At 67.8% G+C, this 55,663-nt stretch carries 53 protein-coding genes and 2 pseudogenes (2 of these 55 only partly in view); 16 read left to right on the top strand and 39 right to left on the bottom strand.

Annotated elements, in window-relative coordinates; translation table 11 throughout:
* Positions 1-21: the final stretch of a hypothetical protein gene (locus LC039_RS04905; protein ID WP_226621944.1), read on the top strand. Its footprint begins 1,131 nt before the window's first position; only the last 21 of its 1,152 coding nucleotides appear in the window; its start codon lies off the left edge, out of view; the stop codon is at positions 19-21.
* A gap of 7 nt (positions 22-28) precedes the next feature.
* Here the strand turns inward: LC039_RS04905 and LC039_RS04900 are convergent, their stop codons facing one another.
* The 4 genes from LC039_RS04900 to LC039_RS04885 all read right to left on the bottom strand — a co-directional run bounded on the left by LC039_RS04900 (position 29) and on the right by LC039_RS04885 (position 3,607).
* Positions 29-790 (bottom strand): ABC transporter permease, encoded by a 762-nt coding sequence (locus LC039_RS04900; protein WP_226621943.1) that lies wholly within the window; start codon positions 788-790, stop codon positions 29-31.
* 103 nt (positions 791-893) lie between these two features.
* Positions 894-1,688, bottom strand: a complete 795-nt coding sequence (locus LC039_RS04895; protein WP_226621942.1) for an ABC transporter ATP-binding protein — start codon at positions 1,686-1,688, stop codon at positions 894-896.
* 75 nt (positions 1,689-1,763) lie between these two features.
* The gene (locus LC039_RS04890; protein WP_226621941.1) at positions 1,764-2,768 is read right to left on the bottom strand and encodes an ABC transporter substrate-binding protein; all 1,005 of its coding nucleotides are present in this window, start codon (positions 2,766-2,768) and stop codon (positions 1,764-1,766) included.
* A 155-nt stretch (positions 2,769-2,923) separates the two neighbouring features.
* Positions 2,924-3,607, bottom strand: a complete 684-nt coding sequence (locus LC039_RS04885; protein WP_226621940.1) for an HAD family hydrolase — start codon at positions 3,605-3,607, stop codon at positions 2,924-2,926.
* 137 nt (positions 3,608-3,744) lie between these two features.
* Between LC039_RS04885 and LC039_RS04880 the strand changes: the two genes are divergently transcribed.
* Positions 3,745-4,056: an antibiotic biosynthesis monooxygenase family protein gene (locus LC039_RS04880; protein ID WP_226621939.1), complete on the top strand. Its 312-nt coding sequence runs from the start codon at positions 3,745-3,747 to the stop codon at positions 4,054-4,056.
* Here LC039_RS04880 and LC039_RS04875 read toward each other — a convergent pair.
* On the bottom strand, positions 4,046-4,627 hold the full coding sequence (locus LC039_RS04875) for a histidine phosphatase family protein (protein ID WP_226621938.1): 582 nt from the start codon (positions 4,625-4,627) through the stop codon (positions 4,046-4,048). The genes LC039_RS04880 and LC039_RS04875 overlap by 11 nt on opposite strands.
* A 41-nt stretch (positions 4,628-4,668) precedes the next feature.
* Positions 4,669-6,645 carry a bifunctional 2',3'-cyclic-nucleotide 2'-phosphodiesterase/3'-nucleotidase gene (locus tag LC039_RS04870; RefSeq protein WP_226621937.1) on the bottom strand — a complete coding sequence of 659 codons (1,977 nt, stop codon included), beginning with the start codon at positions 6,643-6,645 and terminating at the stop codon, positions 4,669-4,671.
* A 358-nt stretch (positions 6,646-7,003) separates the two neighbouring features.
* On the opposite strand from LC039_RS04870, the gene nudC reads away from it, so the two are divergent.
* Positions 7,004-7,978, top strand: coding sequence for an NAD(+) diphosphatase (nudC, locus tag LC039_RS04865; RefSeq protein WP_226621936.1), 975 nt, complete (start codon positions 7,004-7,006; stop codon positions 7,976-7,978).
* A 48-nt stretch (positions 7,979-8,026) separates the two neighbouring features.
* Positions 8,027-8,485: an SRPBCC family protein gene (locus LC039_RS04860; protein WP_226621935.1), complete on the top strand. Its 459-nt coding sequence runs from the start codon at positions 8,027-8,029 to the stop codon at positions 8,483-8,485.
* Positions 8,486-8,494: 9 nt separating this feature from the next.
* Here LC039_RS04860 and xylB read toward each other — a convergent pair whose 3' ends face one another.
* From xylB to LC039_RS04840, 4 genes are all read right to left on the bottom strand, one after another.
* Positions 8,495-9,949, bottom strand: a complete 1,455-nt coding sequence (xylB, locus tag LC039_RS04855) for a xylulokinase (RefSeq protein WP_226621934.1) — start codon at positions 9,947-9,949, stop codon at positions 8,495-8,497.
* Positions 9,950-10,019: 70 nt separating this feature from the next.
* Positions 10,020-10,652, bottom strand: coding sequence for an ATP-binding cassette domain-containing protein (locus LC039_RS04850; protein ID WP_226621933.1), 633 nt, complete (start codon positions 10,650-10,652; stop codon positions 10,020-10,022).
* On the bottom strand, positions 10,645-12,333 hold the full coding sequence (locus LC039_RS04845; RefSeq protein WP_226621932.1) for an ABC transporter permease: 1,689 nt from the start codon (positions 12,331-12,333) through the stop codon (positions 10,645-10,647). The genes LC039_RS04850 and LC039_RS04845 overlap by 8 nt, the downstream gene beginning before the upstream one ends.
* Positions 12,334-12,345: 12 nt before the next feature.
* A complete protein-coding gene (locus tag LC039_RS04840; RefSeq protein ID WP_413463811.1) occupies positions 12,346-13,578 on the bottom strand; it encodes an ABC transporter substrate-binding protein in 1,233 nt (410 codons plus the stop codon).
* Between the two features lie 179 nt (positions 13,579-13,757).
* Here LC039_RS04840 and LC039_RS04835 point away from each other — a divergent pair, with 179 nt between their 5' ends.
* Positions 13,758-14,351, top strand: coding sequence for an SAM-dependent methyltransferase (locus LC039_RS04835; RefSeq protein WP_226621931.1), 594 nt, complete (start codon positions 13,758-13,760; stop codon positions 14,349-14,351).
* A gap of 12 nt (positions 14,352-14,363) precedes the next feature.
* On the opposite strand, the gene gph is transcribed toward LC039_RS04835, so the two are convergent.
* The 11 genes from gph to coxB form a co-directional block, all read right to left on the bottom strand.
* Positions 14,364-15,029 carry a phosphoglycolate phosphatase gene (gene gph / locus LC039_RS04830; protein WP_226621930.1) on the bottom strand — a complete coding sequence of 222 codons (666 nt, stop codon included), beginning with the start codon at positions 15,027-15,029 and terminating at the stop codon, positions 14,364-14,366.
* Positions 15,030-15,171: 142 nt separating this feature from the next.
* Entirely contained in the window at positions 15,172-16,005 is an 834-nt protein-coding gene (locus tag LC039_RS04825; protein ID WP_226621929.1) for an MBL fold metallo-hydrolase, read from the bottom strand.
* Positions 16,006-16,113: 108 nt separating this feature from the next.
* A complete protein-coding gene (locus LC039_RS04820) occupies positions 16,114-16,698 on the bottom strand; it encodes a GNAT family N-acetyltransferase (protein ID WP_226621928.1) in 585 nt (194 codons plus the stop codon).
* Positions 16,698-17,960 (bottom strand): M16 family metallopeptidase, encoded by a 1,263-nt coding sequence (locus LC039_RS04815; RefSeq protein WP_226621927.1) that lies wholly within the window; start codon positions 17,958-17,960, stop codon positions 16,698-16,700. The genes LC039_RS04820 and LC039_RS04815 overlap by 1 nt, the downstream gene beginning before the upstream one ends.
* Entirely contained in the window at positions 17,957-19,345 is a 1,389-nt protein-coding gene (thrC, locus tag LC039_RS04810; protein ID WP_226622373.1) for a threonine synthase, read from the bottom strand. The genes LC039_RS04815 and thrC overlap by 4 nt, the downstream gene beginning before the upstream one ends.
* A gap of 15 nt (positions 19,346-19,360) precedes the next feature.
* The gene (locus LC039_RS04805; protein ID WP_226621926.1) at positions 19,361-20,050 is read right to left on the bottom strand and encodes an SURF1 family protein; all 690 of its coding nucleotides are present in this window, start codon (positions 20,048-20,050) and stop codon (positions 19,361-19,363) included.
* Positions 20,051-20,397: 347 nt separating this feature from the next.
* Positions 20,398-21,198: a cytochrome c oxidase subunit 3 gene (locus tag LC039_RS04800; protein ID WP_226621925.1), complete on the bottom strand. Its 801-nt coding sequence runs from the start codon at positions 21,196-21,198 to the stop codon at positions 20,398-20,400.
* 25 nt (positions 21,199-21,223) lie between these two features.
* Positions 21,224-21,808, bottom strand: a complete 585-nt coding sequence (locus LC039_RS04795) for a cytochrome c oxidase assembly protein (protein WP_226621924.1) — start codon at positions 21,806-21,808, stop codon at positions 21,224-21,226.
* Entirely contained in the window at positions 21,798-21,992 is a 195-nt protein-coding gene (locus tag LC039_RS04790) for a hypothetical protein (protein WP_226621923.1), read from the bottom strand. Before LC039_RS04790 ends, LC039_RS04795 begins: the two co-directional genes overlap by 11 nt.
* Entirely contained in the window at positions 21,992-22,954 is a 963-nt protein-coding gene (gene cyoE, locus LC039_RS04785) for a heme o synthase (protein ID WP_226621922.1), read from the bottom strand. The genes LC039_RS04790 and cyoE overlap by 1 nt, the downstream gene beginning before the upstream one ends.
* A 67-nt stretch (positions 22,955-23,021) precedes the next feature.
* The gene (gene coxB / locus LC039_RS04780) at positions 23,022-23,915 is read right to left on the bottom strand and encodes a cytochrome c oxidase subunit II (protein WP_226621921.1); all 894 of its coding nucleotides are present in this window, start codon (positions 23,913-23,915) and stop codon (positions 23,022-23,024) included.
* Positions 23,916-24,101: 186 nt separating this feature from the next.
* Between coxB and tldD the strand changes: the two genes are divergently transcribed.
* The 6 genes from tldD (at position 24,102) to LC039_RS04750 (ending at position 33,104) form a co-directional block, all read left to right on the top strand.
* Complete coding sequence (tldD, locus tag LC039_RS04775; RefSeq protein WP_226621920.1) at positions 24,102-25,523, top strand: metalloprotease TldD; 1,422 nt, start codon at positions 24,102-24,104, stop codon at positions 25,521-25,523.
* A 258-nt stretch (positions 25,524-25,781) separates the two neighbouring features.
* Entirely contained in the window at positions 25,782-26,960 is a 1,179-nt protein-coding gene (gene dprA / locus LC039_RS04770) for a DNA-processing protein DprA (RefSeq protein WP_413463810.1), read from the top strand.
* Between the two features lie 154 nt (positions 26,961-27,114).
* Entirely contained in the window at positions 27,115-29,805 is a 2,691-nt protein-coding gene (gene topA, locus LC039_RS04765) for a type I DNA topoisomerase (RefSeq protein ID WP_226621918.1), read from the top strand.
* Positions 29,806-30,084: 279 nt separating this feature from the next.
* Positions 30,085-30,789, top strand: coding sequence for a CoA transferase subunit A (locus LC039_RS04760; RefSeq protein WP_226621917.1), 705 nt, complete (start codon positions 30,085-30,087; stop codon positions 30,787-30,789).
* Positions 30,789-31,430: a CoA transferase subunit B gene (locus tag LC039_RS04755; RefSeq protein WP_226621916.1), complete on the top strand. Its 642-nt coding sequence runs from the start codon at positions 30,789-30,791 to the stop codon at positions 31,428-31,430. Before LC039_RS04760 ends, LC039_RS04755 begins: the two co-directional genes overlap by 1 nt.
* A 171-nt stretch (positions 31,431-31,601) precedes the next feature.
* Positions 31,602-33,104 carry an SLC13 family permease gene (locus LC039_RS04750; protein ID WP_226621915.1) on the top strand — a complete coding sequence of 501 codons (1,503 nt, stop codon included), beginning with the start codon at positions 31,602-31,604 and terminating at the stop codon, positions 33,102-33,104.
* Between the two features lie 168 nt (positions 33,105-33,272).
* Here the strand turns inward: LC039_RS04750 and LC039_RS04745 are convergent, their stop codons facing one another.
* Entirely contained in the window at positions 33,273-33,725 is a 453-nt protein-coding gene (locus tag LC039_RS04745) for a phasin family protein (RefSeq protein ID WP_092425191.1), read from the bottom strand.
* Between the two features lie 145 nt (positions 33,726-33,870).
* Positions 33,871-35,667 (bottom strand): PHA/PHB synthase family protein, encoded by a 1,797-nt coding sequence (locus tag LC039_RS04740; protein ID WP_226621914.1) that lies wholly within the window; start codon positions 35,665-35,667, stop codon positions 33,871-33,873.
* A 161-nt stretch (positions 35,668-35,828) separates the two neighbouring features.
* Between LC039_RS04740 and phaZ the strand changes: the two genes are divergently transcribed.
* Positions 35,829-37,094, top strand: a complete 1,266-nt coding sequence (phaZ, locus tag LC039_RS04735) for a polyhydroxyalkanoate depolymerase (protein WP_226621913.1) — start codon at positions 35,829-35,831, stop codon at positions 37,092-37,094.
* A gap of 112 nt (positions 37,095-37,206) precedes the next feature.
* Here phaZ and LC039_RS04730 read toward each other — a convergent pair whose 3' ends face one another.
* The 4 genes from LC039_RS04730 to LC039_RS04715 all read right to left on the bottom strand — a co-directional run bounded on the left by LC039_RS04730 (position 37,207) and on the right by LC039_RS04715 (position 40,146).
* A complete protein-coding gene (locus LC039_RS04730; RefSeq protein ID WP_226621912.1) occupies positions 37,207-37,746 on the bottom strand; it encodes an adenine phosphoribosyltransferase in 540 nt (179 codons plus the stop codon).
* Positions 37,747-37,779: 33 nt separating this feature from the next.
* Positions 37,780-38,403, bottom strand: a complete 624-nt coding sequence (locus tag LC039_RS04725; RefSeq protein ID WP_226621911.1) for a LysE family translocator — start codon at positions 38,401-38,403, stop codon at positions 37,780-37,782.
* Positions 38,404-38,475: 72 nt separating this feature from the next.
* A complete protein-coding gene (locus tag LC039_RS04720) occupies positions 38,476-39,348 on the bottom strand; it encodes an S-methyl-5'-thioadenosine phosphorylase (protein WP_226621910.1) in 873 nt (290 codons plus the stop codon).
* A 57-nt stretch (positions 39,349-39,405) separates the two neighbouring features.
* Complete coding sequence (locus tag LC039_RS04715) at positions 39,406-40,146, bottom strand: sulfite exporter TauE/SafE family protein (RefSeq protein ID WP_226621909.1); 741 nt, start codon at positions 40,144-40,146, stop codon at positions 39,406-39,408.
* Between the two features lie 226 nt (positions 40,147-40,372).
* Here LC039_RS04715 and LC039_RS04710 point away from each other — a divergent pair, with 226 nt between their 5' ends.
* Positions 40,373-41,992 carry a SulP family inorganic anion transporter gene (locus LC039_RS04710; protein ID WP_226621908.1) on the top strand — a complete coding sequence of 540 codons (1,620 nt, stop codon included), beginning with the start codon at positions 40,373-40,375 and terminating at the stop codon, positions 41,990-41,992.
* A 227-nt stretch (positions 41,993-42,219) separates the two neighbouring features.
* Here LC039_RS04710 and rpe read toward each other — a convergent pair whose 3' ends face one another.
* From rpe to LC039_RS04665, 9 genes are all read right to left on the bottom strand, one after another.
* Complete coding sequence (rpe, locus tag LC039_RS04705; RefSeq protein WP_226621907.1) at positions 42,220-42,915, bottom strand: ribulose-phosphate 3-epimerase; 696 nt, start codon at positions 42,913-42,915, stop codon at positions 42,220-42,222.
* A 37-nt stretch (positions 42,916-42,952) separates the two neighbouring features.
* Positions 42,953-43,888 (bottom strand): 2-hydroxyacid dehydrogenase, encoded by a 936-nt coding sequence (locus LC039_RS04700; RefSeq protein WP_226621906.1) that lies wholly within the window; start codon positions 43,886-43,888, stop codon positions 42,953-42,955.
* An 18-nt stretch (positions 43,889-43,906) separates the two neighbouring features.
* On the bottom strand, positions 43,907-45,046 hold the full coding sequence (rodA, locus tag LC039_RS04695; RefSeq protein ID WP_226621905.1) for a rod shape-determining protein RodA: 1,140 nt from the start codon (positions 45,044-45,046) through the stop codon (positions 43,907-43,909).
* Positions 45,043-46,962, bottom strand: coding sequence for a penicillin-binding protein 2 (gene mrdA, locus LC039_RS04690; RefSeq protein ID WP_226621904.1), 1,920 nt, complete (start codon positions 46,960-46,962; stop codon positions 45,043-45,045). The genes rodA and mrdA overlap by 4 nt, the downstream gene beginning before the upstream one ends.
* The gene (locus LC039_RS04685) at positions 46,959-47,501 is read right to left on the bottom strand and encodes a rod shape-determining protein MreD (protein WP_226621903.1); all 543 of its coding nucleotides are present in this window, start codon (positions 47,499-47,501) and stop codon (positions 46,959-46,961) included. The genes mrdA and LC039_RS04685 overlap by 4 nt, the downstream gene beginning before the upstream one ends.
* Complete coding sequence (mreC, locus tag LC039_RS04680; RefSeq protein WP_226621902.1) at positions 47,494-48,453, bottom strand: rod shape-determining protein MreC; 960 nt, start codon at positions 48,451-48,453, stop codon at positions 47,494-47,496. The genes LC039_RS04685 and mreC overlap by 8 nt, the downstream gene beginning before the upstream one ends.
* Before the next feature lie 118 nt (positions 48,454-48,571).
* Entirely contained in the window at positions 48,572-49,618 is a 1,047-nt protein-coding gene (locus LC039_RS04675) for a rod shape-determining protein (protein WP_092425222.1), read from the bottom strand.
* 320 nt (positions 49,619-49,938) lie between these two features.
* Entirely contained in the window at positions 49,939-50,388 is a 450-nt protein-coding gene (locus LC039_RS04670) for a YtoQ family protein (protein ID WP_224843848.1), read from the bottom strand.
* A gap of 81 nt (positions 50,389-50,469) precedes the next feature.
* A complete protein-coding gene (locus LC039_RS04665) occupies positions 50,470-51,132 on the bottom strand; it encodes a hypothetical protein (protein WP_226621901.1) in 663 nt (220 codons plus the stop codon).
* A gap of 343 nt (positions 51,133-51,475) precedes the next feature.
* On the opposite strand from LC039_RS04665, the gene LC039_RS04660 reads away from it, so the two are divergent.
* On the top strand, positions 51,476-52,636 hold the full coding sequence (locus tag LC039_RS04660) for a sugar-transfer associated ATP-grasp domain-containing protein (protein ID WP_226621900.1): 1,161 nt from the start codon (positions 51,476-51,478) through the stop codon (positions 52,634-52,636).
* Positions 52,637-52,822: 186 nt separating this feature from the next.
* Here LC039_RS04660 and LC039_RS04655 read toward each other — a convergent pair.
* Together LC039_RS04655 and LC039_RS27055 are read right to left on the bottom strand one after the other, a co-directional pair.
* Positions 52,823-53,260: pseudogene (locus tag LC039_RS04655) on the bottom strand (glycine cleavage T C-terminal barrel domain-containing protein); the annotation flags it as partial.
* A 53-nt stretch (positions 53,261-53,313) separates the two neighbouring features.
* Positions 53,314-53,415 (bottom strand): annotated as a pseudogene (locus LC039_RS27055) (FAD-dependent oxidoreductase); the annotation flags it as partial.
* A 415-nt stretch (positions 53,416-53,830) separates the two neighbouring features.
* Between LC039_RS27055 and mscL the strand changes: the two are divergent.
* The gene (gene mscL / locus LC039_RS04650) at positions 53,831-54,253 is read left to right on the top strand and encodes a large conductance mechanosensitive channel protein MscL (protein ID WP_226621899.1); all 423 of its coding nucleotides are present in this window, start codon (positions 53,831-53,833) and stop codon (positions 54,251-54,253) included.
* A 114-nt stretch (positions 54,254-54,367) separates the two neighbouring features.
* Positions 54,368-55,255 carry a cation diffusion facilitator family transporter gene (locus LC039_RS04645; RefSeq protein ID WP_226621898.1) on the top strand — a complete coding sequence of 296 codons (888 nt, stop codon included), beginning with the start codon at positions 54,368-54,370 and terminating at the stop codon, positions 55,253-55,255.
* Between the two features lie 142 nt (positions 55,256-55,397).
* Here LC039_RS04645 and ald read toward each other — a convergent pair whose 3' ends face one another.
* On the bottom strand, positions 55,398-55,663 hold the final stretch of the coding sequence (gene ald, locus LC039_RS04640; protein ID WP_226621897.1) for an alanine dehydrogenase. It continues 853 nt past the right edge of the window; the window shows 266 of its 1,119 coding nt (coding positions 854-1,119); its start codon lies off the right edge, out of view; it ends in the stop codon at positions 55,398-55,400.

The following is a 55,663-nucleotide window of genomic DNA, read 5'->3' as shown; positions in this document are numbered from 1 at the left end:
GCGCGGATGGCGCAGGGCTGAGCCCGGATCAGCCCTGCGGCCGCTCGGCCCAGCCGGCGAAGATCTTCTCGAGCGCGACCACCACGTAGTAGAGCACGATGCCGAGAAAGGCCAAGGCGATCAGCACCGCGAACATCAGCGGGTAGTCGGAGTTGGTCTTGCCGCTGTCGAAGAGCGCGCCGAGGCCGCGGCCATGCGGGCTGACGATCTCCATCAGGTTGGTGCCGATGAAGGCCAGGGTCACCGCCACCTTCAGCGCGCCGAAGAACTCGGGCAGCGTCTTGGGCAGGGCAATCTTCCAGAAGATCGTCGACTGGCTGGCGCCGAGCGAGCGCAGGATGTCGCGGTACTCGGGCTCCAGCGTCGACAGGCCGATCGAGACCGAGACGGCGATCGGGAAAAAGGAGATCATGAAGGCGATGAGCACGGTGTTGAAATCGTGCATGCCGACGAACATCAGCGCGACGATCGGCACCACCGTCGCCTTTGGCACGGCGTTGAACCCCACGAGCAAAGGGTAGAGCGCGTCGCGCATGGTGCGCGAGAAGCCCATCACCATGCCGAGCGCGGTGCCGAAGACCACGGCGATCAGCAGCCCCACCACGGTGCGCCAGAGCGTCTGCCAGCCCATGGTCAGGAACAGGCTCCAGTAGCGTTCGTAGGCGGGCAGAAGGTCCGAGGGCGAGGCCATCTTGTAGTTCGGCCAGCCCATGACCCAGACCAGCGCCTCCCAGAGCGCGAGGAAGATCACGATGGCGAGGGTGGGAACGGCGATCTGGCGGAAGGTCATGTGCGGCTCCGCTGCGCGGCCTGACCGGCGGGGGCGCGGGTCTCGGCGGCGGGATATGCGTATTTGGAAAGAGAAGAAGCGGGCATGGGGGGGTGGGGGGCCATCAGGCGGGTGCCTCGGCGGGGGCGCGGCCCTGGGCGATCTCGATCTGGTGGCGCAGCGTGGCGAGCATCTCGGCGGCCTGCGGCGTGTAGAGGTGCTCGATGTCGCGCGCGCCGCTGATCCCCGTGTCGAGGGTGAACTGGGTGCGGGCCGGGCGGCCCGAGAGCACCACCACCTGGTCGGCGAGGTAGATCGACTCGCGCAGGTCGTGGGTGATCAACACGCCGGTGAAGGGCTCTTTTTCCTTCACCTGGTGCATGATCTGCCACAGGTCCTCGCGGGTGAAGGCGTCGAGCGCGCCGAAGGGCTCGTCGAGGATCAGCACCTCGGGGGAGTGGACCAGCGCCCGGCAGAGCGAGGCGCGCTGGCGCATCCCGCCCGAAAGCTCGGAGGGGCGCTTGTCCTCGAAGCCTTCGAGACCGACGAGCGCGAGCAGGTATCGCGCGCGCTCTTCCTGCTCTTTCCTGCCCAGCTTCGTCGGCACGATCTCCAGCGGCAGCATGACGTTCTTGAGGATCGAGCGCCATTCCAGCATCACCGGGTTCTGGAAGGCCATGCCGACGGTGGAGCGCGGGCTTTTCACCTTCTCGCCGTGCAGCCAGACCTCGCCCTCGTCCGGCTTCAGCAGGCCGGCGACCAGCTTGGTCAGGGTGGACTTGCCGCAGCCCGAGGGGCCGACGACGGCGACGAAGCCGCCCTCGGGCACCGACAGCTCGAGCCCGTCCAGCACCGGCAGCGGGCCGTTGGCGGTCTTGTAGGCGTGGCGCACGCCCTTGATCTCGATGAGGTTGGTCATGTCTTGCCTTGCATGCGCGCGGGGGCGGGCGAGCGCCCCCGCGCGGGGGTCTTGGTCAGCGTCTTGATCCGGGGCTCACTCGAGCGGGAAGCCGCCCTCGGGCAGGTAGTCGCCGGTGAAGTAGAGCGCGGCGTCGGGCTCGTGCTGGAACTCGTAGGTCAGCTTGATCTGCTCCAGCGCGTTTGCCATGCGGGCGTCGTCGATCGGCCCAAAGCCATTTGTCTTCGTCCAGTCGGTGACCACGTTGGCGTCGAGCGCCAGTTCGAGACGGCGGGTCTCCAGTTCGGCATCGGCGGCGGGGTTGCGCGACACGAGGCTTTCCACCGCGGCGGCGGGATCGGCGACCGCGTCCTTCCAGCCCGCGGCGACGGCGGCGAGGAAGCCTTCGAGCAGCGCGCCGTTCTCGGCGGCCCAGTCGGTGTTGACGATGATCGCGTTGCCATAGAGGTCGACGCCGTAGTCAGCCATCAGGATGGTCGAGATGTCGGCCTCATCCACGCCGAGACGCGCGGTGTTGAGGTAGGAGGTGAAGCTGAAGCCGGTGACGGCGGCCACCTTGCCCTCGGCCAGCATCGGCTCGCGGGTCGGGAAGCCGACCGGCTCGATGGTGATCGCATCCACGTCCAGATCGTTCTCGGCGGCGAAGATCGGGAACTGAGCCCAGGCCCCGTCCGGCGGCGGCGCGCCCAGCACCTTGCCCTCGAGGTCCTTCGGCGCCTCGACGCCCAGCGACTTGCGGCCGATGATGGCGAAGGGCGGCTTGTCGTAGACCATCATCACGCCGGTGACCGGCGCGCCGGGGTTCTGATCGAGGAACTTGATCAGCGAGTTGATGTCGGCAAAGCCGACGGGGAAGGCGCCGGTGGCCACCTTCGGGATGGCGTCGAGCGAGCCGGAGCCGGCGGAAATTTCCACCTCGAGCCCGGCATCGGCGAAATAGCCCTTGTCGATGGCAACGAAATAGGGCGCCGAGGGGCCCTCGAATTTCCAGTCGAGCGCGAAGGGCAGGGCGGTCTGGGCCGAGGCGGCGGTTGCGGCGGCCATGAGAGTGGCGGCCAGCGCGAAGGCGCGGGGGGTCATGGGTCTTCCTCCGTGTTGTGGCGGCCGGGCCGCCAAGTTTTCCGGCGTGTTGCTCACGTCTTGCGGCGAGTTTGCCCGGAAATGCGGCGGTGGGAAGACCTGATCGGACGCGGCTGCGCAGGTGACCTGTTACATTTTGACCGATTGATCAAAATTTAGGCGGAGGCGCCGCCAAGGCCCGTGCGCAGCGGAAGGCCCGCGGCAAGCGCGCCGTCGATCAGCGAGACGGCGAGGTGGTGCGCATGCGCCCCGTCGCTGGGCAGCATGTCGGGCACCTGCACCACGCGCATGCCCGCAGCGCGGGCGCTGGCGGCGCCGGTGTCGCTGTCCTCGAAGGCGAGGCAGAGCTCCGGCGCATGGCCGAGGGCCTCGGCGGCCAGAAGGTAGGGGTCGGGGGCGGGCTTGGGGTTCGCCACGTGGTCGAAGGCGATCACCGCGGTGAAATGCGCACGCAGCCCGGCGAGGGTCAGCTTGCGTTCGGCCTCCTGCGCGCCGGAACTGGTGGCCACCGCCATCGGCAGACCGAGCGCCGCGATCTCCTCGATCAGCAGCACCGCGCCGGGCTTCAGCGGCAGGCCGTTCGCCTCGCGCAATGCGATGCTTTCCTCGCGGATCGCCTGCACCAGAAGAGGTTGGTCGATGTGGCCGTAGCGCGCGAGCAGCGCCGCTGCCACGGCGTTTCGGTCGCGCCCGATCAGCCCTTCGAGGAAGCCCGGCGCGACGGTCTCGCCGAACCGCAGGAAGGCGCGCCGGCCAGCCTCGAGCGCGACCCGCTCGCTGTCCACGAGCGTGCCGTCGAGGTCGAAGATCACGGCGGCGAAGGGGAGGGCGGAGGTCATGGCGGGCCTTTCACGATCGGGCGGCGCCATGTGACCCGTCACGAGGGGGAATGTCGAGGCCGCGATTTCGTGTTATGCTTGGTGCCCTTGAGGCAGGCAGGCACCCCGGAACCTTGGGTATCAGGGAGGGTGGTTCGATGATCATGCGCGTCTTCCAGGTCGTGACCCGGCCGGGCAAGGAAGAGGAGTTTGCCGAGTTCTTCCACAATGTCGCGATCCCGATGCTGCGGCGCACCGAGGGGATCGTCGAGGTGCTGCCGGGCGCGGCACGGCCCGAGAGTCCGCGCGAGTTCTCGGTGGTCATGGTCTGGCGCGACCTGGCCTCGCTCAAGGCTTTCGTGGATGAGGATTACACCCGCCCGCATGTGGACCCGGCGGAGGAGGACCTCGTCGAGAGCCGGCTGATCCGCCACTACGAGCTGGTCGAGGACGGGGTGATCAGGCGCTGAGCCGCTCCATCGGCTGCCAGGCCGAGAGCACCGCGCGCGGGGTCCAGGTAAAGGCGAAGGTGTTGCCGCCGCCGCCCGGCCCCTGATCGTGGTCGCGGCTGATGGGCCTGCCTGCCAGGGCGCACCAGAGCAGCGTGCCGACGCCACCGTGGCCGACGAAGAGCACCTCGCCGTCGCCGGGCTGGTCGAGACAGGCCGAGACCTCGCCAAGGATCCGCGCCTGCGCCTCGGCGGCCGTTTCCCAGCCGCGCACCGAGGTATGGGGGTCGGCAAAGAACCGGTCGGCCAGCCGCTCGAACTCGTCGGGCGGCAGGAAGCCGGTGGCGCTGCGGTCGTTCTCATGCATCGCCGGGCGCACCTCGACGGGCAGCCCGAGCGCCTCGGCCAGCGGCTGCGTGGTTTCCAGCGCCTTGGTTTCGTCCGAGGAGATGATCCGGCTGGTGCCCCGCAGCGCGCCGCCGGCGGCCAGCGCGGCGACCCGTGCCCTGCCGACATCGCTCAGGTGCCAGCGCGGCACGTCGAGCGCGGGATCGACGATAATCTGCGGGTGGGTGAGGTAGCGGCAGCGCATGTGCAGGGACAGGGGGCGCGTGGCCGCGCCCCCGATCGGGGTCAGAGCTTGACGCGGAACTGCGCGTAGCCGTCCGCATTGTCGCCCGCGTCCTCGATGTCGAGCGCCACGCTCTCCATGTAGTCGCGCGCCTTGGGGCCGGTCTCGAAGAGCACCGTGGTGCCTTCCATCGGCGCGAAGCTCCAGTTGTCGTCGGCGCTCGGGTTGATGGTGCCCTGCTCGACGATGTAGCGCACGATGACGTCGCGGTTGGTGTCCGGCGCCTCGAAGACGATGGTGTCGCCCTTGGCGCCGGGGAAGCTGCCGCCGCCCGAGGCGCGGTAGTTGTTGGTGGCGATGATGAACTCGGCCTCGGGATCGACCGGTGCGCCGTTGTAGCTCAGGTTGACGATGCGGTTGGTATCCCCGTTCACCACGTTGCCCTCGCGGTCGAACATCGCCGGCTGCGACAGGTCGATCTGGTAGGTCACCCCGTCGATCACGTCGAAGTTGTAGCTCGGGAAGTCGGGGTTGAGCAGCGGCGCATCGGTGGCGCCGGGCCCGATCTGGTTGAACATGCCCGCCGAGCGCTCCAGCCAGCCCTTGATCTGCGCGCCGTTCACCTTCACCGCGCGTACCGTGTTGGGATAGAGGTAGAGGTCGGCGACGTTCTTGATCGCCACCGGGCCCGCGGGCACGTCGGTGTAATATTCCGGCCCGCCGCGGCCTCCGGCCTTGAACGGCGCCGCCGCCGAGAGGATCGGCAGCCCTTCGTACTCGGTGCCCTTCATCATCTGTGCGATGTACCAGCTCTGCGCGATCGAGACGATCTGCACCGAGGGGTCATCCGCCACCAGCGCGAAGTAAGAATAGAGCGGCGCCGAGGTTTCGCCCACGGCGCGGCGCACGTAGTCCAGCGTCGCCTCGTGCTCGGGGCGGATGGACCCGAGCACCTCCGGGTCGTCCTCGACCAGCGCGGTGACCTTGCGGTCCTCGCCGCGCTCGTAGATCGGGCGCGCCTCGGAGGTGGTGGAAACCACCTTCCATGCGTTGCCGTCGCGCTCGAGCAGCAGGTCGATGAGCCCCATGTGCGAGCCCCAGAAGCCGCCCATGACCGCGGGCTTGCCGTGGATCGTGCCGGCGGAGAGGTCGATTGCATCGCGCCCGTCGTAATCGGCCGAGGGGAAGACGAGGTGGCTGTGGCCGGTCATCAACGCGTCGATGCCCTCGACGGCGGCCAGCGGCACCGAGGCGTTCTCCATGCCGTCCTCGTGCTGCGCCGCGCCGATGCCGGAATGCGAGAGCGCGATGATGATCTCGGCGCCCTCTTCCTTCATCTGCGGCACCCAGGCCTCGGCGGTGGTGACGATGTCGCGCGCCGCGACGTTGCCCTCGAGGTGCTTGCGATCCCAGTTCATCACCTGCGGCGGGGTGAAGCCGATGATGCCGACGCGGATCGGATGGGTGGTGCCGGCGCCGTCGGTGATCTCGCGGTCGAGGATCACGTAGGGCTTGAACAGGGTCTGGTCCTCACGCGGGGTGGCGCCCTGCGTCTTGGCGATGTTGGCGAGGACGATGGGGAAGTTCGCGCCCGCGGCGGATTTCTCGAGGAAGCCGAGCCCGTAGTTGAACTCGTGGTTGCCGATGGTGCCCGCGTCGTAGCCCAGCGTGTTCATCGCGGTGATGACCGGGTGCATGTCGCCGTCCTTCATGCCGCGCTCGTAGGCGATGTAATCGCCCAGCGGGTTGCCCTGCAGGAAGTCGCCGTTGTCGACCAGCAGCGTGTTGGTGGCCTCGGCGCGGATGCTCTCGATGATCGAGGCAGTGCGCGACAGACCGACGGTGTCGACCGGCTTGTCGGCGTAGTAATCGTAGGGGAAGACGTGCACGTGCAGGTCGGTGGTCTCCATGATGCGCAGGTGCGCCTGGTTGGCCGCGGCCCGGGCCGAATAGGGGTGCAGCGCGATCAGCGCTCCACTCGCGGCGCTGCCGGCGAGAAAGCCTCGGCGGCTGATCGGGGTCTGGGGAAACATGCGCATCTTGCTCTCCTTCGAGTGTCGTCGCTGCGCGGAATAGTGCAGCTTCAAGACAGTCTTGCAACGCTTGCCAAGCGCGGGGTGCCATATCGTCGGATGACGCTGCGTGCCTGTGCATGGTGCCTGTGCATCGTCGCTGTGCATTGTCCCTGTGCATCGCGCCTTTGGCGCGGCGGGGCGCGGCGCCGCTGCGTATTTGGAAAGAGAAGAAGCAAAGCCTTCTTTCGCCCTTCTTCTCTTTGCAAATACGCCCGGGGAGCGCGAGGGGCAGCGCCCCTCGCTCCGGCATCGCGCAAGGGCGCATCGGTTGCCACTGCGCGCGCTGCATGCCATCCCTTGCCCGACCATCAGGAGGCAGGGCATGCGGCAGGCGGAAGAGGTGACATTCGGCGGATCGGGGCTCGACCGGGCGGCGGAGCTGCGCGGCGACATCCCGGGCCTCGCGGCGCTGATGCAGCGCCCGGGTGCGCGCGGCATTGTATCCTGGCGCGGCAAGCCGCTGATCGCCGATGACGCGGCGCGCGGCGAGGCCTGCGCCGCGCTTGTTCGGCTGCCGCTCGATCACCCGCTGCTCGGCGCGGCCCGGGCGCGGCCGGTGCTGCTCGGGCGTGAAGACGGCGAGGTGGTTCTGGCCTACGACATTTCCGCCTGGGAGCCCGATGCGCCGCAGGAAGAGGGCTTTGTCGATCCCAGCGTGCAGGTCCACCCCGACGCACCGGAGGGCGCGCGCTTCGTCGAGCTGCGCACATTGCTCATGGCGCTCACCCCGCGCGATGCCGAGCTGGCCGCGACGGCCAAGGCGATCCTCGGCTGGCACGACACACATGGGTTCTGCGCCCGCTGCGGGCAAGCGTCGGACGTCACTCAATCGGGTTGGCAGCGCGTCTGCCGCGATTGCGGCGCATCGCATTTTCCGCGCACCGATCCGGTGGTCATCATGCTGATCACCCGCGGCAATGCCTGCCTGCTCGGGCGGGCTCCGGGCTGGCCCGAGGGGATGTACTCCTGCCTCGCCGGTTTCATCGAGCCCGGCGAGACGGTCGAGGCGGCGGTGCGCCGCGAGGTGATGGAGGAGACCGGCGTTTCGGTCGGCGCGGTGCAGCTGCTGACCAGCCAGCCCTGGCCCTGGCCGTCCTCGCTGATGCTTGGCTGCCGCGGTGAGGCGTCGAGCGAGGAGATCACCATCGACCCGGTCGAGATCGAGCACGCGCAATGGGTCAGCCGCGAGCGGCTCGCCGACGCCTTTGCCGGGCTCGAGCCGGGTATTTTGCCGGCGCGGCGCGGCTCGATTGCCAACCATCTGCTGCGCAACTGGCTTGCGGACCGCCTCGATTAAGCCAAGATGCAGCGGTAACGAGTGAAAAACGGGTAGACGAGGCAGGCAATGGACATCTCCACCAAGGAAGACATCGAGGTTCCGCTCGAACGGGTCTACGCGGAGGCGACGAATTTCGAGCATCTCGAGCGTCAGATCATGCGCCGCGGCATCGAGTTGCGGCGGATCAGCCCGGCGGGGCAGGGCAGCCATGCCTGGCACGCGGTGTTCAACTTCCGTGGCAAGGCACGCTCCGCCGATATCACGCTGGTGGAAGAGGACGCGCCGAACCTGCTGGTCTACCGCAGCCTGACGGACGGGCTCGAGGTGCTGACGCGGATCGAGTTCGTGGCGCTCTCGCGCAGCCGCACGCGGGTGGCAATGGACCTCGAGCTGAAGCCCAAGACGCTCTCGGCCCGGCTTATGGTGCAGTCGCTGAAGCTGGCGCGGGCCAACCTCGAAAAGAAGTTCCGGGTGCGCATGGCCGACTATGCCCAGGCCATCGAGGAGCGGCTGAAGCGGGCCTGATCGCGCGGGTCAGCGCGGCGCCGCGAGCGGCTTCAGCGCGCGGTAGAGCGCGCGCCAGCTTTCCAGACGGTCCTGCAGAGCCGCCGGTGCGCGAGGTGTGAAGACCTCGCGCGCCTCGGGGCGCCGTGCCAGATCACCGCGCGACAGCGCCCCGGTGGCCAGCGCCGCCAGCTTCGCGGCGCCCAGCGAGGGGCCGCTGGTGGCGCCCTCGGGACGGAAGAGGCTCAGCCCGCTGGCATCGGCGACGCTCTGTAGCAGCAGGTCGCTCTGCGCGCCGCCGCCGAGCGCGGGCAGCGGCGCGAGCCCCTGCGCGGCGGGGCCGAAGCTTTGCACCGCGTCGGCGAAGCAGAAGGCCACCGCCTCGACCACCGCGCGCATCATCGCGGCGCGGGACGTGCTGTCCTCGAGCCCGAAGAAGCCGCCGCGGATGTGCGGGTCGCCATGCGGGCTGCGCTCGCCGGTGAGATAGGGCAGGAAGAGCGGCACGCGGGTCTCGGGGACCTCCGCCGCCTCCTGCAGCAGCGCGCCGATCTCGGCGCCGGAGACCCCGGCGAACCAGGCCATCGGGCGCGCGCCGTTGAGCATCGCCGCCATCTGGTACCACCGTTCCGGCAGGGTATGGGCGAAGGCATGGACGAAGGCCCCGGGATTGGGGCGATATGCATTGCCGGCCAGCAGGAACTGCCCCGAGGTGCCGAGCGATATGAGCCCGGTGCCATCCTCCACCGCGCCCACCGCGACCGCGCCGGTGGCCGCATCGCCGCCCCCGGTGACGATCTGCAGCTTGGGCGAGAGGCCGAGCTCGGCGGCGAGCCGCGGCAGGATCTGTCCGGCGACCTGGGCGCCCTCCAGCACCGGCGGCAGCCAGTCCGGGTCGGTCGCGGAGGCGGCGCAGAGATCGCCCGACCAGCGCCGCTGCGCCTGGTCGAACCAGAGCGTTCCCGCAGCGTCCGAGGGGTCGGTGGCGTAGCCACCATGCAGCCGCAGGCCGAGGTAGTCCTTGGGCAGCAGCACATGCGCGATGCGGGCGTGGGTCTCCGGTTCGTGCCGCGCCAGCCAGAGCAGCTTCGGGGCGGTGAAACCGGGCAGGGGCGGGACACCCGCAAGCGTGCCGATCTCGGGCAGCGCCTGCTGCAGGGCCGCGCATTGGGCATGGGCGCGGCCGTCGTTCCACAGCATGGCCGGGCGCAGCACCTCGCCCGCCGCATCGAGCAGCACCGCGCCGTGCATCTGGCCCGAGAGGGCGATGGCCTTGATGCCTTTTCGTCTTGCTTCCGGCAGGGGCGCGACCAGCTCGCCCAGCACCGCGCGGGCGGCCTGCCACCAGTCCTCGGGATCCTGCTCCGACGCGTAGGGCATGGGCGAGGCGGTGGTGAGCGGGCGGCGCGCCTCGGCGCGGGGCACACCGGCATCGCACAGCAGGCCGATCACCGAGCTGGTGCCGAGGTCCAGTCCGATTTCCAAGGTGTGTCTCCTCCCAAAGACTCTCTCCCGTGCCGACCCTTTCGCGGATCGGCGCGGCCCGCAAGGGGGCTCAACCGAGGGTGATCACCCGGCCGCCGGCCGCCGCGGCATCCTCGGGGTCGTGGGTCACCAGCAGCACCGGCAGGCCCTGCGCCCGCGCCCGCTCGAAGACCAGCGCGCGGATCTGGCCGCGTCGGGCCGCATCGAGCTTGGAGAAGGGCTCGTCGAGCAGCAAGGCGCGGGGCTCCGCAAGCAGCATGCGCATCAGCGCCACCCGCGCCTTCTGACCGCCCGAGAGCGTGGCCGGATCGCGCTTGGCGAAGCCCTCGAGGCCGATATCGCGCAGCGCAGCGTCGATCTTCTCGCGCCGGGCCCTGCCGCGCAGGCGCGGCGGCAGGCCGAAGCCAAGGTTGCCGCCGACCGAGAGGTGCGGGAACAGCAGCTCGTCCTGGAACAGGATGCCGGTGCGGCGCTGCTCGGGGGGCAGCCGGGTGATCTCGGTGCCATCAAGCGTGATCCGTCCGGACAGCGTGAACCCCGGCGCCAGCGTGCCGATGATCGCCGCGAGCAGGGTGGACTTGCCCGAGCCGGAGGGGCCCATGACGGTCAGCACCTCGCCCGGCGCGACGGTCGCGTCGAGCGCCAGCAGGGCGGCGCCGTGGTGGGCGATGCGCAGGTGGTCGAAGACCAGTCCCTTATCCATGCCGCATCCCCCGCCGGTTGCGCCAGGCCAGCGCCGGGATCAGCAGCGCCAGGGCGAAGGACAGGAAGGCAGCAGAGGTCTGCGCCAGCGCTGTCACCCCGATGACCCGGCGATCGCCGCCGGAGGCGAGCGCGAGCGCCTCGGTGGTCAGGGTCGGCACGCGGCCTCCGCCGATCAGCAGGGTCGGCAGGTACTGCCCGACGCTCACCGCGGCGCTGACCGCGGCAGCGGTGAGCCAGGGGCGCAGCAGCATCGGCAGGCGCACGCGCCAGAAAGTGGCGCTCGGGCCCCGTCCCAGCGCGTGGGCGACTGCGGCGTAGCGCGGGTCGAGCGCGCGGTAGGGATCCGACAGCGACAGGAAGGCATAGGGCAGCACGAAGACCACGTGCACGGCGATGACCGCCGCCAGCGTGCCGTCGAGCCCGGTGAGCAGTCCGGCCACCTGCAGCCCGGGTAGGAAGGCGATCTGCGGCACCAGCAGCGGCAGGTAGAGCAGCCAGAGCGCCCGGGTGCCGGGTCGCAGCCCATGGCGCTGCTCGGCCTCGAGGCAGGCGGTGGTGAGGATCATGGCGATGCCGGACGACGTGGCGGCGATCAGCAAGGTCTGTCCGAAGAGCGCCAGCAACTCGGGGCCATGGCGCATCCAGCTGCGCAGGGTCCATCCCTGCGGCAGCAGCTCCGGAAAGCGCCAGAGGCCGGCAAAGGACCAGGCCGCCAGCCCGACCAGCCCCAAGAGCACCAGCGCCGCCGAGAGCGCGCCGAGGCCAAGGCCCAGCCCGCGCAGCATCCGTTCGGCGTGGCCGCGCCCTCCGGCCACCAGCCAGCGGGCCGAGAGGCGCGCCAGCGCGATCTCTCCGCCGCGCCAGAGCAGCAGGGCGGCCAAGGTCAGCGCCAGCAGCAGCAGCGCCCCGGCGGCGGCGCGGAAGCGCATCGCGAGGTCGGGATCGTTCATCCATTTCAGCACCTGCACCGCCAGCGGCGGCGGCGTGCCGGGGCCGAGGATCATCGCCACGTCGACCACCGAGACCGAGAAGGCCAGCACCGCGTAGACCGGCAGGCGGACCTGCGGGTAGAGCCGCGGCAGGATCACCTTGAACCAGGCGGTGACCCGCCCGTAGCCGAGCGCCTGCGCCGTGGCGAGGCTCTGCGCCGGGCGCAGCGCGGGCAGGGCGGCGAGGGTCATCAGCAGCAGGAACGGCATCTCCTTCACCACCAGCCCGGCGATCAGCGACAGCCCCCACGGATCCTGCAGGATCAGCACGTCCGGCGGGCGCTCCCATCCCAACGGCAGGGCGATCAGCCGGGCGATCCAACCCGAGGGGGCGATGAGGAAGGCGAGGCCGAAGGCGGCGGCGGCATGCGGCACCGAGAGCAGCGGCGACAGCGCGCGTTCGAGCGCGGCGAAGGCCCGCGTGCCCTGCCACCCGGCGCAGATCAGCACCGTCAGCGCCAGCGAGACCAGCGTCGCCGCGAGCCCGGTGAACAGCGACAGGGTGGCCGCGCGCGGCAGCCCCGGCCAGCCCAGCAGGGCGCGGAAGGGATCAAGGCTGGCTTCGGTCCCGCCGAGCGCCGGCATCAGGCCGAAGGCCGGGGCGAGGGTGCCCGCCAGACCCGCCGCCACCGGCCCGAGCAGCGCCAGCAGCGTGAGGGCCGGCGCCGCGCGGGTCAGCGAGAAGGCCACCTAGCGGGCCACTCAGGGGGCCACGCCGTAGCGCGCGGTCCAGTCCTCTTCGAGCTTCTCCATCCAGGACGGGTGCGGCTCGGGCAGGGTGGGGCCCAGCTCCTCGGGGGTGAGCGTGGCGATGCCGACGGGGATCTCGTCGAAGAGCCGGACCTCCGCGTCCGACAGCTCGTCCATCGCCAGCACGGTGCCGAAGCCGAGCTCGTCGGGGCTGGCCATGCGCGCCTGCGCCTGCGGCGAGAGCAGCAGGTTGGCGATCACCATGGCGCCCGCCTTAGCATTGGCGTTGTAGGGGATGGCGACGAAGCTGGCATTGCCCAGCGAGCCGCCCTCGAGGACGAAGCTGCGCACCGTGTCCGGAAGCTGGAAGTTGGCGATGGCGTTGGAGGCGGCGTTGGGGTTGAACTCGAATCCAATGTCGATCTCGCTGTCGGCCATCAACTGGATCATCCGCTGGGCGTTCTGCGGGTAGGCCTTGCCCTGCCGCCAGAGGTTCGGCGTCAACGCATCCAGCCAGTCCCAGAGCGGGGCGGTGGCGGCCTCATAGTCGGCCTCGTCGACCGGCTGCGACAGGGCGCCTGTGTCCGGCGTCAGCTCGATCAGCGCCTGCTTGAGGAAGGTCGAGCCGAGGAAATCCGGCGGCTGCGGGTAGGTGAAACGGCCGGGATTCTGCGCGGCCCAATCCGCCAGCGCCGCCATGCTGCGCGGCGGCTCGGGCAGGCGGGCGGTGTCATGGTAGAAGACCAACTGCGCCATGCCCCAAGGGCTTTCCAGCCCCTCGGTAGGCACGGTGAAATCGGCGGTCAGCGCGGCATTGGCCTCGGGGTCGGTGAGCTGCCAGTTCGGCAGCGCCTCAGACCACGGACCATAGAGCAGCCCCTGCCGCTTCATCGCCGCGAAGTTCTCGCCGTTGATCCAGATGAGGTCGATGGCGCCGCCGTCGTCCTTGCCGGCGCTCTTCTCGGCCAGCACCCGGCTCACCGCCTCGGCGGTGTCCGAGAGCTTCACGTGTTCAAGCGTGACGCCGTACTCGTCCTGCGCCAGCGCGCCGATCCAGTCGATGAAGGCATTGACGTTCTCGGCCCCGCCCCAGGCGTTCCAGTAGACGGTCTGCCCCTCGGCTTCGGCAACGACGGCGTCCCAGTCGGCAGGGTCCGCCTCGGCGAGGGCAAGGGTCGGAGTTGTGACGGCGAGGGTTGCGGCAAGGCCAAGCGGCAGCCAGTTGCGCATCGGACGGCGGATCATCGCGCGGGTCTTCCCTTCTGTGCCGCGACTTGCGGCGCTTTCGTGCTATATGGAGTCATGTTCTCGCAAGCGCGCCGCCCCGGGGTCAATGACAAAAGGGCGTGAACGAACTGCCGCATGCTTGCCGCCCTAGGGCGAATTTCTATCTGAAACGTATATATTTTTCAGGAGCATCGCCCATGTGGGACGAACGATATGCCGTCGAGGATTACGTCTATGGAACCGAACCGTCGGGCGTTCTGATCCGCCGAAACCACTGGCTGAAGCCGGGCGCCAAGGCGCTCTGCGTTGCCGATGGCGAAGGGCGGAATTCGGTGCATCTCGCCCGTCAGGGGCTGAAGGTCACCGCCTTCGATGGCTCCGCACCCGCGGTGGACAAGGCGCGACGGCTGGCCGCCGAACGCGGGGTGGACGTGGATTTTTCGGTGCAGGACGTCTTCGACTGGACGTGGCCGGTGGCGGAGTTCGATCTGGTGGTCGGCATCTTCATCCAGTTCGTCGGCCCCGAGGGGCGGGCCATGCTCTTCGACAAGATGAAGCAGGCGCTGAAACCCGGCGGCGTGCTGCTGCTTCACGGCTACACGCCGCGGCAGCTGCAATACGGCACCGGCGGGCCGGGCGTGGCCGAGAACCTCTATTCCGCGGGCATGCTGCGCAAGGCCTTTGCCGACATGAAGGTGCAGGTGCTCGAGGATTACGAACTCGATATCCGCGAGGGGCAGGGGCACGTCGGGCGCTCGGCGCTGATCGACCTGATCGCCGTCAAGCGCTGAGCGCCGAGCGCCTCAGGCCTCGAGCGCGCCGAAGTGCTGCGCCACGATGCCGGGAAGCTGGTCCCAGTGATCGAAGGCATAGGCGTGGGTCAGTGCCTCCACCGGCGCCTTGCGGTAGCCTTCGGTGAAGAGCGCGAAGGGCAGGCCGGCGCGCTCGGCGGTCTCGGCGTCGACCTCGCTGTCGCCGACGTAGAGGCCGGGCCCGCCGAGATCCTGCATCACCTTCATCAGCGGCGCGGGATCGGGCTTGCGCACCGGCAGGGTGTCGGCGCTGGCCACGGCGCGCAGGTGGCGGTCGAGCCCGAAGTGCCTCAGCGCGATATGAGTGGGGGCCTCGGGCTTGTTGGTGCAGAGCCCCATCGCGCAGCCGAGCAGCTCCAGCCGCGCCAGCGCGTCGATCACCCCGGGATAGAGCACCGTCAGCGCGGGATCGCGCTCGTATTCGTGCATGAACTTGCCCAGCAGGCGGGGATGCGCCTCGGGATCATCTGCCAGCCCCACGGTCTCGACCACGCGCGCGATGAGCACCGAGGCGCCCTTGCCGATGAAGCTGCGGGCCTGCGCGAAGGTGATCTCGGGCAGCCCCTCGCTGCGCAGCACGACATTGGCGGCGCGGTGCAGGTCGGGCGCGCTGTCGATCAGCGTGCCGTCGAGATCGAAGACCACGGATTTCAGCATGTTGCAGGGCCTGCGGCGCAGAGGACTTGGCAGAGGGCATGAGAGAGGGGCATGGCGCGGGGCTCCTGTATCGGCACCGCGGCAGGGCGGCGCCCGGCCATACTGGCGACGCCGGGGGGCGACGTCCAGCACGACTGGAGTCTCATTCGCTGAGCCATTCGGGCTGCAGCACCATGACCGTCGGCTGCGGTGGCAGGCTGCGCAGGCCGATGACCAGCTCGGAGCTGTCGCGGCGCTCGACCGGGAAGGTGTCCGACACATCCGCGACGAAACGTTCCAGCGAGGCGCCCGAGAACCAGTGCATCGGCAGGATCACCGAGCTGCGCAGCCGTTCGACCACGCGCACCATGTCGTCGAGCGGCATGGTCATGCCGCCGTCGACGGGGACCATCAGCACGTCGATCCGCCCGAGCGCCGCGTATTGGGCATCGCTCGGTTCGTGGTGCAGGTGGCCGAGATGGCCGATGCAGAGCCCCTCGACCTCGAAGACGAAGATCGAATTGCCCTTCTTCTCGGTGCCGCCATAGGCGGAGCGGATATCGGTCGAGACATTGCGCACCAGGATCTCGCCGAGGTCGAGGTGATGCTCGATGCCTTCGCCGAAATCGCCCCAGCCCTCGAGCACATGCGGAATCGCCGGGTCGGGGTTGGCGGTCCAGTGGCTGGTATGGGCGTGGTTCATGGTGACCACGTCGGGGATCATCGGCACATTGCCGATGTAGCCGGTGAAATCGGTCACCGCGCTGAGCCCGCCACGGGTCTGGATCAGGAAGGCGGCGTGCGACAGATACTGGATGCGCACCGAATACTCGGGCACCGGATCGGTCCAGGCGGCCTTGTGCACGTAGCGCATCCCCGGTGCGGCGTCGGCGATGGCGATGCAATGGGAGGCGCGGCGCTCCTGCGCCTCGGCGGGCAGGGGGGCACTCAGCGGCGGGATCAGCGCGACGGCGGCGGCGAGGACAGAACGCGGCATGGCGGGGCTCCTTTCAGGGCCAGCCTAGACCGGGAGCGCGCAGCGCGGGCTTAAAATTTACGTGGGGTAAGCTTTGGGCAAATCGGGACCGCGCGGCCCCGGCCGGCCTCAGCCCACCTGCGTGCGCCCGCGCCGGTCCAGCCGCAGCGCGCTGTAGAGAACGTGGGTCCGCCAGCGGCCGTTGATCTGCAGGTAGCTCTGCGCCACGCCCTCGTACTTGAAGCCGGAGCTTTCCAGCAGCCCGCGCGAGGCGACGTTCTCCGGCAGGCAGGCGGCCTCGATCCGGCTGAGGTCCATGTCGGCGAAGGCATGGTGCACCAGCGCGGCGATGGCCTCGCGCATGTAGCCGTGGCGGGCAAAGGGCTGGCCGGTCCAGTAGCCCAGGGTGCCCGACTGCGCCGGGCCGCGGCGGATATTGTCGAGGGTGATCGCCCCGAGCAGGACCGAATCTTCGCGCCGGACAAGGAAGAGCGGCACCGCCGAGCCCGCGTTGATCGAGCGCTGCGCCCAGTAGACGCGGTTGGTGAAGGCGCGCCGCGAGAGGTGATCCTCGGCCCAGGACGGCTCCCAGGGGGTGAGGTACTCCTTGCTTTGCAGCCGTAGCGCGACCCAGGCGTTGAAATCGCCATGCATCGGCGGGCGCAGGATCAGGCGCTCGCTGTCGAGCCTGAACTTCCGCCGCCGACCCAGCATCAGGCGGCCCGCTGTGCCTGCAGCTCGTCGAGGCCCGGCGCGCTGCCGACCGGCCCGTAGAGCGCCAGGGCGGCGGGGGCGTCTGCAGCGATCTTCTCGGCGAAGTCACGCACGTCGCCGGTGGTGACATTGTCGATCTTCTCGACGGTCTCCTCGATCGGCGGCACCTCGCCCCAGATCTGCACCATGCGCGCCATGCGCTCGGCGCGGCTCGAGGAGCTTTCGAGCCCCATCAGCAGCCCGGCCTTCATCTGCGCGCGGGCGCGGGCGACCTCCTCGGGGGACATGTCGTCGGCGGCGCGCTTCATCTCGTCGATGGTCAGCCGTGCCAGCTCGCCCACTTCTTCGCCCGAGGTGCCGGCGTAGACGGTCGCGAGGCCGGTTTCGCTGTAGGCGCCGGTCTGCGCGAAGATCGTGTAGCACAGGCCGCGCTTCTCGCGAATTTCCTGGAACAGCCGCGAGGACATGCCGCCCCCCAGCGCGATCGAGTAGATCTGCGCGGTGTAGAAGCTGGGGTCGCGGTAGCCCGGCCCTTCGAAGGCCAGCGCCATATGCGCCTGCTCGAGCGTCTTTTCGCGGCGGATCTCGCCGCCGGTGAAGCGCGCGTTCTCGGCGCCGGGCGCCTTGCGCGGCGCCATGTGGCCGAAGAGCGCCTCGGCCTGCGCCACCAGCGCCTCGTGGTCGACCGCGCCCGCGGCCGAGAGGATCATCTGGCCGGGGCCGTAATGCTCCTGCACGAAGGCCGCCAGATCGTCGCGGCCGAAGGCCTTCACGTTGGCCGCCTCGCCGAGGATCGTGCGCCCGAGCGCCTGGTCGGTGTAGGCGCGCTCCTGCAGCCAGTCGAAGATCACGTCGTCCGGCGTGTCGAGCGCCTGGCCGATCTCCTGCAGGATCACGTGGCGCTCGGTCTCGATCTCCTTGGGCTCGAAGATCGGGTTCATCAGGATGTCGCCGATCACCTCCATCGCGAGCCGGGTGTCGTTCTCCAGCACGCGGGCGTAGTAGGCGGTCACCTCGCGCGAGGTATAGGCGTTGATGTAGCCGCCGACGTCCTCGATCGCCTCGGCGATCTGCAGCGCGCTGCGGGTCTTCGTGCCCTTGAAGGCCATGTGCTCGAGGAAATGCGCGATGCCGTTCTGCTCGAGCCGCTCGTTGCGGCCACCGGCGGTGACCCAGATGCCGAGCGAGGCGGATTGCAGGCTGGGCACGCGCTCCGAGACGATGCGGAAGCCGTTCTTCAGGGTGGTCAGTTGCACGGTCACTTGGAGATACGCTCCCGGATGAGGGTTTCGAGTGCCGCCAGATCGTTGGGCACGCGGGTGACGCGCTCGGGGCGGTCGAAGAGGTCTGCCATGCGCGCCGGCAGGGGCGGGCGGATGCCGCTGGCCTTCTCGACGGCGTCGGGGAACTTCGCCGGATGCGCGGTGGCAAGGGTGATCATCGGCACCGACGGGCTGCGGTGCTCCTCGGCCACCTTCACGCCGATGGCGGAGTGCGGGCAGAGCAGCTCGCCCATGGTCTCGCGCGCCTGCGCGATGGTGGCGAGGGTGTCTTCCTCCGAGGCGCGGCCGCTCTCGAAATGCTCGCGCAGCGCCTGCAGCGCGCCTTGCGAGACGTGGAAGCCGCCCGCCTTCAGCTCGTCCATGAGCTGGCCGACGGCGGCGCCGTCGCGGCCGTAGGCGTCGAACAGCGCGCGCTCGAAGTTCGAGCTGACCTGGATGTCCATCGACGGGCTGATCGACGGGTGCACCTCCGAGGTCTGGTAGTCGCCGGTCGACAGGCAGCGGTGCAGGATGTCGTTCTGGTTGGTCGCCACCACCAGCCGGTCGATCGGCAGGCCCATCTTCTTGGCGATGTAGCCCGCGAAGATGTCGCCGAAGTTGCCGGTGGGCACGGTGAAGCTGACCTTGCGGTCAGGCGCGCCGAGCGAGACCGCCGAAGAGAAGTAGTAGACCACCTGCGCCAGCACGCGGGCCCAGTTGATCGAGTTCACGCCCGCCAGCCGCACCTCGTCGCGGAAGGTGAAGTCGTTGAACATGTCCTTGAGCTTGGCCTGGCAGTCGTCGAAATGCCCGTCGAGCGCCAGCGCGTGGACGTTGGCTTCCGAGGGCGTGGTCATCTGGCGGCGCTGCACCTCCGAGACACGGCCATGCGGGAAGAGGATGAAGACATCCACCGCGTCGAGCCCCTTGAAGGCCTCGATCGCCGCCGAGCCGGTGTCGCCCGAGGTGGCGCCGACGATGGTGACGCGCTCGCCGCGGCGGGTCAGCGCCTCCTGGAAGAGCTGGCCGATGAGCTGCATGGCGAAGTCCTTGAACGCCAGCGTCGGGCCGTGGAACAGCTCCAGCAGGAAGTGGTTCGGCGCCAACTGTACCATCGGCGCGCGGGCGTTGTGGCCGAAACCGGCATAGGCCTTGGAGATGAGGTCGCCGAAGGTCTCGTCGCTGAAGCTGTCGCCGACGAAGGGGCGCATGACGCGGAAGGCGACTTCCTCGTAGGACAGGCCGTTCAGCGCGCGGATGTCGCCGGGGGTCATCACCGGCACGGTCTCGGGCACGTAGAGGCCGCCGTCGCGGGCGAGGCCGGAGAGCATGGCCTCTTCGAAGCTGAGCGCGGGGGCTTTGCCACGGGTCGAGATATAGCGCATGGAGCTCATGGGGGCTCAGGCCTTTCCTGTCTTGGACTGCCGGCGGATGTAATAGCCGGTCATGATCAGCCACACCACGGCCAGCGAGAACCAGGTGATGGCATATTGCAGGTGATCGTTGGGAATGCCGCTGGGGCTGACCGGCAGCGGCTGGATCCTGGGGTCGGCGGGGTCGATCTCGCGCGCCACGACGAGCAGGGGTTCGGTCTGCAGCACCTCGGCCATTGCGCCGATGTCGCGGGCGAACCAGATATTGGCGTCGAGGTCGTTTTCCGGCGTCGAGCTGTTGCGATCGTCGGGCCAGTGCAGGTTTCCGGTCACGGTGACCGGGCCTGTGCTGCGGGCGGCGTCCTTGTCGGCATCGGCGGTGAAGCCGCGGTCGAGCAGCAGCAGGCGCGGCCCGCTCGGCGCGCCCTCCACCCGCAACGGCGAGATGATGCGGTAGCCCGCGCCGACCTGTTTCTGGCTGACCAGCACGCGGATCTCGCCGGGCAGGATCTCGCCCTGCAGGGCGACGGGCTGGTAACGCTGCTCGTCGGGCGAGATCATCCGGGGCAGGGGCTCTGCCGGGCCGGAAATGCGCGCCTCGATCTCGGCCAGCACGGCTTGCTTCCACTCGAGCCGGCGCAGCTGCCAACTGCCCAGCGATACGAGGATCGCGGCGCCGATCAGGCCGAAAAGCAAAGGAGCGAGGTAGCGGGTCAAGTAAGTCCGGTTCCGGGGTTCGGTCGAGTGTCGGGGGCGCCTGCGCGTCCTGCCTGCTTTAGCGCCTCTGCGCGGGGCACATCAAGGCGCGATTGAGCCGCCAAGGCCCGCCCGGGCACAACTGCGGCAAAGGCGCAGGGGCTTCGCGCCTCTGCCGTTGCGCCGCAGCCACCCCGGCGTATTTGGTAAAAGAAGAGGGGCGGGGAGCGCCCATGCTTCTTCTCTTCCCAAATACGCCTGCCGGACGCGGGCCAGCACCGCGGCGCCGGGGCAGACGCGAAACGCCCGCCGAAAGCGGCGGGCGTCTGCAATGCTGGAAGACCGCGGGGCCTTTGGAGCGGGAAGGCTCAGCCGCCCCAGATGTAGATCGAGGCGAAGAGGAACAGCCAGACCACGTCGACGAAGTGCCAGTACCAGGCCGCGGCCTCGAAGCCGACGTGCTTGTCGGGGGTGAAATCGCCCTTCATCAGCCGCAGCAGGCAGACGAAGAGGAAGATCGTCCCGATGATCACGTGCATGCCGTGGAAGCCGGTCGCCATGAAGAAGTTGGCGCCGTAGATGTTGCCCGAGAAGCCGAAGGCCGCGTGGCTGTACTCATAGGCCTGGAAAATGGTGAAGAGCACGCCGAGGGCGATGCCGATGGTCAGGCCCCACTTCATGTCCTCGCGGTTGTTCTCGTGCACCAGCGCGTGGTGCGCCCAGGTCACGGCGGCGCCCGAGCAGAGCAGGATCAGCGTGTTGATCAGCGGCAGGTGCCAGGGGTCGAAGGTCTCGATCCCGGCGGGGGGCCAGACGCCGTCGACCGCCGGCGAGTTCGGACCCATCGGGTAGAGCGCGTGTTTGAAGAACGACCAGAACCAGGCGAGGAAGAACATCACCTCGGACATGATGAACAGGATGAAGCCGTATTTCAGGCCGATCTGCACCACCGGGGTGTGATCGCCGACGCGGCTTTCCACGATCACCTCGGACCACCAGCCGAACATCGTGTAGAGCACGCCGACGAAGCCGGCGAGGAAGATCCACGGCCCGCTGTCGTGCATCCACAGCACCGCGCCGAACAGCATGACGAAGGCCGAGGCCGAGCCGATCAGCGGCCAGGCTGATGGGGGCAGGATATGGTAGTCGTGGTTCTTTGCATGCGCCATCTCGTTTCCCTCGTTGGTCAGGCGGTCAGTTCACGGAACTGGTGTCCGCTTCTTCTTTGGCGAGAGCGGCCTGCGTCTCCTCTGGCAGGTCGATCTCGTAGAAAGTGTAGCTGAGCGTGATGTGCTTGGCGAACTTCGCGTCGGGATCGTTGACGATCTCGGGGTCGACGTAGAAGCTCACCGGCATTTCCACCCGCTCGCCGGGCATGAGCACCTGCTCGGTGAAGCAGAAGCACTCGATCTTGTTGAAATAGGCACCGGCATCGAAGGGGGCCACGTTGTAGGCGGCCTGCCCGGCGATGGGGCGATCGGTGGGATTGTACGCCTCGTAGAAGGCCAGCCCATCCTCGCCGATGCGCAGCGTCATCTCGGTCTGCATCGGCTTGAACTCCCAGGGCATGCCCCGGTCCTTCGAGGCATCGAAGCGAATCTTGATGGTCTGCTCGAGGATCTGCGAGGAGTCCCCTGTGGCGACATTGGTGGTGCCGCCATAGCCGGTGACCCGGCAGAACCAGTTGTAGAAGGGCACCGCTGCCCAGGCCATGGCGCCCATGAAGACCACCACGCCGATCAGCGACCAGAGGGTTTTTGTCGTCCCCTTAGTTGCCACTCTGCACCTCACCTGCGCCGGATTCCGCGCCCTGCGGTGCGGTCGATGCGGAAAAGTCGCCCGAGCCGATCTTCACCAGGGTCAGCCCGAAGACGATCGCAATGAAGGCGGCGAGGGTCAGACCCACGCCGATATTGCGGCCGCGGCGGCGCTGGTGCAGCTCATGCTCGTGCGCGATGCCCATCAAAAGCCTCCCAGCAGGTCGATGCCGAAGCGCGCCAGCCCTGCCTCGACCAGGATCGCGCCGAAGTGCGCGAAGAGGTAGAGCAGCGAGAGCTTGAAGAAGCTCTTCTCGGTCTTGAAGTTGTCCGCTTCCGACATGGTCTCGTCGCGGCGGAAAATGTCCCAGGCGCCCTTGAGGAAGAGCACGTTCAGCACCAGCGCGACGGCCAGGTAGATCGGACCGCCCACCGAGGTGAAGCCGGTGCCGATGGCCAGCGCCGCCAGCAGGATGGTGTAGACGAGGATGTGCTTGCGGGTCGACCGGCGGCCGTGGGTCACGGTCAGCATCGGCACCTTCGCATCGTCGTAATCGGAGCGCATGAACAGCGCGAGCGCCCAGAAGTGCGGCGGCGTCCACATGAAGGTCAGGCAGAACATCAGCACGGCCTCGACGCTGACCGATCCGGTCGCGGCGGCCCAGCCGATCATCGGGGGGAAGGCGCCCGCGCCGCCGCCGATGACGATGTTCTGCGGCGTCGAGCGCTTCAGCCACATGGTGTAGATCACTACGTAGAAGAAGATGGTGAAGGCCAGCAGACCGCCGGCCAGCACGTTGGTGGCGAGCGCGAGGAAGACGCAGGAGAAGCCCGAGAGCGCGAGGCCGATGGCCAGCGCCTCGCCCGGCTCCACGCGGCCCGAGGGGATCGGGCGCTTGGCGGTGCGCTTCATCACGGCGTCGATGTCGGCATCCCACCACATGTTCAGCGCGCCGGAGGCGCCGCCGCCGACGGCGATGAACAGGATGGCGCAGAAGCCGACGAAGGGGTGAACCGGGACCGGCGCGGCCAGCAGGCCGACGAAGGCGGTGAAAACCACCAAGGTCATGACGCGCGGCTTGAGCAGGGCGAAATAGTCGCCGAACTGCGCATCATACTCGGACGCGCGGACTGCCGGGGCTGCCGTGTTGGTGGTGAGGTCGCTCATCTTGGTCTCGATTCAGGTCTTGGCGGCGCGCCCTCCTCCTCGAGCGCGCCGCCTTGTTGCAAAGGGGTTAGGACGCGGCCAGGAACTGGCGCACGTCGACGTAGCCGCCGTCCTCCTGCGAGGCGGCGAGCCAGGCGTCATAGGCTTCCTGGCTGACCACCTTGACGGTGATCGGCATGTAGGCGTGGCTGATGCCGCAGAGTTCCGAGCACTGGCCAAAGAACACGCCTTCGCGCTCGGGCTTGAACCACAGCTCGGCGATGCGGCCCGGAACGGCGTCCTGCTTTACGCCGAAGGCGGGGATGGTCCAGGAGTGGATCACGTCGGCGCCGGTCACCTGCATGACCACAGTCTTGCCGACGGGAACCACCACGGCGCTGTCGGTGGCGAGCAGGAACTCGGAGTCGCTGTAGCCGGCGTCCTGAAGCTGCGCCGAAACCTCGGGGTTCATGCGGTTGTCGCCGCCCGTCGCCGGGGCGCCGATCATGTAGCCGTCGTAGGCGAGGTCGGTACCGACGTATTCATAACCCCAGTACCATTGGTAGCCGGTCACCTTGATGACCACATCGCCCTCGGGGATTTCCTGCTGCTTGAACAGCACGGGCAGCGAGAAGGCGCCGATCACCACGAGGATGACGATCGGACCGAGCGTCCAGGCGATCTCCAGCGGGGTGTTGTGGGTGAAGCTCTTGGGGTTCGGGTTGGACTTGCCGTTGAAGCGCAGCACCGCGAAGGCGAGCAGCGCGATAACCAGGATACAGATCGCGGTGATGATCACGAGCAGCATCCCGTCGAGCCATTGAAGATCGCGCGCCAGCTCGGTCGAGGCGGGCTGGAAGCCGGTGCCGCCCGCCTGCGGGTGGCCGACCAGTTCCAGCGAGTCCTGCGCCAGGGCGGGCGCGGCCAAGGCTGCGGCGAGGGTGCCGGTCGCGAGGCCCTTCAGCATCGAAAGTTTACGCATGTATCACCTGATCCGGTTGTCATTCTTCTCTGCGGACAGGAGGATTCACCCCCGAGCCGCCGCCCGAAGAGCCTCCTCCCTGTTGTTGTGGACTTTAAAAAGCACATTGCGCCCATCAAATAAAGATGAACGCTTGCGGCAAAAGCGCACTTTTTTGATCCAGATCAAATCTAAAAGGAAGACCACATGAGCGAAAGCCCTTTCCGGCCCTTTGAAACGGCCCTCGATCTGGAGCGGACCCTGGGGCAACTGCGTAACGCTGTCGCGGGGGCCGATGACGGCGAATTGTTCCTCGAACGCCGCCGCGGCGAGGCGCTGGTGCTCGACGACGGGCGAATCAGAACCGCCAGCTACGACGCCTCCGAGGGCTTCGGCCTGCGCGCGGTGCGCGGCGAGGTGGCGGGCTATGCCCATTCCACCGAGATCTCCGAACAGGCGATCTCGCGTGCCGTCGAGACTGCACGGCTGGCGGTCGGCGATGGCGGCGGGGTGCTCGCCCCGCCGCCCGCGGGCACCAACCGCAAGCTCTACACCGATGCCGATCCGATCGCCGGGCACAGCTTCTCGGTGAAGCTCGAGACCTTGCGCGAGATCGACGCCTTCGCCCGCGACCTCGATCCGCGCGTGGTGCAGGTGACCGCCACGATCGCCGCCTCCTGCCAGGAGGTCGCGATCCTGCGCCCCGAGGGCGGGCTGGTCTCTGACGTGCGGCCGATGACCCGCGTCACGGTGAGCGTCATCGTCGAGGAGAACGGCCGCCGCGAACAGGGCGCGGCCTCGGGAGGCGGGCGCTACCTGCTGGACGGGCTGCTGGAGCCCTCGGCGTGGCAGGCGCAGGCGCGCGAGGCGCTGCGTGTGGCGCTGGTGAACCTGCGGGCCGAGGATGCGCCAGCCGGCGTCATGGACATCGTGCTCGGGCCGGGCTGGCCGGGGATCCTGCTGCACGAGGCGGTGGGGCACGGGCTCGAGGGCGATTTCAATCGCAAGGGCAGCTCCGCCTTCGCCGGGCTCATGGGCCAGCGCGTCGCCGCGCCGGGCGTCACCGTGGTCGACGATGGCACCATGCCGGACCGTCGCGGCTCGATCTCGGTGGATGACGAGGGCACGCCCTCGGCGCGCAACGTGCTGATCGAGGACGGCATCCTCGTGGGCTACATGCAGGACCGGCAGAACGCCCGGCTGATGGGGGTGGAGGCCACCGGCAACGGCCGCCGCGAGAGCTATGCGCATGCGCCCATGCCGCGGATGACCAACACCATCATGGAGGGCGGCGACGCCGACCCGCAGGACATCGTCGCGGATCTTGAGGACGGCATCTGGGCCGTCGGCTTCGGCGGCGGGCAGGTGGATATCACCAACGGCAAGTTCGTCTTCTCCTGCACCGAGGCCTACCGGGTGAAGAACGGCAAGGTCGGCGCGCCGGTGAAGGGCGCGACGCTGATCGGCGACGGCGCCACGGCGCTGCAGCACGTGCGGGCGCTCGGCAACGACATGGCGCTCGACCCGGGCATGGGCAACTGCGGCAAGCAGGGGCAATGGGTGCCGGTGGGCGTGGGGCAGCCGACGGTGATGATCGGCGGGCTCACCGTGGGCGGCGCCGGCAGCTGAACGCGGCCATGGTGCCTGCATGTACGAGAGGCGCTGCCCCTCGCGCCGAAGGCGCGGCACCAAGGACCGGCGCCGAGGGCGGTGCACCAAGGATCGGCGCCGAAGGCGCAGCACATCTCCGAAAGGCGAGGGGCGCTGCCCCTCGCGCTCCCCGGCGTATTTTGAAAGAGAAGAAGGGCAGGCCGCGTCGACCGGCCGACTTCATGCTTGCTTAACCAGTCATCGGGTAGAGAGGATCTCGCAAGAGGCGGGATCAGGATGACCGGGCCCACACAGACTTCCAACCACCCCCCACTCCCACCCACCACGGAAGCCGACCGGATGGACTGGCTCCGTCTCTTGCGCTCGCGCCGCGTGGGTCCGACGACCTTCTGGCGGCTGCTGGCCGAACATGGCTCGGCTGCGGGCGGACTAGCGGCGCTGCCCGCGGTGGCGGCCGAGGCCGGAGTCGAGGGGTACAGGGTCTGTCCCGAGGCGGTCGTGCAGGCGGAATTGGCGGCGGGCGCGCGCGCCGGGGCGCGGCTGGTGTTTCGCGGTGCGCCGGACTACCCGCCGGGGCTGGCCGAGATGGAAGATGCGCCGCCGTTGCTCTGGGTAGTCGGGCAGGGGGCGCTTCTGCGCCGGCCTGCCGTGGCCCTTGTGGGGGCACGCAATGCCTCCTCGCTCGGGGCGCGCACGGCGCGGCAACTGGCGCGGGGGCTGGCCGAGGCGGGCTGGCTCGTGGTCTCCGGGCTCGCGCGCGGCATCGATGCCGAGGCGCATCGCGCGGCGCTTGGGGCCGGTGCGAAGGCCGGTGCGGAGATCGGTGCCGAGGGCGGCACGGCGGCGGTCATGGCGGGCGGGGTCGACGTGGTCTACCCCAAGGAGAACGCGCGCCTCGCGGCCGAGATCCGGGCGCGCGGCGTGCTGCTTTCCGAACAGCCCATGGGCGTGCAGCCGCAGGCGCGGCATTTCCCAACCCGCAACCGCATCGTCTCGGGCATGGCTCAGGGCGTCGTGGTGGTCGAGGCCGCGGTGAAGTCGGGCTCGCTGATCACCGCGCGCTGCGCGCTCGACCAGGGGCGCGAGGTCATGGCGGTGCCCGGCCACCCGCTCGACGGACGGGCCGGGGGCTGCAATCTGCTGCTGCGCGACGGCGCCCGGCTGGTGCGCCATGCCGAGGACGTGATCGAGGCGCTGGCGCGACCGGAGCCGCCCGACATCACCGAGGTGATCGAGGAGATCCCGCCGCCGCCGCCCGAGCGGCGCAGCCGCGCCGAGACGCTGGCGCTGCACCAGCGCATCCTCGACCGGCTCGGCCCGGTGCCGGTGCCGGAGGATCAGGTGATCCGCGACCTTGGCGGGCAGGTGGGCCAGATCGCCCCGGCGCTCACCGATCTGGAACTCGAAGGCCGGCTCGATCGCCTGCCCGGCGGTCTGCTGAGCCGCCCGTCCTGAGCCGCGGAGCGGCGCGAATTCGTGGCAATTCGCCCGTGTTGCAAGGGCCCCGTGAGCGGGCCACATTGACATTTCCCCCTTGCGTCCCACATCTTGCGCCGCCATAGCGGCAGGCAAGCCGTTTTGAGCACAGCGTTGCAATGAGGTCTCATTTATGCCCGTCGTCGTCGTCGAATCCCCGGCCAAGGCCAAGACAATCAACAAGTATCTGGGATCCGACTACACGGTGCTCGCCTCCTACGGCCACGTGCGCGACCTGCCTCCGAAGGACGGATCGGTCGACACCGAGCACGACTTCGACATGAAATGGGAGATCGCGAACGACTCGCGCAAGCACGTCTCCGCGATCGCCGAGGCGCTGAAAAGCGACAACGCGCTCATTCTCGCGACCGACCCCGATCGCGAGGGCGAGGCGATTTCGTGGCACCTGAAGGAGGCACTGACCAAGCGCCGCTCGATCAAGAAGGACACGGCGGTCAGCCGCGTGACCTTCAACGCGATCACCAAGGCCGCGGTCACCGAGGCGATGAAGAACCCGCGCGAGATCGACGCGCCGCTGGTCGAGGCCTATCTCGCCCGCCGCGCGCTCGACTACCTCGTCGGCTTCAACCTCTCGCCGGTGCTCTGGCGCAAGCTGCCGGGCGCGCGATCCGCGGGCCGCGTGCAATCGGTCTGCCTGCGGCTCATCGTCGAGCGCGAGATGGAGATCGAGGCCTTCAATCCCCGCGAATACTGGCAGGTGAAGGCGCTGCTCTCGACCCCGCGCGGGCAGGAGTTCGAGGCCCGGCTGACCACGCTCGCCGGCAAGAAGCTCGACCGTTACGACCTTGAAAACGCCACGCAGGCCGAGATGGCGGTGCAGGCGGTGGCCAAGCGTGCTCTGAAGATCCTCTCGGTCGAGGCGCGGCCCAGCACCCGCAACCCCTCGGCCCCTTTCATGACCTCGACCCTGCAGCAGGAGGCGAGCCGCAAGTTCGGCATGGGCGCGCGGGCCTGCATGAACGCGGCGCAGCGGCTCTACGAGGCGGGGCACATCACCTACATGCGGACCGACGGCATCGACATGGCCCCCGAGGCGGTGACCGCCTGCCGCGAGGCCATTGGCGATCGCTTCGGCAAGGAATACGTGCCCGGCAGCCCGCGCATCTACAAGAACAAGGCGAAGAACGCGCAGGAAGCGCACGAGTGTATCCGCCCGACCGACATGACCCGCGACGCGGGCGATCTGAAGCTGCGCGAGGATGACCAGCGCAAGCTCTACGACCTGATCTGGAAGCGCACGCTGGCCTGCCAGATGGAAGCGGCGAAACTCGAGCGCACCACGGTCGAGATCGGTTCGGACGACCAGCAGGTCGGTCTGCGCGCCACCGGCCAGGTCGTGGTGTTCGACGGTTTCCTCAAGGTCTACGAAGAGGGTCGCGACGACGTTGCCGACGATGACGACAAGCGCCTGCCGCAGATCATGCAGGGCGAGACCGCGGCCTTCGCCAAGTCCGGTCTGAAAGCGCAGCACGAGAAGGCGGCCGAGCGCGCCACCGCCGCCTCGGGCGTCTCGTCGATCCTGGCCGACAACAATGCTGTCCTGGGCACCCAGAGCTTCACCCAGCCGCCGCCGCGCTACACCGAGGCGACGCTGGTCAAGCGCATGGAGGAGCTGGGCATCGGGCGTCCGTCGACCTATGCGTCGGTGATCACCACCATCCAGGACCGCGAGTACGTCAAGAAAGAGCAGAACCGCCTGATCCCCGAGGACAAGGGCCGGATCGTCACGATCTTCCTGCTCAACTTCTTCCGCAAGTACGTGGGCTACGAGTTCACCGCCGAGCTGGAGAACGAGCTCGACGAGGTCTCGGCGGGCGAGATGGACTGGAAGGCGCTGCTCGGCAAATTCTGGCGTGACTTCTCGGCGGCGATCTCCGAGACCTCCGAGCTGCGCATCTCCGAGGTGCTCGACGTGCTCGACGACGCGCTGGCGCCGCAGCTCTATCCGCCGCGCGAGGACGGCTCCGACCCGCGCGTCTGCCCCAAGTGCGGCACCGGGCAGCTGCACCTCAAGACTTCGCGCACCGGCGGCTTCGTCGGTTGCGGCAACTACCCCGAGTGCACCTACACCCGTCCGATCGCGGGCGAGGGGGCCGAGGGCGACGAGCGTCTGCTGGGCGAGGATCAGGGCGACGAGATCTGGCTCAAGGCCGGGCGCTTCGGCCCCTACGTGCAGCGCGGCGAGCCGACCCCCGAGAACAAGAAGCCGCCGCGGGCCTCGCTGCCGCGCGGCTGGTCCAAGGACGAGATGACGCTGGAGAAGGCGTTGGTGCTGCTGTCGCTGCCGCGCGAGGTGGGTGAACACCCCGAGGGCGGCATGGTGTCGAGCAACTTCGGGCGTTTCGGCCCGTACATCATGCACCAGCTTCCCGACGACGCGAAGCCGACCTACGTCAACCTCAAGGATCCGGCGGATGTCTTCGAGATCGGCATGAACCGCGCGGTCGAGATGCTGGCCGAGAAGCGGGCGAATCCCGGCGGCCGCGGCCGCGCCGCGGCTAAGGCGTTGAAGGAGCTGGGCGATCACCCGGACGGCGGCAAGATCGCCATCTTCGACGGGCGCTACGGGCCCTACGTGAAATGGGAGAAGGTGAACGCCACCCTGCCCAAGGACACCGAGCCGGACAGCGTGACCATGGAACAGGCGCTCGAGCTGATCGCCGAGAAGGCCGCGAAGTCCGGCAAGAAGAAGGCCGCACCCAAGAAGACCGCCGCCAAGAAGACGACCGCGAAGAAAACCACCGCCAAGAAGACCACGGCGAAGAAGGCTCCTGCGAAGAAAGCCGCCGACTCGGGCGAGTAAGGGGCGTCCATCGCAGGTCCGGATCGGCCCGCGCCACCTCTGGCGCGGGCCTTCTCATGTCCGGCGGGCGCGCGCCTGCGCTTGCGGCGGGGATATTTCCGCCATGCGGAAGGGGCTTGCGGCGGCGCGCGCGGGAGGCGATGCTGCAATGCGGCGTCGTCATGCTGCGTTTGCGAGGGTGACTTGGCGGGATGCCTCTCGCGGGGGCGGGTGGCTTCGTTGACTCTGGATGTTTCGCGGGTGACAAGTCTCGCAGACTCTTTCTTTCGGGAGGACGAAATGAAGAAAGTATACGGCTCCGCCGCCGAGGCGCTGGACGGGCTGCTGTTCGACGGGATGACCATCGCGGCGGGCGGCTTCGGCCTCTGCGGCATCCCCGAGCTGCTGATCGATGCCATGGTCGAGAGCGGCGTCAAGGATCTGACCATCGCGTCGAACAACTGCGGCGTCGATGGCTTCGGCCTCGGCAAGCTGCTCGACACCAAGCAGATCAAGAAGATGATGAGCTCCTACGTGGGCGAGAACGCCGAGTTCATGCGCCAGTACCTGTCGGGCGAGCTTGAGCTCGAGTTCAACCCGCAGGGCACACTGGCCGAGCGCATGCGTGCCGCCGGCGCGGGCATCCCGGGCTTCTACACCAAAACCGGCGTTGGCACCGTGGTGGCCGAGGGCAAGGAGACCAAGGTCTTTGGCGGCGAGGAATACGTGCTCGAAGAGGGCATCTTTGCCGATCTGTCCATCGTCAAAGCGTGGAAGGCCGACACCTCGGGCAACTGCGTGTTCCGCAAGACGGCGCGCAACTTCAACCCGCCGGCGGCCATGTGCGGCAAGGTCTGCGTCATGGAAGTGGAAGAGATCGTGCAGCCGGGCGAGCTTGACCCCGATCACATCCACCTGCCGGGCATCTTCGTGCATCGCATCATCAAAGGTGAGCACGAGAAGCGGATCGAACAGCGCACCACGCGCAAGCGGGAGGACGTGTAATGCCCGGAGAAATCAAGGGTTGGGATCGCAACCAGATGGCCGCGCGCGCGGCCGAGGAACTCGAAGACGGCATGTATGTGAACCTCGGGATCGGCATCCCGACGCTTGTGGCCAACTACGTCGGCGACAAGGAGATCACGCTGCAGTCCGAGAACGGCATGCTGGGCATGGGGCCCTTCCCCTATGAGGGCGAAGAGGATCCGGATCTCATCAACGCCGGCAAGCAGACGATCACCGAACTGCCCAAGACGTCGTATTTCGACAGTTCCATGTCCTTTGCGATGATCCGCGGCGGCAAGATCGCGGCGGCCATCCTGGGCGCCATGGAAGTGGCCGAAAACGGCGACCTGGCGAACTGGATGATCCCCGGCAAACTGGTCAAGGGCATGGGCGGCGCCATGGACCTGGTGGCGGGCGTCGGCCGCGTCATCGTGGTCATGGATCACACCAACAAACACGGCGACAGCAAGCTGCTGAAGGAATGCACCCTGCCGCTGACCGGCAAGGGCGTGGTGGATCGGATCATCACCAACCTCGGCGTGCTGGATGTGGTCGAGGGCGGTCTGAAGATCGTCGAGACCGCCGAGGGTGTGACCGAGGACGAGCTGCGCGCTGCGACCGAGGCGACCATCGTCAACTGAGCCGCTCCGGCCTCCGATGCACAGAGTTTGAAGGCGCGGCCCCCTTGGGCCGCGCCTTTTTCTATGCCGCCATGGGCCGAACTCGCGCAGTTGTGACCCGTGCCCCTTGCCCTTCGGCCCGAAAGCTGGTGCAGCACTCCGGACTACCATACCACGATGGCGGAGCCGAGAATGCGGACAGATCCCAGCGAACGCGAGTTGCAGGCGCAGACCAACCCCAACCACCCGCCGCAAGACAGCACAGTCGAGATGATTTCGTCCGCGAAGCTCGTGGCGCTGATCGCCGGGCCGCTGGCGGCACTGCTGATCTACCTGCTGCCCGCACCGCCCGAGATGCCGCTGGTGGCCTGGCACCTGGTGGCGCTGACGCTGTGGATGGTGATCTGGTGGCTGAGCGAGGCGGTGCCGCTGCCCGCCACCGCGCTGCTGCCCATCGTCATGCTGCCGCTGCTGGACATCCAGCCGGTGGGCGAGGTGACGGCGCGCTACGGCAACCACCTGATCTTCCTCTTCCTCGGCGGCTTCATCCTGGCGGGGGGCATGCAGCGCTGGGGGCTGCACCGGCGCATCGCGCTGTTCATCGTGCGGCTGATCGGCACCACGCCGCAGCGCATCGTGCTGGGCTTCATGCTGGCCACGGCCTTCCTGTCCATGTGGATCTCGAACACCGCCACCGCGGTGATGATGTATGCGGTTGGCGTCTCGGTGATCGAGTTCATCGACAGCCGTGTCGAGGACAAGAAGTTGGTGCACAACTTCGGCGTCGCGCTGATGCTGGCGGTGGCCTACGCGGCTTCGATCGGCGGCGTCGGCACGCTGATCGGCACGCCGCCCAACGCGCTGCTGGCGGGCCTCATGGCCGACAGCTTCGGCGTCGAGATCGGCTTCCTGCAGTGGATGCTGATCGGGGTTCCCGTGGTGCTGGTGATGCTGCCGCTCACCTTCTTCGTGCTGACCCGCATCGTCTTCCCGATGAAGGGGCTTGAGCTGGGGGAGGTGCGTTCGGTGATCGACGCCGAATATGCCGAGCTCGGCCGCATGGAGCGCGGCGAGAAGATCGTCGCGGCGGTCTTCGGCGCGGCGGCGCTGGCCTGGGTGTTCCGCGGCGCGCTGAACCTGCCGATCAACGACTCCGGCATCGCCATGGCCGCGGCCCTGCTGCTCTTTGCCATCCCGGTGAGCCGCAAGGACGGCTTCGTGATCGACTGGAACGTGGCGCGCACGCTGCCCTGGGGGGTGCTGATGCTATTCGGTGGCGGGCTGGCGCTGGCCGGGGCCTTCGACGCGACGGGGCTGGCCGAATGGATCGGCGGACGCGTTGCGGCGCTGCAGGGGATCGACCTGTGGATGCTGATCCTCGTGGTCGCCGTGGCGATCATCTTCCTGACCGAGATCACCTCCAACACCGCCTCGACCGCGACATTCCTACCGATCCTCGGCGCGGTGGCCGCCGGGCTCGGGATCGATCCGCAATGGCTGATGGTGCCGGTGGCGCTGGGGGCCTCGATGGCCTTCATGATGCCGGTGGCGACGCCGCCCAATGCGATCGTCTTCTCCTACGAGCGTATGACGCTGGGCGACATGGTGCGCGCGGGCTTCATCATCAACATCCTGAGCGTCGCGGCGGTCTTCCTCGCCATGCGGCTGCTGGCTGGGCCGGTCTTCGGCATCTGAGCCGGTCCGCCGCCGTCCCCGGCCTGGCACGCGACAATGACCCAGGGCAGGCGACAAAGAAAAAGGGCGGGCTCGCAAGAGCCCGCCCCACGCATTGCGCCGGAAACATGGGAGGAGAGGAGAGGCGCAACAGCTGCTCGCTCCGGGGAGTTCGGAGCGAAACCGGTCTTACTTCGCGGCTGCCGTGGTGGTCTTCTTGGCAGCGGCGGTCATGTCGTCCGTGGCCTTCTTGACGGCGGCGGAGGCATCTTCGGTGAAGTCCTTGCCGGCAGCCATCATCAGCTCGACCGTGTCCATCTGCACTTTCTTCGCGATCTCGGCGAAGGCGGCCATGTTCTCGGCAGCCACTTCAGCCTGGGCGGACGCGAAATCGGTCATCGCCTTGGCGTAGTCTGCCGGCTCTTTCTTGACCTTGGACATGTCGGAGAGCTTCGCCAGGGTTTCCTTGGTCCACTTGGCGGAGATCTCGGTGGATTTTTCAGCCGCTTCGAGCGCAACCGACGAGAGCTTCTCGTTCAGGGTTGCAGAGGTCTTGAAGGCTTCGTCCATGGCCTTGGTGTCCACGGGGAACGCGCCCATCATGTCCTTCATCATGGCGGTGAAGTCTTGAGTCTTAGCCATCCTTAAAATTCCCGTATTCAGCCTGGCGGGCCCACCCCGCGCTTTGTCTATCGGCTACAGACAATATGAATGCTGCACCGCAGCATTTCAAGGATTATTGCCGCAGCGCAGCAAAAATCGCGGAAGGTGCTGAATTGACGTAAAGTTAAGAAGCCTTCACCCGCACGTATTCGCCCGGGGCGGGGCAAAGCGGCGGATGCGCCGAATCGCCGGGGGTGCGCGCCGGCACCAGCTTGCCCGAGCGTTTGCGCAGCCAGGCCTCCCAGACCGGCCACCAGGACTCCTTGGCGTGGAAGTCCGCGCTTGCCTGCCAGTCCTCGGCAGAGAGCTTGAGGTCGGTGTTCAGGTAGTGGCCGTACTTGTTCTTGCTCGGCGGGTTCACGATGCCGGCGATATGGCCGGACTCCGACAGCACGAAGGTCTTCGAGCGTGCACCCATCTTCTGCACGCCGCGGTAGCAGTCCTTCCAGGCGGCGATGTGATCACCCTCGGCGGCGATCGACATCAGCGGCACGTCCACGTCCTTGATGTCGAGCTTGTGGCCGAGGATCTCGAACTCGCCCCGCGCGAAGAGGTTCTGCTGGCACAGCCCGCGCAGGTACTGGATCGTCATCTTGCCGGGCAGGTTGGCGCCGTCGCCGTTCCAGTAGAGCAGGTCGAAGGCCGGCGGGGTCTCACCCATCATGTAGCTGCGGATGGCGGGCGTGTAGATCAGGTCCGTCGAGCGCAGGAACGAGAAGGTGCGCGACATGATGAAGCTCTTGAGGATGCCGCTGGCATTGATCTCGGCCTCGATCCCGTCGACGAAATCGTCCTGCAGGAAGGGGGTGAACTCGCCCTGGTCGGCAAAATCGGTGAGCGTGGTGAAGAAGGTCGCCGACTTCACCGAGTTGTCACCGCGCTGCTTGAGCAGCGACAGGGTGAGCGCGAGCGTCGTGCCGGCGATGCAGTAGCCGACGGCATTGACCTGCTCGACGCCGCACATCTCGCGCACCAGCCGGATCGCCGCGAGATAGCCGTCCTCGATGTAATCCTCGAGCCCGACGTCGCTGTAGCTCTCGTCGGCATTGATCCAGCTGACCACGTAGAGCGTGTAGCCCTGGTCGACGATATACCGGATCAGGCTGTTCTGCGGCTTCAGGTCGAGGATGTAGTACTTGTTGATCCACGGCGGGAAGAGGATGATCGGCGTCTCGCGCACCTTCTCGGTGGTGGGCTTGTACTGGATCAGCTCCATCATGCGGTTGCGGTAGACCACCTCGCCCTCGGCGGTGGCGATGTTCTCGCCGAGCTTGAAGGCATCCTCGTCGGCCAGGCGCACCACCAGTTCGCCGTTGTTCGCCTCGAGGTCGGCGACGAGGTTCTCCATCCCCTTCACCAGGCTTTCGCCCTCGGTCTCCAGCGCCTTCTGCAGCGCGTCGGGGTTGGTGGCGAAGAAGTTCGTCGGCGCCATCATGTCGACGATCTGCCGGGCGAAGTAGCGCAGGCGCTTCTTTTCCTTGGGCTCGAGGTCGACGATCTCGTCGACCGAGCGGTGGATCGCCTCGGCGCTGATCAGGTATTGCTGCTTGATGAAGTTGAAATAGGGATGGCTGTCCCAGAGCGGGTTGGAAAACCGCTTGTCCCCGGGGCCGGTATCGTCCGGCGGGGTGAGCTGTCCGCCGGCGAGCGCGGTCTGCGCCTCGAGGTAATGGGTGAAAGCCTTGCCCCAGTAGGAGACCTGCTGTTCGAACACCTTGGCAGGGTTGTTCATCCAAGCCTGCCAGTAGGCATGGGCTGCCTTGCCATAGAGCAGCGGATCGGGACCACTTAACGCGGGATTGATCGGCTTACGTCGCGAAATCGCTTCCATAAGGCGTTGAGAAAGGGCTTCGATCTTCTCGATATTTGCTTCGAGTCGTGCGCGGTCAGACGTGACGTCCGTGCCCGGAGTAGTTGTCATAAGGTCGAATCCCCCCTACTTTCGGCCTGTTGCAGAATAACGGCGGCAGAGCGGGGGGCAAAGCGGCGAATTGGTCCGAAGCCCGGATCGGCGGTGGATGCGTGACGGGAGGCACGCAGGCACCGGAGGCCGTGAGCAACCGCAACTCAGGAGAAACGCGCATGCGTCAAATGGCGACCTACGACCTGATGGAAACCTTCCGGAACACCAACCAGTGGCTCGGGGCCACCGCGCGGACCATGGCCTCTTACCCGGCCTTCGCCGCGCTCCCCAACCCGATGATCGGCTGGATGGCCGCTTGGGGCGAGGTGACCGAGCGCACCTTCGAGCGCATGGTGGTCAAACCCGACTGGGGCATCCGCACGGTGACCTGCAACGATGGCCGCGACCACGTGGTCGAGCCGACCACCGTGGTCGAGAAGGCCTTCGGCGATCTGGTGCACTTCGAGGTGGTCGGCCGGCCGCCGAAGGAACGCAAGGTGCTGCTGGTCGCGCCCATGTCGGGCCACTACGCGACGCTGCTGCGCTCCACCGCGGTCTCGCTGCTCCCCGATTGCGAGCTCTACGTCACCGATTGGCACAATGCCCGCGACATCCCGGTCTCCGAGGGCAAGTTCGACATCGAGGATTACACCCTCTACCTGATGGACTTCATGCGCGCGCTGGGGCCGGACACCAATGTGATCGCGGTCTGCCAGCCGGCGCCGCTGACACTGGCCGCCACTGCCTATCTCGCGGAGCTCGAGCCCGCGGCGCAGCCGCGCACGATGACGCTCATCGGCGGTCCGATCGATCCCAATGCCACGCCCACCGACGTCACCGACTTCGGCCACCGGGTGACCATGGGCCAGCTCGAAGAGACGATGATCCAGCGCGTCGGCTACAAGTACGCGGGCGTCGGGCGGATGGTCTACCCGGGTCTGCTGCAGCTCGCCTCCTTCATGTCGATGAACGCCGAGCGCCACTCCAAGGCCTTCTCCGAACAGATCCTCCGTGTCGCGCGCGGCGAGGCCAAGGACCACGACGCGCACAACCGCTTCTACGACGAGTACCTCGCGGTGATGGACATGACCGCCGAGTTCTACCTCTCGACCGTCGAGCGGATTTTCAAGAACGGCGAGATCGCCTCGAACAATTTCGTGGTGGACGGGCACAAGGTCGACGTCGGCAAGATCACCGACGTTGCGGTGATGACCGTCGAGGGCGCCAATGACGACATCTCGGCCCCCGGCCAATGCGTCGCGGCGCTCGATCTCTGCACCGGCCTGCCGGACAGCAAGAAAGGCCAGCACCTCGAACCGGGCGCGGGTCACTACGGTATCTTCGCCGGGCGCAGCTGGCGCAACAACATCCGGCCACTGGTGCTCGACTTCATCGACCGCAACTCGGACGCCCCGCGCAAGGCGGCCAACAGCAACGCGGCCTGAGCGGCGGGGCCAGGGGGGCGCTGCCCCCCTCTTGGCCTGGCGGCCAAATCACCCCCCGGCGTATTTTCAAAGAGAAGAAGGACGGGCGCGGCAGGGCCTTGGCCGGATGGCCTCAGAGCCCCTCGTAGGCGACCAGCGCGTGCACCTGCACGCCGAGCGCCTCGAGCCGCTTGCGGCCGCCGAGATCGGGCAGATCGACGATGAAGGCCGCGGCGCTCACCGTGCCGCCGAGCCGCTCGACCAGCGCCACCGCGGCCTCGGCGGTGCCGCCGGTGGCGATGAGATCATCCACCAGCAGCACCTGGTCGCCGGGGGTGACGGCATGTTCCGAGAGCTCCACCGTCGCCTCGCCGTATTCCAGCGCGTAGCTCTGGGCGATCACCGGGGGCGGCAGCTTGCCCTGCTTGCGCAGCGCGGCGAAGCCCGCCGAGAGCTGGTGCGCCACCGCGCCGCCGAGCAGGAAGCCGCGCGCCTCGGGGCCGATCACCTTGTCGATCTTCTGGCCGGTGAAGGGCAGGGTCAGCTGGTCGACCGCCAGGCGGAAGCCCTGCGGGTCGGCGCAGAGCGGCGTCACGTCGCGGAACAGGATGCCGGCGTGCGGGTAGTCGGGAATCGTGCGGATGTAATCGGGAATGGACTTGGGGGGCTTCATGCAGGCTTTCCTGTCGGGCCGCGCGCGAAAGGATCAGGCGGCGCGGCGCAGCGTGGCGGTGAGGGCACCCATGGCGATCAGCGCCACGCCGCCGGCGCGTGTGAGCCAGGCGAGCACCGAGGGGCGGCCGATCAGCCGGCGCAGCCGGTCGGCGGCCAGCGCATAGGCCAGCACGTTGAGCGCCGCAAGGGTGACGAAGGTGGCCACAAGCAGCGCGAACTGCGGCAGCAGCGGAGCGCCGGTGTCGACGAACTGCGGCACGAAGGCGATGAAGAAGGCGATGCTCTTGGGGTTCAGCGCGGTCACCGCCGCGGCATGGCCAAAGACGCCGCGGGCGCTGACCTCGCCGCGGGGCACGGCCAGACCGGCACCGGGCGCCGAGCGCAGCAGCTTCACCCCCATCCAGACGAGGTAGAGCGCGCCGATCCATTTCAGCACGGTGAAGGCCGTTGCCGAGGCTAGCACCAGCGCGCCGAGCCCCGCAAGCGACAGGGTCATCGCGGTGAAATCGCCGAGCGCCACGCCCGCCGCCGATGCCAGCGCGACCGAGCGGCCCTTGGAGAGCGCGTAGGACAACACGAGCAGCACCGTCGGGCCGGGGATCAGCAGCAGCGCGATGGAGGCGGCGACGAAGGTCAGCCATAGATCAAGGGGCATGACGGGATCCTGTCCAGTTCGGCGGCAGTCTGGCGCGGTCTCGTGCGCGGGGCAATGGCGGAAAGCTCGGTGCTAGAGCTGGCGGCCTGCCACCGCGTCCAGCCTTGCCAGCACCTCGGGATCGCGTGCTGCGGGGGCGGTGATGATCGCATGCTCCAGCGCGCGGTCGCAGCCGTGCGGGCAGGCTTCGCGCTCGGCCCCCAGCAGCGCGGGCAGCCGCGCGACCAGCGCCCGCGCCTTCTCGGCGTTGCCGTGCAGCACCTTGACGATGTCCGAGACCTCGACCGCGCCGTGCTCCTCGTGCCAGCAGTCGTAGTCGGTGACCATGGCGATGGAGGCGTAGCAGAGCTCGGCCTCGCGGGCGAGCTTGGCCTCGGGCATGTTGGTCATGCCGATGACATCGGCGCCCCAGCCCTCGCGGTACATGCGCGATTCTGCCAGGGTCGAGAACTGCGGACCCTCCATGGCGAGGTAGGTGCCGCCGTCATGCACGGTGATCCCGGCGTCCAGCGCCGCCGAGAGCGCATGGGCGCCGAGCCGCGGGCAGGTGGGGTGGGCCAGCGAGACATGCGCCACGCAGCCAGTGCCGAAGAAGCTCTTCTCGCGCGCGAAGGTGCGGTCGATGAACTGGTCGACGATGACGAAATCCCCCGGCGCCATCTCCTCGCGGAAGGAGCCGCAGGCGGAGACCGAGATCACATCGGTCACCCCGAGCCGCTTCAGCGCGTCGATATTGGCGCGGTAGGGCACGCTCGAGGGCGATAGCCGGTGGCCGCGCCCGTGGCGGGGCAGGAAGGCCATCGCCACACCGCCGAGGGTGCCGGTCAGCACCTGATCCGAGGGTGCGCCCCAGGGGGTGTCCACCGTGACCCACTTGCGGTCTTCCAGCGTGTCGAGATCGTAGACCCCGGACCCGCCGATCACCCCGATCATCGTCTGTGCCATGCGCGGTCTCCTTTTGCGCGCAGCCTGCCTCGCGGCGGCGGCGAAGAAAAGGGGGGCTCAGCCGATCAGCTCGCGGGTGCCGCGGAACAGCAGGATCAGCGACAGAAGAAACAGAAAGCTCTGGATCACCCGGATGTAGAGCGCCTCGGGCAGCCAGGCGGTGAGCTTGCGTCCGGCGTAGGTACCGGCCACGCCGGCGACCGCCAGCCCGCTGATCAACCCCCAGTTCAGCCCGTCGAGCTGGCCGATGGCGAAATAGGCCGGCAGCTTGACGAGGTTGCCCACGGCAAAGGAGATGGCGATGGTGCCGGCGAACTCGAGCTTCGGCAGGTGTTGCGGCAGCAGGAAGGCCTGGGCGGGCGGCGCGCCGGAATGGGTGATGAAACTGGCGATGCCAGTTGTGGTGCCCCAGAAGACTCCCGGCGCCACCCGCGCCTCGGCCTTTTCGCGGGCGCCGCGCTTAAGCCAGGCGCGCAGGCAGTACCAGAGCCCGATGGCGCCGGTGAAGAGCAGCAGCACGCTTTCGGGCGTGTAGGGGGTGATCAGCGTGGCGATGCCCACACCCAGCACGATCGACGGCGTCAGGATGGCAAGATTGCGCGCCGAGTAGTTGCGCCGGTAGAGCCAGACCCCGATCCAGTCGGTGACGATGTAAACCGGCAGAAGCGTGGCGGCGGCCTTCACCGGGTTCATGAACAGCGCCAGCATCGGCACGGCGATGGCGGCGGCCGAGGCCAGGCCGCCCTTCGATAGGCCGACGATCAGCGCGGCGAGGATCAGCAGGATGGTTTCGTTCAACGGCAGGCTCCCTTGCGGCGCGCTCCCTCCCCGGCGGACCACATGGGGCGAGGGCGGGCGATTGCCCGTTTTGCGGGCTCACACCCGCGCGAGCGGTGCCAGGGCCCTGCGCATCTGCATCAATCCGGGCAGATCTGCTGAATTCCTGCGCAGCCGGGTAGCGCTCGTGGCCTGCGTGCCTTATGGGCAAGGGCGCGCGCAAACAGACCGATTGGAATAGCTCCCCATGGCCAAAGCCCTCCTGGCGCGATACGCCAGCCGTATTCAGAAACCCGACCTGAGCCTGTCGCCGACGGCGCGGCTCACCCCCGCACAGATCCGCACCGACATCCTGTCGGGCCTGACCGTGGCGCTGGCGCTGGTGCCCGAGGCGGTGGCCTTCGCCTTCGTGGCGGGCGTGCACCCGCTGGTCGGCCTCTACGCCGCCTTCCTCGTCGGGCTGATCACCGCGCTGATCGGGGGCCGTCCGGGGATGATCTCGGGCGCCACCGGCGCGCTCGCCGTGGTCATGGTCGCGCTGGTGGCCGATCACGGCGTCGAGTATCTCTTCGCCACGGTGGTGCTTATGGGCATCCTGCAGATCTTCGCGGGCATCATGCATTGGGGCAAGTTCATCCGGCTGGTGCCGCATCCGGTGATGCTGGGCTTCGTCAACGGGCTGGCGATCGTGATCTTCATGGCGCAGCTGACGCAGTTCAAGGTGCCCGGCACGGCGGTTCCGGGCGTTACGGCCGGGGAATGGCTGTCGGGCCTGCAGCTTTGGACCATGCTGGCGCTGGTGGCGCTGACCATGGCGATCATCTGGCTGCTGCCCAAGCTGACCAAGGTGATCCCGGCGCCGCTCGCCGGCATCGCGGTGACCGCGGCCATCGTCATCGCCTTCGGGCTCGACGTGCCTCGGGTCGGCGACATGGCCTCGATCGAGGGCAGCTTCCCGCCGTTCCACCTGCCGATGGTGCCGCTCAACCTCGAGACGCTGCAGATCATCCTGCCCTACGCGGTGATCCTCGCGGCCATCGGGCTGATCGAGAGCCTGCTGACGCTCAACCTCGTCGGCGAGATGACTGGCCAGCGCGGCGGCGCCAGCCAGGAGTGCATCGCTCAGGGCACGGCCAATCTGGTCACCGGCTTCTTCGGCGGCATGGGCGGCTGCGCGATGATCGGCCAGTCGATGATCAACGTGAAGTCGGGCGGACGCACCCGCATCGCCGGCATCGTCGCGGCGCTTTTCCTGCTGTCGTTCATCCTCTTTGCCTCGCCGCTGATCGAGCTCATCCCGCTCGCCGCGCTGGTCGGGGTGATGTTCATGGTGGTGATCGGGACCTTCGCCTGGAACAGCTTGCGCATCCTCGCCAAGGTGCCGCTTATGGACGCTTTCGTCATCGTGCTGGTGACGGTGGTGACGGTGTTCGAGGACCTCGCCGTGGCGGTGGTCGTCGGGGTCATCGTCTCGGCGTTGGCCTATGCCTGGAACAACGCGCGCCGCATCCACGCCAAGAGCTACGCGACGCCTGAAGGGGCCAAGGTCTACCAGATCCAGGGCCCGCTCTTCTTCGGCTCGACGGACGGCTTCGCCGAGCTCTTCGACATCGAGGGTGACCCGAAGTCGGTGATCGTCGATTTCGCCGACAGCCGCGTGGTCGACCAGTCGGCGCTGCAGGCGATCGAGGCGGTGGCCGGCAAGTACGAGGCGGCGGGCAAGCGGCTGCAGCTGCGCCACCTGTCGCGCGACTGCCACCGCCTGCTGACCAAGGCCGGGCATCTCGTCATCGACAGCGACGACGACCCCGATTACGCGCTGGCAGCGGATTACCACGTGCGGACGGGGATCCTCGGCGGGCACTGAGCCCCGGGACACCAGAAATGAAAGAAGGGCGCCGCGGGAGATCGCGGCGCCCTTCTTGCGTCGAATTGCGTCGAACGGGAGAGGGGGCTCTGCCCTCGAGGCGCTGCACGCCTCTCCCCCGGGATATTTGTATCTAGACGAAGGGCATGGCCCCTGTTCTTCGTATAGAACCAAATATCCCCGCCGGAGGCCGGCCGGAGCCTGCCGCAGACGGGGTGCTTGAGGGGTCAGCCCTCGAAGCTGGCGCGAATGGCGCGGATGTTTTCGCCGTAGGGGGCGGGGGTCTCGACCGAGCCGCCCCGGAACACCGCCGAGCCGGCCACCAGCACGTCGGCGCCGGCCTCGACCACCAGCGGGGCGGTCGAGGGATCGACGCCGCCGTCGATCTCGATGTGGACCTCGCGGTCGCCGATCATCTCGCGCAGCCTGCGCACCTGCGCCACCTGGCTGTGGATGAACTTCTGCCCGCCGAAGCCGGGGTTGACGGTCATCAGGCAGACCAGGTCGCACATGTCGAGCAGGGGTGCGGCGGCCTCCACCGGCGTGCCGGGGTTGAGCGCGAGGCCGGCCCTGGCGCCGCAAGCCCGGATCGCCTGCAGCGTGCGGTGGGTGTGCGCGCCCGCCTCGAGGTGGGCGGTGATGATGTCGGCACCGGCGTCGGCGAAGGCCTCGATGTAGGGATCGACCGGGGCGATCATCAGGTGCACGTCCATGACCGTCGAGATATGCGGGCGGATCGCCTTCACCAGCGGCGGGCCGAAGGTGAGGTTGGGCACGAAATGCCCGTCCATCACGTCGACGTGGATCCAGTCGGCCCCCTGCGCCTCGACGGCGCGGATCTCGGCGCCGAAGTTGGCGAAATCGGCGGAGAGGATCGAGGGGGCGATCTTCACGGTGCGGTCGAAGGTCTCGGGCAGGGGCATGGCGGCAGCATCTCCAGTTAAGATGCGCCGCGCCTTATCAGTATCCCGCGTCCCGGTCCACAACATGCAGCAGCGGCTCGCCCGTGACGCCGCGCCGCACGTTCTCGGCAATCACCCGCGAGGCCGAGTCGACCCGGGTCTCGGCGGCGATATGGGGGGTCACGGTCACCTTGGGGTGCGCCCAGAACGGGTGGTCCTGCGGCAACGGCTCGACGCGGAAGACGTCGAGCGTGGCGTGGCCGACCTGCCCGGCATCGAGCGCCGCCAGCAGCGCGGCGTCGTCGATCAGCGGGCCGCGCCCGGGGTTGATGATCGCGGCGCCCGGCGCCAGCAGGGCGAATTCGTCGGCGCCCATCGTGTTCTCGGTCTGCGGGGTGAAGGGCAGCAGCAGCACGACGATCTGCGCGCCGGTGAGCGCCTCGGCCAGCCCCTCGGCGCCCGAAAGGCAGCGGATGCCCTCGATCTCGCGCGGCGTGCGACTCCAGCCGGTGACCGGGAAGCCGATCTGCGCCAGCTGCCGGGCGCAGGCGCTGCCGAGCATGCCGAGGCCGAGCACGGTGACCGGGCGCGCGCGCGCCAGCGGCGGGGCCTTGTTCAGCCAGACGTGCTTGGGGTTCACGATATGCGCATCCATGCCGAGATGGTGGCGCAGCGCGTGGCCGGTGACATATTCCACCATGCCCTGCGTCAGACCCTCGTCGTCGACCATCCGCGTGAGCGGCACCGTCAGCTTGTCGTTGCCGACGATCTTCTCGACCCCGGCCCAGAGGCTCAGCACGGCCTTCAGCTTGGGAAAGCCGGTGAAGTCGGTCAGCCCGGAGCTGGGGGCGTAGACGACGTACTCGGCCTCTTCCGCGGCGATGTCGCGACCGAGCTGGTAGTCGACCCCGGTGGCGTCGAGCGCCTCGGTGAGCGGCACGCGGTAGGCGTCCCAGCTGTCCTGCGGGGCGGCGAAGAGGATCTTGGTGGTCATGGACGTCCTTGGTTGCGGCTAGCGTGGTCTGTGGATGTGGGCACTCTGTACCAGCCCGAAGGCGATCATCAACACCAGCATGGCCGAGCCGCCGTAGCTGACCATCGGCAGCGGCACGCCGACCACCGGCGCGAGGCCCATGACCATCGACATGTTGACCGCGAAGTAGAGGAAGAAGGTCAGCCCGATGCCTAGCGTCAGCAGCGAGGAGAAGCGGTCGCGGTTGCGCAGCGCGGCAAAGATGCAGAACAGCAGGATCAGCACGTAGAGCACCAGCAGCGAGACGCCGCCGACGAAGCCGAACTCCTCGGCCAGCGTATTGAAGATGAAATCGGTATGCTTCTCGGGCAGGAAGTTCAGCCGCGACTGGGTGCCCTGCATGAAGCCGCGCCCGGTCCAGCCGCCCGAGCCCATGGCGATCTTCGCCTGGGTGATGTGGTAGCCCGCGCCCAGGGGATCGGTGGAGGGATCGAGGAAGGTGTCGATGCGCCGGAACTGGTAGTCCTTGAGCAACTGCCAGTCGGTGCCGCGCGACTCGAAGACGGTGAAGATCGTGCCCACCCCGGCGGCGATCACCACGGCGAAGTAGGCCCAGTGCACCCCGGCGAGGAACATGATCAGCCCGCCGCCGATCATCAGCAGCAGGGCGGTGCCGAGGTCGGGCTGGATCAGCGTCAGCCCGGTGGGGATCAGGATCAGCAGGATCGGCATCAGCACCCAAAGCGGATGCGAGGTCTTCCGGAGCGGCAGCCAGTCGTAATAGGCGGCCAGCACCATGACCAGCGCGATCTTCATCAGCTCCGAGGGCTGCAGCCGCATGAAGCCGATGTCGATCCAGCGCTGCGCGCCCATGCCGACGGTGCCGAAGAGCTCCACCGCGACCAGCAGCGCCAGCGAGCCGAGGTAGGCCAGCACCGACAGGTTGCGCCAGAGCCAGATCGGCACCATCGCCACCACGAACATCGCCGCCAGCCCGAGGCCGAAGCGTTTCATCTGCGGTTCGGCCCAAGTGTCGAGCCGCCCGCCGGCCACCGAGTAGAGCATCAGGAAGCCGACGCAGGCGACCGCGCTCAGCAGGATCACCAGCGGCCAGTTGATGTAGAGCACCTTGCGCCAGCCCGTGGGCGTGGTCTTGACCGTGTATTCGAGATAGCTCACGCGCGCCCCCGTGCCTGCTCGGCGCGCTCGCGGCGCTCGCGGTCGAGCCGCTCCTGCAGCTCCTTGATCTTGTCGTGGTCCGACGAGGGGTAGGCGTCGAGCGGCGGGGTGCCGCCGTAAAGCGCCTGCAGCGCCACGTCGCGCAGGATGGGCGCCCCGGCCGACGAGCCGCCGCCGCCATGCTCGACGACCACCGAGACCGCGATGCGCGGGGCATGCACCGGCCCGAAGCCCACGAAGAGCGCGTGGTCGCGCTCGATCCAGGGCACGTCTTCGTTGCTCACCACGCGGTTGCGGACCTGCGCCGTGCCCGACTTGCCTGCGAGTTCGTAGCCCTCGGCGACCACGCGCGAACGGTAGCCGGTGCCGCGCACGGTGTTCATCACCGACGACATGCCCTTGCGCACCCAGCGCAGGTGGTTGGGGTTGATGTCGAGCTCCTGGCCGCCGACCAGCTCTGTCTCGACCCCGTCGATGGTCTTGACGAGCCGCGGGTGCACCGCGCGGCCGGTGGCGATGCGGGCGGTCATGATCGCGAGCTGAAGCGGCGAGGTCAGAACGAAGCCCTGGCCGATCGAGGCGTTCACGGTGTCGCCGATCAGCCAGCTCTTGCCGCGCTCGCGCTGCTTCCAGTCCTTGTCGGGCATGATGCCGGAGGTGGTCGCCGACATCGGCACGTCCGGCGCGATGCCGAGCCCGAGACGCCGCCCGACATCGGCAATGCGGTCGATGCCGACTTTCATCGCCACGTCGTAGAAGAACACGTCGCAGCTCTGCTGCAGCGCCTGCTCCAGGTTCAGGTGACCGTGGCCGGCTCGTTTCCAGCAATGGAACCGGCGCGAGCCGACCTCGAGGTGGCCCGGGCACCAGACCGTGTCGTCGGGCGAAAGCACCCCGGCCTCGAGCGCCGCCAGCGCGGTGACCATCTTGAAGGTCGAGCCGGGCGGGTAGGCATCCTGCACGGTCTTCGAGGCGAGCGGGCGGTGATCGTTGTCGCGCAGGATCGAGTAGTCGGCGACCGAGATGCCGCGCACGAACTTGTTGGGATCGAAGGACGGCGCCGAGGCGATGGCCAGAAGGTCGCCCTTTTCCACGTCCATGACCACGCAGGAGGCGGATTCATGCCCCAGCCGCGCCTGCACGTAGTCCTGCAGGTCGGCGTCGATGGTGAGCTGGATGTCGGCGCCGTTGTCGCCCTCGCGGCGGTCGAGCTCGCGCATCACCCGGCCCACGGCGTTGACCTCGACGCGCTTGGCCCCGGCCTTGCCGCGCAGCTGTTCCTCGTACTTGGCCTCGACCCCGACCTTGCCGATCTGGAAGCGCGGGATGTGCAGCACCGGCTCGGGATCCTCGTAGCGCGCGAGATCGCGCTCGGAGACCGGGCCGACGTAGCCGACCACATGGGCGAAGTTGCCGTGGTCGGGATAGAAGCGGGACAGGCCGACCTCGGGGGTGACGCCGGGCAGGGCAGGGGCGTTGACCGCGACGCGGCTGATCGAGTCCCAGCTCACCCGGTCGGCCACGGTGACCGGCAGGAAGGGCGGCGAGCGGCGCATCTCGGCCAGCGCGCGGTTCAGCTCGTCCTCGTCCAGCTCGACCAGGGCCGAGAGCTTGGCGATCACGTCCTCGACGTCGCCGGCGTCCTCGCGGACGATGGTAATGCGGTAGGTCGGGGTGTTCTCGGCGACGATCCGGCCATTGCGGTCGAAGATGCGTCCGCGGCTCGGCGGGATCAGGCGGATATTGATCCGGTTCTCCTCGGCCAGCAGGCGGAACTCGTCGGCCTGGTCGACCTGCATGTGGTGCATGCGTAGGCCCAGCATCCCGGCGAAGCCGAGCTGGGCGCCACCCAGCAGCAGCGCCCGGCGCGAGATGCGGCGCCAGCTGTCGGAGCTTTCCTTTGGAGTGCGTCTCACATCGGTCTCCCGGCATGGTCGAAATCGCCCGGCGCCATCCGGCGCACGCCGAACAGCCCCTGCGAGAGGAGGACGACGAGAGGATAGCAGATGACGGTGGTGGCGTATCGCATGAGCGCAAGGAAAGAGGTTCCCTCGGGCACGATCAAGAGGCCCAGCACCAGCCGGAACAGGATCGTGATCACCGCCAGCACCACGGCGACGGTGATCCATTCCATCAGGAAGGTGGTCTCGCGCCGTGGCCGGTCGCGGCTCTTCAGTGCCTCGGTGGCCATCAGCACCAGCACCGCCCAGAGACCCGGCGGGCGCTGGAACAGCAGGTCCGCCATCAGCATCACCCCGGCGACCAGCAGCGCCGGCACGTAGTCGGGCCGTCGCTGCGCCCAGGCGAAGCACAGGGCGGTCAGCACGTCCGGCCCGGCGTAGGACGACGGCATCAGGTCGAGCGGGAGCAGGTGGTAGAAGATCAGCGCGAAGGTCAGCGCCACGAAGGTGGCCCGCATCATCCAGACCTTGGCCGGACGGCTGCTCTCAGCCATTGCCGGCCTCCGCGGCAGCGCCGGTGTCGGCATCGCTCAGTGGCGGCACGGTGGGATCGGTCACCGCTTCGGGCTGCGGCGCCTCGGGCGGGGTCTCGGGCAGGATCAGGCCCGACGGGGTGCTGACCCGCCGCGCGCCGTGGTCACGCAGCACGCGCAGGAACTCCAGCCGCTCGTAGTCGGCGGCGAGCCGCACGCGCAGCCGTCCGCCCGGATCCTGCGCCACCTGGCCGATGAGCAGCCCCGGCGGAAAGACCTCGCCGTCGCCGGAGGTGACGATGCGGTCGCCGGGCTTCACCATATCGGGGTTCTCGAGGAAATCGATCGGCGGGTTGGCGGAGTTGTCTCCGACCACCATGGCGCGCTGGCCCGAGGGCTGGATGGTCGCGGGGATGCGGCTGGTGGCATCGGTGAGCAGGATCACACGCGAGGTGTTGTTGCCCACGCCGGAAATGCGCCCGACGACGCCGATGCCGTCCATCGTGGCCCAGCCGTCGACGACACCGTCGCGCGAGCCGACGTTGATCAGCACCGACTGCCGGAAGGGCGAGCCGCTGTCGGCCAGAACCACGCCGGTGATGTAGGTGAGCCGCGGGTCAAGCTGCACGTTGTTCAGGTCGCGCAGCTTGGCGTTTTCCTGTTCCAGCTGCAGCGCGGCTTCCTTCCAGGCGGTCATCCGGCGCAGCTCGCGCCGCAGTTCCTGGTTCTGCTCGTGGATGCGTTGGTAGGACTGGAAGTCGCGCAGGATCTTCACCGCGCCGGTGACCGGGGCCATCGCCCAGTCGAAGCCGGGCATCACCGTGTCGATCACCTGCGCGCGGAAGCGCTCGACCCGCGGACTGTCGATGCGCCAGAGGATGAAGAGCCCGGTGAGGCACAGGATCAGCACCGCCAGAAGCAGGCGCTTCAGCGGGGCGGCGTAGTCTTCGCTGTTCGTGCCGTGTTTCGCCATCGGGTCTCTGCGTGTGGCCTTGGAGGCGCGCGCGCCTCACGGGGTGTGCAGGGCGGGGGCGGGCAAGGCCACGCTCCCGCCCCGGACTATGCCGCAGCCGGAATGATCCCGAAAGGGATCAGCTGTCGTAATCGATCGCGTGCTGCAGCTGCTTCTCGTATTCCAGCGCCTTGCCGGTGCCGAGCGCCACGCAGTTGAGGCTTTCCTCGGCGATCGACACCGCGAGGCCGGTCTGCTCGCGCAGCGCCAGGTCGAGATCGCCCAGCAGCGCGCCGCCGCCGGTCAGCATGACGCCGCGGTCGACAATGTCGGCGGCCAGATCCGGCGGGGTCGCCTCGAGCGCGGACATCACCGCCTCGCAGATCGCCTGCACCGGCTCGGCCAACGCCTCGGCCACCTGGGCCTGGCTGATCTCGGTTTCCTTCGGCACGCCGTTCAGCAGGTCGCGGCCGCGGATCTGCATCGAGCTGCCGCGCCCGTCGTCGGGCATGCGCGCGGTGCCGATCGAGGTCTTGATACGCTCGGCGGTGGCATCGCCCACCAGCAGGTTCTGCTGGCGGCGCAGGTAGTTGACGATGGCCTCGTCCATGCGGTCGCCGCCGACGCGGATCGAGCGCGCGTAGACGATGTCACCCAGCGAGAGCACGGCCACCTCGGTGGTGCCGCCGCCGATGTCGACGACCATGTTGCCGGTCGGATCGGTGATCGGCATGCCGGCACCGATGGCGGCGGCGATCGGCTCGGCGATGAGGCCGGCCTTGCGCGCGCCGGCGCTCAGCACCGACTGACGGATCGCCCGCTTTTCCACCGGCGTGGCGCCATGCGGCACGCAGACGATGATCTTCGGCTTCGAGAAGGTCGAGCGCTTGTGCACCTTGCGGATGAAATGCTTGATCATCTCTTCCGCGGTATCGAAGTCCGCGATGACGCCTTCGCGCATCGGCCGGATCGCTTCGATGGAGCCGGGGGTGCGCCCCAGCATGAGCTTTGCATCCTCGCCGACGGCCAGCACCTTCTTGACGCCGTCCTTGACGTGATAGGCCACAACCGACGGTTCGGACAGAATGATTCCGCGACCTTTCACGTAGACCAGCGTGTTCGCCGTGCCGAGGTCGATGGCCATGTCCGCCGAGAAGGCGCCCATGAGTCTGTCCAGTCCAAACATTAAGTGTCCCGCCCCAGAAATACGCGTTTTGGCCCTCGACTCCCCGTGAGCGAAGGCTCGGGTCTTATAGGGTTCTACGGCGCGGCAAAAAAGCCCCCCGCCAGCGCAAATGCGCGTGAAATCGCGTGTGAAGGCTTGAAGCCGCACATGCGGGCAAGAATGTCGGCGCGACTCGCAGGTGAGCGGCGCGGCGCATCCCCCGACATTTGCTGGCGAAAGGGGCGCGCTGGGTCTGCCCGCCCCTTGCCCTGTTTGGCGCGGCAAGGCGAGCCGCGCCGTGGCGTCAACCTGCTGGGGTCAAAGCCTATTATTCGGGCAGCTCATTCGGGCAGGGCGCCGGTCAAGACGTAGCGCAGCGTCGCCACCACCTCTTCGGGCTCGCGGGTCACGGCCAGCGCGGCGGCGTCGACTTCCTTCAGGGCGTGGTCATGCTCGGGGCGCTGCAGGATGATCAGCGACTTGCCGAGCGCCGCGGCATAGCCGGCATCGAAGGCGGCGTTCCACTGCTTGTACTGCTCGCCGAAGCGCACCACGACCACGTCGGCATCGGCGATCGCCTTGCGGGTGCGGATGGCGTTCATCTTGGCGCCCTTGTGGTCATGCCAGAACTTGCTGTCCTCGGCGCCGAGGATCGCCACGCCGCAGTCATCGCTGGCGGCATGGTCGGTGACCGGCGCGCTGAAGGTCACGTCGAGCCCCTGTGCGCCCTCGATGATGCGCTCGCGCCAGTCGGTGTGAATCTCCCCCGAGAGATAGACGTTGAGTCCCATGCGGTGTCCCTTCCGTGTCCCTTTGTGCCGGGCAACCTATGTGCTGGCGGCGGCGAGACAACCGCAAAGGCCCCGCGGGGATCAGAATTCGTGCCGGTAGGAGACGCCGAGCTTCTGCTCGTCGCCGAAATCGTTGTCGACGTAGGAGCCGAAAAGCGCCACCGTATCGGCCTCGGTCAGGTGGTAGGACAGGCCGCCGCCGAGCGAAACGCCCTGAAAATCATCCGCGCCGCGGGTGTAGATGCCGCCCGTCAGGAAGGTGAGTTTCTCGTTGAAGGGGCGGATGGCGAACATGCCGACATAGCCGCTGTTGTTGCTGACCTCGACGTCGAAGGTCTCGTGCAGCTCGACGCTGGTGACCGCGACCGTGCCTTCGCTGTAGGTGTAGCCGAAGGGAGTAAAGAGCTGCCACTTGCCGGTCTTCAGGCCCATGGCGGTCAGCGGGACGAAGCCTCCCAGCGAGTAGCGCGTCTGTTCCGAGCCGTTGTCGAATTCGTTCTTCCCGGCGGAGAAGGTCAGGATGCCGAAGGAAAAGAGGTAGGAGGCGCCGAGCGACCACTGCCCGCTCTCCGAGATGCGCGCATTGACCTTGGTCACCGGACCGAAGGCGAGCGAACCGGAGACCGAGAACTCGTCGGAGTAGGAGACACCGGCCTTGGTGGCGATCTTGGTCGGGTCTTCAGGGCTCTTCTCTTGCTGCGCGGTGGCGGGCGCCGCGAGAGAGAGGCAGATAGCGACGGCCATGAGACGGGGTGCAGCGATGCGGTGGACGCAATTATCCAAGAGGATGTCCCTTTGAAAAAGCTTCGAAAAATGCACGTCACCCGAGGGCTGTGCCGGGCGCATGCCGCAAGTCTATCGGCGCGAACCCATACGGCAAGCACCATTTCAGGTAGAGCGGGTCCATGCCGAGGCTTTTCTGGCCAGTTGACGCAGCTTTGGCGCGCGCTCGAGCCAAGTTGTTGCGCCGCAGTTGCCTAAGAGCGCTGCAATTGAAGTCTCGCGGCGGGATTGTTTCTGAGGGTTCCGTAATCTCGCCGCATTTCCGATATAGCGATCAAGGAGTTATCGAGCAGAGAGATTTTCCATGTCCACAGCCACCCCCGCGACAAGGGCGCTTCTCGCCGCCCCGCCGGTCCCTAAGTCGCCCGCCTCGCAGTTGATCATCGACGTTGCGCGCAAGCACAAGGTCTCGCCCCTTCGCCAGTTGCGCGAGATGGTGTCTCTGAGTTTTGGCCGGGGCAAGCTCGATCTGTACGAATACTACACCAGCGGTTGCTTCAGCCCCGATCTAAGCCCGGCCCAAAAGCGTGAATTTGTGGGCTCCAGGGGAAGCGCTCAGCTCAACAATAGTCTGTCCCCCATTGCCGCGACCCCGAGCCGGGAGTTCATCCGGGACAAGGTGCTCTATCCTGCGCTCCTGGCGCAGGTCGGCCTGCGCACTACGCGGACGCAGGCCGTGGCCTTCGGCAACAGGGCCTACGGCCGTATTCCGATGCTGACGACGGTCGAGGAGATCCGCGAATTTCTGCTCGAGGTCGCAGACTACCCGATCTTCGGAAAGCCGACGGCCGGATCGGCAAACGTTGGCTCGACCTTTATCAAGACAATCGATCGCGACACAGCTCAACTGAGCCTCGCCAACGGGAGCGTCATCAGCATTGACGAACTAATCGACGAGATCGTGGCGAATTTCTCAACCGGGTTCACCTTTCAATCGGCGGTGATCCAACACTCGCAGCTTCAAGAAATCATCGGCACCCCCGTTGGTACGGTCCGCGTGGTGACCCTGCGCGACGACAAGGGGATCGCTCCGTTGAATGCGGTCTGGCAGATCCCCTCGCCGAAGGCGATGTCTGACAATTGCTGGCAGGCCGGTGCGATGCTGGCCGAGATTGATCTTGCGACAGGTCGGTTGAAGACATGCAGGCGAGGAACCGGGCTGGAGGCCGAGTGGCTCGAGGCCCATCCCGTGAGTGGCGTAAATCTTCCCGGCTTTCAGATGCCGTTTTGGGAAGAGCTTCTGGCCCTTGCTTGCGAGGGGCACGCGCTCTTTCCGGAATTCGGCGTTTTTGGCTGGGATATCGCGGTGGCGCAGGATGGTCCGCTGATCATCGAGTGCAACGCCAACAACCCGGGTCACACCCTCTATCAGAAGGCGACCGGACGCGGCATCCTGAACGAAGACTTCAAGCCGCGGTTCGAGGCCGCAGCGGACTACAGCGCGCGTTCGGCGAAGCGGGGATAGGCTCGAAGCGGGAGAGGACACAGGGGGTCTTCTCATGAAACGAGGGCCGCATGTGATGCGGCCCTCGGTCGGTTTCGGCGTTCAGCTCTGCGGGAGCGTTTCCATTGGAATTGCCCGGGGGCAGGGGGAAGGGGACGTTGAAAAGCAGGCCGACGTGATGAACGCCGGCCCACGCGCGCAAGGCGCTCAGCCGTCGATGCGGATCGTCGCGTTGGTGGGATCGTAGGGGCTGTCCTCGGTCACCTCGGCATCCCAGAGCTTGCCCTGCATCTTAACCTTCAGCTTGGTGCCGGCCACGGCCTGCTCGGGCTTGCCGTAGCCCATGCCGATCGACGTGCCGAAGGCCCCCGAGTGGCCGCCCGAGGTCAGACGCCCGACGCGGGTCTCGCCATGGAACAGCGCCTCGCGGCCCCAGAGGTCGGCATCTTCGGGCCCGTCAATCAGAACGGTGACGCATTTCGAACGCACGCCCGTCGCTTCCAATGCGGCCGTGCCGGCGAAGTCTTTCGCCAGGTCAATGAAGCGCGGCAGGTCCGCCTCCATCGACGTCGCATCGCGGCCAAGCTCGTGGCCGTAGGCGCGGTAGCTCTTCTTCTGGCGCAGCCAGTTCTGGGCGCGGGTGCCTTCTGCCGCTCGTAGGCGGGGGCAGTGCGCAGCGGGCGTTCCTCGTCCCGTTCCAGCGGCATCACGTCCGACCAGCCCGCCTTGGCGAGATGGTCGGCTATCGAGGCTCCGACGGCACCACCGCCGACCACCAGGACTTTCACGTCCGTCTTCATGTATCCGCATCTCCCGCAGGCATTTGCCCGATGCATGGTGGGGAACGTTGCGGCGCCAAAGGATCGCCCCGCCTTTCCATAGCTGGAAAGCGACATGCGGGACGCTGCGTGCCTCGGCGCGCATCAGGACCGCGGAATTTGCCCTGAAAACCGCAATTTCGGGGCGACCGGACCGCGAAAATTTTCAGCACGTCCCCGTCGCCCCCGGAACCGGGGCCGCGCGGAGCGCCGAAAACGACAGGCGGCGCAGCCTCCGTCAGACAGTTGCGCGCAAAAAATGAGTGTTTGGTGCATCTTGGGGGGCGGCGCGGTGGAGTCGGACCCGGTTTTCCGTGGCGTCACCGGGGCAAACGTGCCACCTCTGGACCCGAAAATTTCGTCCGCGCCGCACAGCCGCGCCAAGGGAAGCAGACACATGATTCAGGAATTCAGGGACTTCATCGCCAAGGGCAACGTCATGGACATGGCGGTGGGCATCATCGTCGGTGCCGCCTTCACGGCCATCGTCAAGTCGCTGGTGGGCGACATCTTCAACCCGGTCATCGCCCTGTTCACCGGCGGCATCGATTTCACGGGCTGGTTCTACGCGCTCGACGGCGGCGACTACGCCTCGCTCGCGGCGGCGCAGGAGGCCGGAGCGCCGGTCTTCGCCATCGGCAGCTTCCTGATGGCGGTGATCAACTTCTTCATCATCGCCTTCGTGGTCTTCATGCTGGTCAAGATGGTCAACCGCATCAAGTCGGCGGCCGAGAAGCCCGATGAAGTCGCTCCCGAAGTGAAGACCGGCCCGTCCGAGCTCGACATCCTGATCGAGATCCGCGACGCGCTGAAGAAGTGATCCAGGTTGCGCATTCTGCAGTCCCGCCATGCAGGCCGGGATCCCGATGCGGGTTCCGGGTTGCGAGCTTCAGACGACATCGCTAAGTCGCCCGGACCCCTCCGGAGATTCAGTATGACACGCAGCGTGAAAATCGCCATCGGCAGCGTATTCGTCGGCATTCTCGTGCTCGCGATCAAGACCCTCGCCTGGTGGCTGACCGGCTCGGTGGCGCTGATGTCGGACGCGCTGGAGAGCATCGTCAACGTCGCGACGGCTCTGGCGGCGCTGCTGGCGATCCATATCGCCGCGCAGCCGGCGGATGCGGATCACCCCTTCGGCCACCACAAGGCCGAGTATTTCAGCGCCGTGCTCGAAGGCGTGCTGATCGTCGTCGCCGCGGTGCTGATTCTGCGCGAGGCCTGGGGGGCCTGGCTGCAGCCCGGGGCGATCGAGCAGGTCGGTCTCGGCCTCGCCATCAACCTCTTTGCCGGGGCGCTCAACGCGCTCTGGTGCTTCGTGCTGCTGCGCGAGGGCCGCAAGCTGAACTCCCCGGCGCTGGTCGCCGACGGCAAACACCTGCTGACCGATGTCTTCTCCTCGGCCGGGGTGGCGGTCGGTGTCGGCGCCGCGGCGCTGACCGGCTGGCTCTGGCTCGACGCGCTGCTCGCGGCGCTGGTGGCGGTGAACATCCTGTGGTCGGGCTGGCAGGTGATCCGCGGCTCGGTCGGCGGGCTGATGGACGCGGCGGTGCCCGAGAGCGAACTGGCCGAGATGCGCGCGGTGATCTCCGCCAATGCCGAGGGCGCGGTCGAGGCACACGACCTGCGCTCGCGTCGGGCCGGGCAGGCGGTCTTCCTCGAGTTCCACCTGGTGGTGCCGGGGGACATGACCGTGGATTGCGCGCATGAGATCTGCGACCGCATCGAGCACGCGCTGCGCGAGGCGATCGACGGGTGCCGGGTGACCATCCACGTCGAGCCCGAGCACAAGGCCAAGCATTCGGGAATCGTGGTGCTCTGACGGCGAAGGGCGAGGGGGCTCTGCCCCCAGCCGCCTGCGGCAGCTTCCCCCGGGATATTTGATCCTAGAAGAAAGGGCGGGCGCTTTTTGGCGGCCCGCCCTTCTTGTTTTGGCGATGCTTGTTTTGGCGATGCGGGGCCGGTCAGGCGGCCAGCGCTTTCTCGATGCTTTCCAGCGGCAGGTTCAGCGCGCGGGCGACGGCGGCATTGGTGATCTGCCCGTCGTGCACGTTGAGCCCGGCCTGCAGGTGCGGATCCTCGGCGCAGGCGACGCGCCAGCCCTTGCCGGCGAGCGCCAGCATGAAGGGCAGCGTGGCGTTGCCGAGCGCCAGCGTCGAGCTGCGCGGCACCGCGCCGGGCATATTGGCGACGCAATAGTGCTGGATGCCGTCGACGGTGTAGACCGGGT

This window comes from Alloyangia pacifica, assembly GCF_020524285.1.
Classification (GTDB): domain Bacteria; phylum Pseudomonadota; class Alphaproteobacteria; order Rhodobacterales; family Rhodobacteraceae; genus Salipiger; species Salipiger pacificus_B.
This window is presented reverse-complemented; position numbering and strand designations above follow the sequence as displayed.

Bases quoted from the DNA above. Each gene is read 5' to 3' on its own strand.
- dprA (WP_413463810.1), top strand. From the start codon at position 25,782: ATGACCGGGCCCACACAGACTTCCAACCACCCCCCACTCCCACCCACC.
- LC039_RS04800 (WP_226621925.1), bottom strand. From the start codon at position 21,198: ATGGCGCATGCAAAGAACCACGACTACCATATCCTGCCCCCATCAGCC.
- LC039_RS04870 (WP_226621937.1), bottom strand. From the start codon at position 6,645: ATGCGCATGTTTCCCCAGACCCCGATCAGCCGCCGAGGCTTTCTCGCC.
- nudC (WP_226621936.1), top strand. From the start codon at position 7,004: ATGCGGCAGGCGGAAGAGGTGACATTCGGCGGATCGGGGCTCGACCGG.
- topA (WP_226621918.1), top strand. From the start codon at position 27,115: ATGCCCGTCGTCGTCGTCGAATCCCCGGCCAAGGCCAAGACAATCAAC.
- coxB (WP_226621921.1), bottom strand. From the start codon at position 23,915: ATGCGTAAACTTTCGATGCTGAAGGGCCTCGCGACCGGCACCCTCGCC.
- mreC (WP_226621902.1), bottom strand. From the start codon at position 48,453: ATGGCGAAACACGGCACGAACAGCGAAGACTACGCCGCCCCGCTGAAG.
- LC039_RS04895 (WP_226621942.1), bottom strand. From the start codon at position 1,688: ATGACCAACCTCATCGAGATCAAGGGCGTGCGCCACGCCTACAAGACC.
- LC039_RS04835 (WP_226621931.1), top strand. From the start codon at position 13,758: ATGTGGGACGAACGATATGCCGTCGAGGATTACGTCTATGGAACCGAA.
- LC039_RS04820 (WP_226621928.1), bottom strand. From the start codon at position 16,698: ATGCTGGGTCGGCGGCGGAAGTTCAGGCTCGACAGCGAGCGCCTGATC.
- LC039_RS04710 (WP_226621908.1), top strand. From the start codon at position 40,373: ATGGCCAAAGCCCTCCTGGCGCGATACGCCAGCCGTATTCAGAAACCC.
- LC039_RS04745 (WP_092425191.1), bottom strand. From the start codon at position 33,725: ATGGCTAAGACTCAAGACTTCACCGCCATGATGAAGGACATGATGGGC.
- LC039_RS04675 (WP_092425222.1), bottom strand. From the start codon at position 49,618: ATGTTTGGACTGGACAGACTCATGGGCGCCTTCTCGGCGGACATGGCC.
- tldD (WP_226621920.1), top strand. From the start codon at position 24,102: ATGAGCGAAAGCCCTTTCCGGCCCTTTGAAACGGCCCTCGATCTGGAG.
- rpe (WP_226621907.1), bottom strand. From the start codon at position 42,915: ATGCCCCTGCCCGAGACCTTCGACCGCACCGTGAAGATCGCCCCCTCG.
- LC039_RS04645 (WP_226621898.1), top strand. From the start codon at position 54,368: ATGACACGCAGCGTGAAAATCGCCATCGGCAGCGTATTCGTCGGCATT.
- LC039_RS04850 (WP_226621933.1), bottom strand. From the start codon at position 10,652: ATGGATAAGGGACTGGTCTTCGACCACCTGCGCATCGCCCACCACGGC.
- gph (WP_226621930.1), bottom strand. From the start codon at position 15,029: ATGCTGAAATCCGTGGTCTTCGATCTCGACGGCACGCTGATCGACAGC.
- cyoE (WP_226621922.1), bottom strand. From the start codon at position 22,954: ATGAGCGACCTCACCACCAACACGGCAGCCCCGGCAGTCCGCGCGTCC.
- LC039_RS04760 (WP_226621917.1), top strand. From the start codon at position 30,085: ATGAAGAAAGTATACGGCTCCGCCGCCGAGGCGCTGGACGGGCTGCTG.
- LC039_RS04740 (WP_226621914.1), bottom strand. From the start codon at position 35,667: ATGACAACTACTCCGGGCACGGACGTCACGTCTGACCGCGCACGACTC.
- LC039_RS04875 (WP_226621938.1), bottom strand. From the start codon at position 4,627: ATGCGCTGCCGCTACCTCACCCACCCGCAGATTATCGTCGATCCCGCG.
- LC039_RS04790 (WP_226621923.1), bottom strand. From the start codon at position 21,992: ATGGGCATCGCGCACGAGCATGAGCTGCACCAGCGCCGCCGCGGCCGC.
- LC039_RS04730 (WP_226621912.1), bottom strand. From the start codon at position 37,746: ATGAAGCCCCCCAAGTCCATTCCCGATTACATCCGCACGATTCCCGAC.
- LC039_RS04885 (WP_226621940.1), bottom strand. From the start codon at position 3,607: ATGACCTCCGCCCTCCCCTTCGCCGCCGTGATCTTCGACCTCGACGGC.
- LC039_RS04700 (WP_226621906.1), bottom strand. From the start codon at position 43,888: ATGACCACCAAGATCCTCTTCGCCGCCCCGCAGGACAGCTGGGACGCC.
- LC039_RS04900 (WP_226621943.1), bottom strand. From the start codon at position 790: ATGACCTTCCGCCAGATCGCCGTTCCCACCCTCGCCATCGTGATCTTC.
- LC039_RS04725 (WP_226621911.1), bottom strand. From the start codon at position 38,403: ATGCCCCTTGATCTATGGCTGACCTTCGTCGCCGCCTCCATCGCGCTG.
- LC039_RS04665 (WP_226621901.1), bottom strand. From the start codon at position 51,132: ATGGCCGTCGCTATCTGCCTCTCTCTCGCGGCGCCCGCCACCGCGCAG.
- LC039_RS04890 (WP_226621941.1), bottom strand. From the start codon at position 2,768: ATGACCCCCCGCGCCTTCGCGCTGGCCGCCACTCTCATGGCCGCCGCA.
- thrC (WP_226622373.1), bottom strand. From the start codon at position 19,345: ATGCGCTATATCTCGACCCGTGGCAAAGCCCCCGCGCTCAGCTTCGAA.
- phaZ (WP_226621913.1), top strand. From the start codon at position 35,829: ATGCGTCAAATGGCGACCTACGACCTGATGGAAACCTTCCGGAACACC.
- mscL (WP_226621899.1), top strand. From the start codon at position 53,831: ATGATTCAGGAATTCAGGGACTTCATCGCCAAGGGCAACGTCATGGAC.
- LC039_RS04840 (WP_413463811.1), bottom strand. From the start codon at position 13,578: ATGATCCGCCGTCCGATGCGCAACTGGCTGCCGCTTGGCCTTGCCGCA.
- LC039_RS04880 (WP_226621939.1), top strand. From the start codon at position 3,745: ATGATCATGCGCGTCTTCCAGGTCGTGACCCGGCCGGGCAAGGAAGAG.
- LC039_RS04755 (WP_226621916.1), top strand. From the start codon at position 30,789: ATGCCCGGAGAAATCAAGGGTTGGGATCGCAACCAGATGGCCGCGCGC.
- LC039_RS04660 (WP_226621900.1), top strand. From the start codon at position 51,476: ATGTCCACAGCCACCCCCGCGACAAGGGCGCTTCTCGCCGCCCCGCCG.
- LC039_RS04750 (WP_226621915.1), top strand. From the start codon at position 31,602: ATGCGGACAGATCCCAGCGAACGCGAGTTGCAGGCGCAGACCAACCCC.
- LC039_RS04720 (WP_226621910.1), bottom strand. From the start codon at position 39,348: ATGGCACAGACGATGATCGGGGTGATCGGCGGGTCCGGGGTCTACGAT.
- LC039_RS04825 (WP_226621929.1), bottom strand. From the start codon at position 16,005: ATGCCGCGTTCTGTCCTCGCCGCCGCCGTCGCGCTGATCCCGCCGCTG.
- LC039_RS04670 (WP_224843848.1), bottom strand. From the start codon at position 50,388: ATGGGACTCAACGTCTATCTCTCGGGGGAGATTCACACCGACTGGCGC.
- LC039_RS04860 (WP_226621935.1), top strand. From the start codon at position 8,027: ATGGACATCTCCACCAAGGAAGACATCGAGGTTCCGCTCGAACGGGTC.
- LC039_RS04685 (WP_226621903.1), bottom strand. From the start codon at position 47,501: ATGGCTGAGAGCAGCCGTCCGGCCAAGGTCTGGATGATGCGGGCCACC.